A 55133-nucleotide genomic window follows, 5' to 3' on the forward strand; every position below is an offset into this window, starting at 1 on the left:
CGCCACTCGGCCCTGGCCGTCCTGGCCGAGCCGCCGCAGACCGCCGACGTGGCCGGGCTCGCGGCGTTGGTCCGGGCTGTGGCCCAAGGCCGGGCCGCTGTGGCCGCCCTGGGCCGGCGACAGGCCGTGCAGGCCGCCCTGGCCCTGCCGCCGGACGTCGCCGACGTGCGCCCCCTGGCCGAACTCATGCGGGACCTGACCGCGGCCCGGACTGCTGTGGCCGCCCACACCGCCGCCCTGGCGGACAGGGAGCGCGCGCTTACCGCCTTTGCCGAGGGCGTTGGCCAGCGTCTGGCCGCCCTTGGGGCCTGCCCGTTGTGCGGCGGCGAACTTTCGGCCGAATCCTTTTTGGGCGGCAGCCACCGCCATCAGCCGTCGGCCGTTTCGGAGGCCTCATGACCCTGCCGGTGCGCCGGGCTGGCGGCCTGCTCCTTATTCCCGATCCCCATGTGGCGGCCACACCGCCCATGCAGCGGCTCGATTCCTACATGGACGACGTGCTGGCCAAGTTGGCTGCCTGTCTGGACCAGGCCGCAGCCGAGGATCTCGTGCCGGTGGTCCTGGGCGATCTGTTCCACTGGCCGCGCGAAAATCCCAACGTGGTCATGGTGGCGCTTATTGAGCTTTTCCGCGACCACCATCCTTACGTGCTGGTCGGCAACCACGACAAATATCAGGCCCGGTTCACGGCCGACACCTCGCTTGCCGTCCTGCGCGCCGCCGGAGTGTGCGAGGTCCTGGACGAGCCCGGGCTCTTTTTGCGCCTGGAGACGCCGACCGGTCCGGCGGTGATCGGCGCGTCCCCGGATGGCGCGGCCATCCCGCTTTCCGTGGACAAGGCAGACGGGGAGGAGAGCGTGTGGCTCACCCACCACAACGTGGGTTTTCCGGACTTTTTGGACAAGCACGTCAAGATCCGGGAGATCCCGGGCCTGGATTGGCTCATTAACGGCCACATCCACCGGCCCCAGCCGACGGTTGCGGCCGGCTGCACCCGTTGGGCCAATCCCGGCAACGTGACCCGGCTCAAATTTACCCGCAGCGCCGTGACGCGCGTGCCGGCCGCGGCCGTCTGGCGGCCCGGGGCAGCGGACCTTGTCCACTGGACCGTGCCGTACCGCCCCTTTGCCGAGGTGTTCCCGGACCAGGAATTCCCGCCCGAAGACAGCGCCCCGGCCGAGGTCCAGTCGCGCTTTCTCGAAGGCCTGGCCCGGCTGGCCTGGAAGCGCACCCGGGAGGGGGCCGGTCTGGGTGAATTTTTGCGCGCCAACCTCAACCCCGAGCACCCGGAGTCTGCCGTCATCTGGGAGCTGTACCGCGAGGTCACCGATCATGCCGATGCCGACTAAAGTTGTTGCCGCCGATGCCGACGCCAGCCTGGAACGCGAACTGGCCGGACTCAAAACCGCTTATGAGCGGTTGCGGGACGACAAGGTGCGCACCGAACAGGATTTGCGCCACCAGCAGACCCAGCTGGCCGAACTGGAAGCCAAGGCCCGGGCCGATTACGGCACGGCCGATCCCGAAGCCCTGGCCCGGCTTTTGGAAGAAAAACGCCAGGAAAACGCCCGGCTGGTGGCCGAATACCGTGAGCACATTGCGGCGGTCAGGCGCGATCTCGAGGCCGTGGAGCAGGATTTTGCCGGCTGATTTTTTTGAAGCTGCAGGTGGTCAAACATCGCAAGCATCGCCGGATCTGGCTGCCCTGGTCGAGGAGCGCCAGGACCTGACGCGCCGCCTGGATCGGCTCTCCGGGCAGGCCTCGGCCAAGGCCGAGGCCTTTATCGAGTCGCGCCGCCAACTCCTGGCTGCCGAGGCCTTTCTCGACCTTGCTCCCCGGGCGGCGGCGCGCCTGGAAGACCTGACCCGGGAACTTTTTGGCGAGGTGCTCGATGAGATCGAAACCGACCTGACCCATGCCGTGCGCGAAATCCTTGGCCAAAACCGTACCGTGGTCACCCGGCGCGAGGTCAAAAACGGCAAGCTCTTCATTGAATTCGAGATGGAGCAGGACGGCAGGACCGAGGACATCTACGTCGGCCAGGGCGGGTCGGTGTGCAACATCCTGTCCGTCGGCCTGCGGCTGGTCGCCCTGTCCCAGCTCGACCCCGACCGGCACAGGCCCTTTCTGGTGCTCGATGAACAAGACTGCTGGCTGCGCCCGGACCTCGTGCCCGGGTTCGTGCGCCTGATTGCCGCCATCGCCGACCGGCTCGGCATTCAGGTGCTTTATATCAGCCACCACCCGGTCGATCTGTTTGCCCTGGAGGCCCGGCGCGTGTTCGGCCTGCGCCCGGGGCGCGAAAACGGCCCGACCCTGACGATCCTGGCCGATCGAACGGCCGGCGCTGCCGGTGCGGCCGAGCTTGCGGCTCCGTACGCCGAGGGCCGGACGGCCCCGGGCGGCGAATAAGCGACTTGTCCTGACGCTTCCCGGCCTGGGCCAACCGTCTCCCGTTTGGGCCGGGAGGGGGCCGCCTCATTGCTTCCCACCGGTCAGGAGCCGCAGCAGGTTCCCCAAAGACGCCACGCGCTGGCCGTTGGAGCGCGACCCGGCGGGGCTTGGACCGTTGTTCACCCCCACGTTCCGACGCTGAGACAGCCCAACCCGTCTCTTTCCCCCTGCCTCGGCCAGTCCCTGCACGGCGCGTCGGCCGGTTGGCCATGCCTTGGCGGGTTTTGTGAAGCGCCCGCCCGCCGTGGCTTTGCGACTGTAGGATCGGTTCAAGCCGCTTTCTTTTCCCCGTGTAAGCAGGTATGAATACGATAGTGCGATTTGCCTGTATACGAGACGGGGTGAGTGTCCTGTAAACTTCAAAGAGTGGGGGGAAGATATGAAAAGAACCGTATTTGTTCTGGTTTTGCTGGCGTTCACGGCGACTGCCGGTTGGGCCATGGATTTGCATGAGGGGTTTGACGGGAAGAAATGGGGTGGGGAGTGTAGTGAATATTTTTCCGCTCCGGAATGGAAAATATATCACGCAAATCCAATCTGGAATAAAAAGAATAGGACGCTAACCCTGTCTTTTGATGAGGCCAATGCTGCAAAGTCAAAGTTTATCTTGAAATATTACCAGACGCAGAAGGTCAAATTCGAAGATTTTTCTTTGCTGAATGTGTACTATGGATGCAGCAAGGATACAAATAAACTTTCTCTTGTTGTTGTCAGGTATTCTGTCCCGTCGTCAAAGGCCATTTTGGCCAAGCTCATCGAGCGTCTTGGCCAGCCTACGACAAAAAATATTGCTCAAACCATCTGGGATTTGGATGATATTTATGTTCAATTTGAACAATCTATAATTATTTTCTACTGGAAGCAGGCGGGTTTGCCCAACTGATTTCTTGCCTGTGCGTCTGTCCTCAGGCCATCAAGCGAAGCGCTTCGCAACACAGAACGAATGTGTTGCGAGGCGCTTTTGCAATACGACCGATCGCATGGAAGAAGCGCATGGTCCCAAATGCTCACGCCTCTTCCTGTCTCTTCTTGCCACTGGCGCGCATCGGACTTGGCAACGCGCCCGGTCAAATCCAACGGACCCCAGGTGGGATTCCAAAGGGCTCAGCCCTTTGGCCGCCGGAGGCTCTCTTTTCTCCGCTCCTCGCGCTCTCCCCCATCATCCGCAACTGAAGCAGTTGCAGCTCGGGCAGGCCGGGCAGCTGCAGCCCAGGCAGCTTTGGGGCGAGGTCGCCAGTTCTTCGCTGTAGGCCGCAAACGCCGCCGCCGGCACGGCCCGGGTCACGGCAAAAAGTGAACCGGTGAGGATGACGGCCAGGACCGCGCAACAGACAACCGCGCGCATACTTCGTACTCCTTACATATTTTTGACGAGAAATTGCAGGATCATGCGGCGGCTGATCTCGCCGACCAGGACGCCGTTGGGATCGATGACCGGCACGGCCGGGATGCCCCGTTCCACAATCAGTTCGTTGGCCATGACGAACAGGTCTTCGGGGTGGGCAAAGGGATAATCCGAGTCCATGATGTCGCCGACCGGCGTATCGGAGATGGCGGCCATGTTGTGGCGCAGGGCGTCGAGCAGTTCCTCGCGCCCGTCGAGCAGCCCGGCCTTGGCCTGGGCCGTGATCTGGGGCGAGACGATGGTGGAGAGAAACGAGTGGATGGTCACCACTCCGAGCAGCCGGTCGCAGTGGTCCACCACATAGGTGTTGCGAAACACGTGGGTCATGCCGCCGTACCAGATGAGCACATGGCCGACCGGCGCTTCCGGGCGGACTTTGATGACAGTCGTGCGCATGATGTCGGCGATCTGCATTGGGGCCCTCGGGTGTCGTTTGTGAAAAAAAGTACGAAAAACATACCATCGCCCGCCAGCCCCGTAAAGGCATTCCAGCCGTGAACAAGGCAGGATCGTACAAGAATTTTCCCGGCCGCCCGGCCATGGTGCCCGAAACATCGGAGGAAGCCATGGACACAAATCCGCAGACCGCATTGGCAACAGGCCGCACCATCCACACCGCGACCGGCAGCCGCCAGGCTGCCGACATCCCCTGGAAAGACCACCCGGCCTTTGCCGGGGTGGCCCTGCGCCATCTCGTTACCGCCGCCGATACCGAGGGGGCGCTGAGCTGCCATCTCGTGCGCCTTGATCCCGGGGCCAGCCTTGCCAGCCACGTCCATGACGGGCAATGGGAACTCCATGAGGTGGTGGCAGGCTCGGGGACGGCAAGCTTAAACGGCGCACCGGCCGACTATCTCCCGGGCGTGGCCGCCGTCATCCCCCGGAGCGTGCCCCACGAGGTCACGGCCGGCGAGCAGGGCCTCACTCTCTACGCCAAGTTCTTTCCGGCGCTGCTGTAGCAATGGGGGAGCGGGAAGACGGGGGGAGTGCCTCCGGCGGCCAAAGGGCTGAGCCCTTTGGAATCCCACCTGGGGGGCGTTTGATTTGCCCGAGTGCGTTGCCACGTCGATGCGCGCAAGGGGAACAGGAAAAGATCGGAAGACGTGTATAAACGAGTTGGTGGCGTTGTTTTGCAGGACGGGAGTAGAAACCCTGCAAAGGAGTTGCAGATGGCCGTAGCACCCATCCTGACCGTCGCCCGGCATCCGGCTATGCCGGGACTTGAGGCCGTGACCGGGATGGGTGTGGCCGCCGACATCGTGGCCCATGCCCACATGGCCGTGGTGGTGGGGCTGTGTTTGAACGGCGGACGACGCATCCTGTCCGGGGGCGGCCAGTGGCCCATCGAGGCCGGGCAAGGCTTTGTGGTGCCGGCCGGGGTCCGCCACAGCTGTTCGCCGCTGGATGCGGCCGGGCACGCCTATCTGGCCCTGGCCATCCGGCCGGAAGCGTTGCTGCGGGCCGGGGTGGCGTCAGGCGCGCCGGAAGTCTGGGTGCGCTCGTGGCAGGGGCGGGAGCCGGCCGCATTGGTTGAGCGGCTGGCCGGCCTCCTGGCCGGGGAAGGGGACGGAGCCGGCGAGGCCCTGGAGATACTGGCCGCCCTGGCCGCCAGCCTTGGCCTCAAACCGGGCATTGCCCTGCCGCCCCATCCGGCCACGCTGCGGGCCAGGGCGGCCATGGACGCCGATCCGGCCGCTGCCCACAGCCTGTCTGCCCTGGCCCGGCTGGCCGGGGTCGGGGAAACCTATCTGGAGCGGGTTTTTGCCCGCGATGTCGGAATGCCCGTGGGCCAATATCTGCTCACCCGCCGGGTCCGGCTGGCCGCCTCGCGCATTGCCGACGGCGAACCCCTGGCCGAGGCCGCCCTGGCCGCCGGCTTTTACGACCAGAGCCACCTGACCCGCCATTTTAAGCAACGCATGGGCGTCCCCCCGGGGGGGTATAGCGAGGAGAGACGGGAAGAGCCGGCGGCCGGGGATAAAGGCAGAAGATGCCTCCGGCGGCCAAAGGGGTGACCCCTTTGGAATCCCTCTTGGAAGGCAAGCTGTCAGGGGGGTGACGCCTGCACCTTGAAAACTTTCCCCATTGCAGGGGTCCGGGGGGATGATCCCCCCGGCCGCCGGAGGCATCTCCGAGAGAAAGCCGGCTACGACGTTACGGCGCAGGCGTCGTCGGCGCGGCCGGGGCTGTTGCAACGGCGTCCGGCCGGCACCAGGCGCTGGTCTTGTCGTCAAACAGGCCGGACAGGGGCAGCAGCAGCACAAAGGTGATGGCCAGAAGCGACAGCCAGGTTTCGTACTTGCGGTTGTCGGCCGGTGCTGCGGCGGCGCTGAGCAGGCCAACGGCCGTGCAGCCGATGGCCATGTCCAGGCAGGCGTTTATGGGCGAGAGCTTGGGCACGGCCACCAACGGTATGAACAGCGCCCCGAGCACGGCTCCGCCGGCCAGAAAGAGCAGGGTTTTGCGGGGATGGCCCGGTTCGCTTTGCCCGGCGGCGGCAGCGGCCAGGACCGCTGCCGCGCCAAGGGCCACGCCAAGCGGCAGCAGGCCGGCCGCCAGCCCGGCGATGAGGCCCGGAGGGAGAAACGTGCCGCTGCCTGTGCTGACAAACCCCCGCTCCAGCCGGGAAAGGAGCAGGGCCGCCGGCAGGGCCACGGCGACAAGGCCCATGGCCGGGGCCAGACAATCGGCTGGATTGCTGTCGCGGGACAGCCGGCGGACAAGGCGCGTGCCGAGAAACAGGCCAAGGCCCAGGCAGACCAGGGCCAGGACAATGACGATGGCCGTGTGGTCGGGGTAGGCCCCGCATATTTCGCGGCCGATAAGCACAAGCAGGGCCGCGCCGGCAAAGCCGATTGCGCCGAGGACCGGCAGGGGCCGGCCGTGGCGGAGAGGGGGTGTTTTCATAGAAACAGGTTCCTGAACCGGGCGAAAAGGCTCATCGCCTCGGCGGTTGCGTCGGGGTTGGAGGAGGCGTGGTTGGCGGCGGCCCGGGTCTCGAAAATGGCCCGCACGCGGTCGACCACCACGGGATGGCGGGCCAGGACCATGCGGAAGCCCTCGCGGTCGACCACCAGACACACGGTTGGTTCCAGGGCGCGTACATCGGCCTGCCGGGGTTCACCGGTCAGAAGCGCCATTTCGCCGAAAATCTGCCCGGCCGACAGTCGGGCCAGTTCCCGATCGTTTAAGTACACCCCGACCAGTCCGGACAGGATGATGTTCATGGTGGTGCCGGTCTCGCCCTTGGCCATGACCGTCTGGCCCGGGGAAAACGTCCGGGACACCGAAGCCCGCATGAGCAGACGCCGGTCCGCTTCGGCCATGCCGGCGAGCAGCCCCACCTCGGCCAAGGCGGCGAGCTGTTCCGGGGAGGCCACGGTTTGGGTCGCGGGCTTGGTCATGACGATCTGGCGCAGGGGGGGCGGGATGGGGATGCCCTGCTCCATGAACTGGTACCAGACGGCGGACAGGACGGCGTCGATGGAGGCCAGCCGGGCGTTGAAGGCGGCGATGTAGTAGACGGCGACGTAGACGATGCGGTCAGCCTGGATTTCCTGGAGCCGGGCGGCCGGGGCCGGGTCGCGCAGCACGCCCTCGGCCCGGCGAAGGGCAGTCAGGATGGCCGATTTGACGGCCACGGGCGGCGCATCCACCGGGGCCGGAATACTGATGATCTGGCGCAGATGGGAGGCCGGCCGGTCGTAGTTGACCAGACGTTCCTTGGCCACGGTGTTGTTGGGCAACAGCACGGCGTTGGCGTCCAGGGTCACGACCTTGGTATAGCGCCAGGTCACCTCGGTCACCTTGCCTTCCACATCGCCCACGCGAATCCAGTCGCCCTCCTGGAAGGGCTTTTCCATTTGCAGGAGCAGGCCGGAAAAGAGACTGCCGATGGTGTCCTGCATGGACAGGCCGATGACGGCGGTCAAGATGGCCGAGGAGGTGAGCAGCGGTCCGAGCTGAATGTCGAGAATGTCCCGCATGCCCCAGCCGGCCAGGACCGCCAGGATGAGAAACTTGGTAAGATCCTGGAGGATGTGGCGGCCGGGTTTGCCGTCGCCCCGGACCGGAGAAATTTTTAAGAAGAAAAAGTCCACGCCGTGGCGGGCGATCATCCAGAGGATGACCAGGGCGGCCAGGGAAAAGGCGGTTTGCCCCTTGCCGGTCGCGCCGTCCGGCAGGCTCCACTGGAGCAGCCACAAAAGTCCAAGTCCGCAAAGCCACTTGACGAGCCCCCCCAACGAGCAGCTAATGACGTTGCGGCGGCAAAGCAGGCGAAGGGCCAGGGTCACGGCCAGAAAGACGGCCAGGGCGGCGGCCAGGCGCGCGCCGAGGGCCACAACGGCGTGGCTCAGGCCAGTCAGGCTGGCCAGCAGGGACAAAGGGCCAGTGGGCAAGGGCCGGACCTCCTTGGACGACGAAGTTCCCCAAAAACGATCCCACTCCTACGTGCCGGGCGCTCGGGCGTCAACGCGGCAGCCATAGTGCGCAACAGGACGGTCTCCGTGTCGAAGAAAAAAGCAGAACGCCCTGATCCGACAAGCCTCGGTCTGGCCCGGGTGGGGGTGGAAAGCCATGCCCACCTCGACGGCGAGGACTTTTCGCCCGAGGAACTCGGGGACGTCCTTGACCGGGCGGCGGCGGCCGGTCTGGCCCAGGTGGGCAACGTGTTTCTGGGGCCGGCGGCCTATCAGGCCAACCGGGGGCTGTTTGCCAACCGGCCCGAGGTCTTTTTCCTGATGGGCATCCACCCCTGCGATGCGGCTAAGGCCCCGGCCGGGGCGGTTGCAGCCATGGAAGCGGCTTTTCGGGCCGATCCCAACCTGCGGGCCGTGGGCGAGATCGGACTCGACTACCACTGGGACGCCACCACGGCCGAGCTGCAAAAGGCGCTTTTTCGGGACCAGCTGGCCCTGGCCCGGGAGCGTAACCTGCCGGTCGCCGTCCACAGCCGCGAGGCCGAGGCCGACACCCTGGCCATCCTCGACGACCTGGGCTTTCCCGGCCGGCCGCTGGTGTGGCACTGCTTTGGCGGCGACGCCGCCCTGGCCCGGGAAATCACCTCGCGCGGCTACCATATCTCCATTCCCGGTCCCGTGACCTATCGCAAGAACACCGCCCTGGCCGAGGCCGTGGCCGGCCTGGATACGGCCCGTCTGCTCCTTGAGACCGATGCCCCGTACCTGACGCCCGAACCCTGGCGCGGCAAACGCAACGAACCGGCCCTGATCGTGTTTACGGCCCGGCGCGTGGCCGAATTGCTGGACCTGCCCGTGGCCGATCTCTGGCAGTTGGCCGGGGACAATGCCCGGGCTTTTTTCCGGTTGTGACGGCGGCGTGGCTGGGGCCAAAGGCTCCGCGGCTTGCCCAAAAGCCGGTGGCGCGCTAGGGTTGCTCCATGTCCTTTTGACCAAAACGGGAGACCCGAAGCTATGGCCCTCGAAATCACGACCCAGGGCGACATCGACCAGATTGTCGTCTCCTCGCTGTCCCGCGCCTTTGTGCAGAAAATTTATCGGCACTGCTGGGGCAAGAACAATACGCCCTATTTTGCCGGCAACTGCTTCAAGGGCGTGCTCTATTTCGACGAACGCCTGGCCATCAAATACGCCGAGGACGTGGGATTCCCCTGGCGGGGCTGGCTGTCTGCGCCAAAGTTCCACCATCGCACCGGGGCCAGCCTGGACCATAGCCTGGGCCTGACCGTTCGCCACGACCAGGGCGAGCTGGATCTCTCGGCCATGGGGACGGCGCTGGTGGAAAACCGGCTGCGCCTTGACGGGTTCCTGGAACTGCTTGGCGAAGACGAGGTCCTGGCCGTGCTTGGCGCTGTGGACAAGGGCGAGATGGTCTTTTCCCTGCCGGATTTCACCGGACCCTTTGATCCGGAAAAGCTGACCATTGCCGTGGACCGGCTGTCGGATCTGTACTGCGAGGAGACCGTGGTCACGGGGATGCTCTACGACGGGCGCACCATGAGCATGGAAACCGGGGAATCCCGGGGCAAGAGCATGGTCGATCCGCTGCTGATCGGCCGCGACGGCAAACTGCTCGACATGTACGATTTCGGCTAGCGCTGCACAGGGGGCGGGAACGGGAGTGCTTGACGTCGTACCCCGGGCCTCTTATGAAAATACGATCTCTGTTTCCCGTGTGACGCCGGCGCCGCGCAAACCGATTCCGGAGGAAGAGGCACCGTGAAATCCGTACTGGTTGTGGACGATGATCCGAGTATCCGGGCGTTGATCCGGTTGTATCTGGAGAGCACCGGCTATGGCGTTATCGAGGCTGCCGACGGGCGACGGGCCATGGCGGTCCTGGACGGGCAGGCCGTGGACCTGGTTATTCTCGACATCTTCATGCCGGAGATGGATGGGTTGGAAGTCTTGCAGGTGCTGCGCGGCCACAGCGAGAGCTGCAAGGTCATGGCCATCTCGGGCGGATCCGCCAAGATCGGCATGGACCTGCTTGGCCATGCCACCATTTTCGGGGCCGACGCCGTGCTGGAAAAACCCTTCGGCGAGGCCACACTGCTTGGCAAAGTGGCCGGGCTGATCGGACCGGCGGCCGAGTAGGCCACAACCAGGCATCGGAGACGGCCGCCTCAGGCCGGCCAGTCGAGGCGGGCCTTGGCGAGCAGGGCCGACGCCCACTCCCAGGCCGTGCCGGCGGCAACCCTGTCTCCCTGCTCTCCGGCCCGTTCCAGGGCGGCGCCGGCCTGGGCCAGTTCGGAAAAGCCGTACGAACCGGCTGATCCCTTGAGCCTGTGCCCCTGGGCGCGGACCGCCTCCAGGTCGCCGGCGCGCAGCGCCGTCTGGACCGCCTCCAGAGCCTGCCGGGAAACATCGTAAAAGACAGGCAGCAGTGCCGCCAGCCGGGCTGGATCCGGGGCGTCGCCGCGCGTGGCTGCATCGGGTTGGACCGGCAGTGGTTCGTTCCGTCCGAGGTGGCCCAGCAATACACCCAGCATGGCCGCTTTGCGGACCGGTTTGACCAGAAAATCGGTAAAGCCCGCCTCCTGGCAGCGCAGCCGGTGTTCGTCCAGGGCATGGGCCGTCAGGGCCAGGATGGGCACGGGCGTAGTGCCCCGGGCCTGCTCCAAGGCCCGGATGCGCCGGGTGGCCTCATAGCCGTCGACAATCGGCATCTCCAGATCCATCAGCACCAGATCGTAGGCATTGGCCGTGAAAAGCTCCACCGCCCGGGCGCCGTTTACCGCCTCATCGATGCTGAAGTGGTCGCTTTCCAGAAACAGGCGGATAAGCGCCAGATTGTCGCGGTTGTCGTCAACAATGAGGAGTCTGGGTGGGGCGAGAGTTTGGGACATGGCAGATCACCAGGGCCGGTCTGGCCGGTCACAGGGCTCATTTCCATTGAAATCAAATATGGAAATTGCCTGTTTGCCATGGAAAAGGCAATGAGAAATGCCCGTTACGGGCGCAGGCAGATCGTGGCTTCCGGGCACATGTCGGTTAAATCGCGCAGAAAGCCTTCCACCCGGCCGGCCTCGTCCGGGCTGTAGAGGAGGCGCACCACGGCGGCGAAACGGTCCACCACCGTGGGCACGGCCAGATTGTCCTCGGCCTGGAGCAGAAAGGTGAGTAGCGCCACATGTTTGGGGAGCAGGCGCACATAGAGCCGGGCCGAGATGACTGGCGTCGGATGGCGGCGGCGGCGCAGCGGCCGGTTGCGACGGCTCACAGGGTCTCGCAGCCGGTTTCGGTGATAAGGGCCATATGCTCCCACCGGGCGCCGCCCCACTCGGGATAGTACAACCCCGGCTCCACCGTCACCACCATGCCCGGTTCGAGCAGGCCGTCGGCCGAAGGGTTGAGGCTTGGCCCCTCGTGGGTCTCCAGGCCAATGCCGTGCCCCAGGGAGTGGGTGAACCGCTCGGCCACGCCTTCCCGGACAAAGACTTCCCGGGCCAGGGCATAGGCCTCCCGAAAGCTCATGCCCGGCCCGAGCCGGTCCAGGGCTGCGGCCTGGGCGGCCTTGACCCGGGAGAGCATGGTGGCAAAACGCTCGGGCGGCGTATCTCCCACCCAGACGGTGCGGGTCTGGTCCGAACAGTAGTCAAAGGCCCGGCCGCCCACATCCACCAGGACCAGACAGCCGTCGGCGATGACGGTCTCGCCCGGAATGGCGTGGGGCAGGGCGGCGTTGGCGTCGACGGCCACAATGGGGGCAAAGGCCAGTTCGCTGGCCCCAAGGTCCCGAAAGCGCTTCTCGATTTCCCAGGCGGCCTGTCCTTCGGTGCGCCCCGGCAGGAGGATGCCCGGCAGGCTGGCCATGACCCCGTGGTTGATGGCGGCCGAGCGGCGCATTCGCTCGATCTCGCCGGCATCTTTGCGCAGGCGAAGCGGCTCGACCAGCATCCCGGCAGCTTGCAGCGGGATCTGCTCGGCCAGTCGGGCGTGGGTGTCAAAGGACAGGCTCGAGGCCTCAAAGGCCAGCCGGCGCACGCCCCGATCCTTGAGAAAACCGGCAATGGCGGCAAAGCGGCCGGCCCCGTAGATGCATAGATCAGCCTCGGGCCACAGGCGCAGAGCCGCGTCCCGGTAGCGGGCGTCGGTAAAAAGAAAATCCGGACCGTCGGCCGTGACGCACAGGTAGCCGGCCGATTCGTTGCATTGGGGATCGTGGAGCTCAAAACCGCTCAGGTAATAGCGGTTGGCGGCGTGGGAAATAAGCAGGGCCTCATGGCCCAAGGCTCCGAGGGTGCGGCGCAGGCGGTCGCGCCGGGCGGCGTACAGGGCGCTGTCGGAAGGGATGTTCACGGGTGTCGATGCTCCTTGGGGCGGGATGCTGGTCCTGCCGGGGAGGTGTTTCAGATCAGGCCGCCGGCGTCAACCGGGCCGGACTCACAGGGTATAGACGGTTTCCGGCCGGCCAAGCGCCAGCCGTTCGGCCCACTCGATGCCCTGCATGATGGAATGGTCCATGTTGCCGACCTCGTATTTCCAGCCGCCAAAGCGCCCCCGGGACTGGATGCCCCGGCGCTCCAATTCCGGCTGGAGCACGGCCAGGGCGGCGTCGCGGTCCAGGCAGGGAATGGGGTAGGCATAGTCCACCCGCATCTCCCAGGTGGCCTTGCGCCGAGCCAGATCCTCGGGGGCGATGAGGGTGGTGGCCACCAGCCCTTCCAGGGTCCTGGCCGTCAGCGTGGCCGGATCGGCCGGCTTGTAGGCGGAAAAGCTCGTCTCGGTCATCAGCGCCCGGCTGCGCGCGGTCAGGCCGTCCGGGTCCGGGGTGTTGTTGGGCGAATAGATGTGAAAGTTGGTGACCCGGTAAAAGGGACAGTCCGCTTCCGGGAAATACATCCAGCAGCGGGGATCGGGGCTGGCTCCGGCAAAGCCCAGGCCGTGGATGTGGGAGCCGCTGTGCTTGAGGTGGGCTGCGGCCCGGCGCATGGTTTCGCTGGCGTCGGTCAGTTGCTCGGCGACCAGCATGTCCAGAGGGCCGGTGGAGAGGAGATGGTCGTAGGCGACGGTCTCGCCCGAGCCGGTCAGTACGGTTTTGCCGGCTGCGTCGATGCGCCGGACCGGTTCGCCCAGGCGCAGCCGGTCGGCAAACCGTGCGCCCAGGCGGCGAAAAATCTCGCCGGTGCCGCCGGACAGGGGAAAGCTGAAGGTGTTGTTGGGACCCCAGGCCACGTCGTCGGCGGCATAGATGATGTTTTTGATCACCCGGGCGGCGTCCACCACCGACACCCGTTCGCCGATCCAACGGTGGGACATGGTCTCGGCCGGATGGGCCCAGACTTTGAAATTATAGGGGGTCATGAACAGCCGGGCGATGCCCGGACCAAACACCCGGTCAATCCATTCCCCGAAATGGGCCGGTGGGGCAGAGTGGACGCCTGTTTGGGCCTCGCGTCCGGCGGCCAGCAGGCCTTCGACGCATTCCCAAACCAGATCGGGCGGCAGGCGGCGGATGTTGTTTTGGAAAGGGTAGGGGACAAAAGTCTGGGCCACGCGAATCCAGGATTCGCGCTGGTGGCGCAGGATTTCGTCGCCAAGCAGTTCCTCGAGCAATCGGTCAAAGGCCTGATAGTGGGAAAAAACCACGTGCCCGCCCACGTCCCAGGTGAAGCCGGCCGGGTCGGTGAAGCTGGCGGCCAGTCCGCCGACGTAGGGCTGGCGCTCCAGGACCAGGAAGTCGTTTTCGCCGAGCTCGGCCAGCCGGTTGGCCGCGCCTAGGCCGGTCGGTCCGGCTCCGATGATCAGATATTTGACGTGCATGGATGCCTCCGGGGGACTGGCGGCAGGCAGGCAAGAACAGGGCCAGCCGGGCCTGTCAAAAAAAATCCCGGGTCCGGATAGGCCGGACCCGGGAGGAAACATGGTTTGCCGGGCGATTACCAGTCCGGGCGGCGGGGGGGACGCGGAGCGCGGGGTTTGGCCTCGTTGACCTTGAGGCTGCGACCCTCGAACTCGGCCCCGTCCAGAGCCTGGATAGCCTCGTTGGCGGCGTTGTCGTCATCCATCTCCACGAATCCGAAGCCGCGCGGTTTGCCAGTCTCGCGGTCGGAAATCAGTTTGACGGATTGCACGGCCCCATAACGGCCAAACAGGTCACGGACACTTTCCTCGGTGGTGCGGAAGGGCAGGTTGCCAACATAGATGTTTTTGGACATGAGACACGGACTCCCAAAACGGTTGACGTCAGCGAACGCGAAGCGTGGACGGAGGACGGCTACCCGCCGGCTACGCTCCTCCCCAGGACGATCCCATCGGCCGCAGGGCCGTGATAGGCCTGACATTGGAGTGCATCCGTCGGCTATGACGGCAGGATGAGAGAAAGCAGTCTGTGTGCACTCGGTGTTAAGACTCCGTCAGCATCGCGTCGCACAAGGTCCCGGGAGGAAGTTCACGCACCACACGCGGTATCGTCACGGGTTTGAGCGAATATTGGAAAGAATATCGGACCCCGCAAGGGCTGGCAAGAAAAAATTGTTCCTTACTGCCCTTATCCCTTGAATTTTTACATCTTTCAGCGGCGTTGCCGAGACGTTTCCGACCCTTGTGGGCTGGAGACCAGGCTGCCGGTCCGCGAGGGCCGGTGTGTGATGCATCCGACACGAAATCATGCTATTTGTTAGTGGTGCGACAGCGCGTTTCTGCAGCTGTTGTTATTTGGATGGCTGGAGGATGTATGGCAGCCAAGCTGGAAGCAGAGCGTTTTGCCGTGGCCGCGTCGCTTCGGGAGTCCTACAAGATGGGGATCGGGACCACCACCAAGGAAGGTGAGCGGGTGCTGTATTACTATGCCGAAAAAACACCCGAGACCGGTATCCGGATTCAGGCCTTAAACGGCAACAGCGTGCCCAGCGGCGAAGTGACGCCAGTGACCGAGGAGGAGTTTTTAAGCAAGTTCAAGCCCGAGCCTCTGCTGTACTACAATCTGGTCAAGCCGCGCATGGAGTCCATGCAGCTGGAGCTGGCGCGCGGCGAGAAGCACCTGGAGGCCGGGCGGCTGGAGCGGGCCGAGGAATCGTTTCAAAAGGCCCTGGAATATGATGCGGAGAACCTGCGGGCCATTTTCGGCCTGGGCAACGCCTATCTGGCCGGGGGCAAGCTCGACGAGGCCCGGGAGATTTTCGACAAGATCATGGGCATTGATCTGGCCTTTGGGCCGGACAATAAATTTCTGTTCAATGAATTCGGCATCCGGATGCGCAAGGCCGGCCTGCTGCCCCTGGCCCGGGATTATTACCGCAAGGCGCTTTCGGTCAGCGAGAACGACGAAAACCTGCTGTTCAACTTTGGCCGGGTGCTCTACGAGTTGCAAGAATTTACCGGGGCGGTGGAGGCGGCCGAGCAGTGTCTGGCCATCAACCCGGGGTTCCTTATTGCCGGCAAACTGGCCAAGGCCGCCCGCAAGGCGGCTGTCGCTGCGGCTCAGGCCATGGGCGACGCGCCGTCCGGGGCCTGACGCGGCAATACCGGCTACGGGCGGCGCCACGACAGGCTGCCCCCCAGCCGACCGTCTTGTCGGTCGGTGCCCAAAACCTCTTGTACAAACTTCTCCCAGTGGAGGGGTCCGGGGTTGTGCAATCGGCCGTCGGAGCAAAGGTGGTTCCCGGCAAACCCGTTTTTTTCTCGCTCCCGCTCACCGTCGCGGCAACGCCGCCACCCCCCTTAACCCCGTTGAGGGGTCCGGGGGGATCATCCCCCCGGCCGCCGGAGGCACTCTTCCTGCCTTTTCCCCCTCCCCCTTGCCTAAAACAAACAATCGATCAACTCGTCCGTCCCCACCCCCAGCAGATAGTCTCCCAAGGCCACGTCGCTTAGGTGTTGGGCCAGGGCGCTGCGGTCGTGGCGGCAGCCGGCGAGGCGCGTCTCCAGTTCGGCCACGTCGCGCCGGCCGAAATAGTCTCCCAAAAGCCGCACGGCCCGGATGACGCCGCCGGCCACATCTACGTGGGCCTCGACCAGCCCTCCGGGGGTGCGGCTGGTCCGGGTCAGGGCGTAGTCGGGCGAGGCTCCGAAATTCCAGTCGTAGCGGCGGTAGCGGCTTTCGGCCAGTTCGGCTGCGCCCTGGAGCTCTTCGGGACGAAGGCCGAGGGCTTCCCGGGGAGCGCCGGCCAGGACATGGTCCATGATGCGGTCCATGAATTCGGTCACGCCCATGGGGGCGGGCAGGTGGGCGGCGATGTTGGTGACCCGTTTGGCCACGCTTTTGACGGCCTTGTCCCGGTATTTTTCCGGGTCCACCCGCAGCGCGCCGGACAGGTCGGCCACGGCGGCGGAAAAGAGCAGCGTGCCGTGGTGGAGCACCCGGTCGCGCCAGATGTGCTGGGCATTGCCGGAGAATTTTTGCCCGTTGATGACCAGATCGTTTCGGCCTTCAAAGGCGCAGGGCACGCCCAGATCGGCGATGGCCGTCAGGATGGGGGTGGTGAAGCGCTGGAAATCCAGGCCGGTGCCGCCGCTGCCAAGGCTTATGAAGGTGAAATTGACGTTGCCGAGATCGTGAAAGACCGCGCCGCCGCCGCTTAAGCGGCGCACCACCGGGATGTTGCGGCTTCGGACGTAGCGTTCGTCGATCTGGGCCAGGGTGTTCTGGTTGCGCCCGACAATGACGGCCGGGGCATTTCGCCAGAGCATGAAGATGTCGCGGTCGGTGTGGCGCAAGAGCCATTCTTCGGTGGCCAGATTGAGGGCCGGGTCGGTGGCGGCCAGGACAATGGGACGCACGGGCAATCCTTTTGACCCGATCAGGCGTCGGGGCCGAGTTCGCCGGAACGCTTGATGGCCCGCAACAGCCGCAGCCCAAGCAGGATGGCCCCAACACAGCCAAGCGCCCCGAACAGGGAGATGTCAAAGAGCAGCGGCGGCACCCGGTTGGCCAACACCTGGCAGGAACCGAGAAAGAGCGCCGCCGTGACAATGCCGTAGACCAGCCGGTTGACCGTGGCGTCGAGGCCCCGGTGGGAGAGCTGGACGTCGAGCCGGCCTTCGCGCGCCCGGCGCAGGATTTCGGCCGCATCCCGGGGGAAGCTTTCGAAAAGCCCGTTCCAGTCGCGCCAGTTGCGCCGCAGCCGGGTGAAAAGCGCCCCGGGCGAGAGGCGGCGGGCGATGATTTTCCCGGCATAGGGGGCGATCACTTCGAGCAGGGAAAAGCCCGGGGCGAGCGAGCGCGACGCGCCTTCGAGCACCACGAAGACCTTGATGAGATGGGCCACCACCGGCGGCAGCAGGATGCCGTGGCGGCGCACCAGGGCGGCCACGTCGGTCAGTGCGCCGCTTAAATCGAACGCGCCCATGGGCTGGTCGGCGTAGTCGGCCACGAAATCCTCGACATCGGCCCGAAGGGCCGGGCGGTCGAGTCCGGGCGGCAGATGCCCCAGGCGCATGACCTGTTCGGTAAGCCCCTCGGCGTCGCCTTCGGCCACGGCCAACAGCGCGTCTTCCAGGGCGCGCCGGGTCCGCTCGTCAATGCGTCCGACCATGCCGCAGTCCATAAGGCCCAGGCGATCCCCGGACAGGACGCGCAGGTTGCCCGGATGGGGGTCGGCGTGGAAAAAGTTGTCGCGGAAAATCATTTCCAGGAAGGCGTCGGCCGCAATGCGCGCCAGTTCCTCGCGCCGGTGCAAGGCTTCGGGGCTTCGGGCCTCGGCCAGGGAGGACAATGGTTCCCCGACCAGTTCCTCCATGGTCAACACCCGCCGGGCGCTGCGCTCGGGGTAGGTCCTGGGGAAGACGATGCGCGGCTCGCCGGCGAAATTGGCGGCGAAATGGCGCAGGTTGCGTTCTTCGCGCACAAAGTCGAGTTCGTGCAGGATGGTGCGGCGCATCTCGGCGGCCACGGCCAGGGGCTGGTAGAGGCGAAGTTCGACGATGCCGCGTTCGGCCAGATCGGCCAGTCCCATGAGGATATCGAGGTCGGCCCGGACCGTGTCCTCGATGCCGGCGTGCTGCACCTTGACCACCACGGCCGTGCCGTCCGCCAGCGTGGCCCGGTGGACCTGGCCGATGGAGGCCGAGGCCAGGGGGGTGGGCTCGAAGGCGGCAAAGAGGGTTTCGGTCGGCGCGCCGAGTTCGGCGGCAATGGTGGCGGCCACGACGTCCGGGGCGTCCGGGGCGGTGTCCGCCCGAAGCTTGCAAAGTTCGGCCGCCACCTCGGGACCGACGATGTCGGAGCGGGTGCTTAGAATCTGGCCGAGCTTGATGGCCGTGGCCCCGAGTTCGGTCAGCGCCAGGCGCAGACGTTCCTCCCGGCGCATGGCGGTCAGGCTTCCCCCGGCCGGCCCGACCAGGACGTCCTTTAAAAAGGCCGGATCGGAGGCGGCCAGAAATTCGGCCAGACCATAGCGGGCCAAAACGCCGGCGATTTCACGAAATCGCCGGGCGTTTCGGGCAAAATGGGGGATCGAGGCCAGGGAGAACACGGCGTGTTCCCGCCTACTCCACGGGGCACAGCGGCGCTTCGCGCCGCCAGCGGTAGGCCTCGATGGTGTTGCTCATGAGCGTGGCGATGGTCATGGGGCCGACGCCGCCGGGCACCGGGGTGATGGCCGAGACGACGTCGACGACGTTGTCATAGTCCACGTCGCCGCACAGCTTGCCGTCGGGCAGCCGGTTCATGCCCACGTCCACGATGACCGCGCCGGGTTTGACCATGTCCCGGGTAATGAGGCGGGGCCTGCCGATGGCCGGCACGATGAAATCGGCCTCGCGGCACACGGCCGCCAGATCCGGGGTGCGGGAATGGCAGATGGTCACGGTGGCGTTGCCAAAGGGCGAGGCCGTGGCCAGGAGCATGGCCATGGGCTTGCCCACGATGTTGCTGCGCCCGACCACCACCGCCCGTTTGCCGGCCGGGGACAGGCCGTAATATTCCAGCAGCTTGATCACGCCGTAGGGCGTGCAGGGCTTGAGACAGGGCAGGCCGATGGACAGGCGGCCGACGTTTTCCGGGTGGAAGCCGTCCACGTCCTTTTTGGGATCAACCAGGGCCAGGCAGCGGCTGGCGTCCAGGCCCCTTGGCAGGGGGAGCTGGAGCAGGATGCCGTCGATGTCGTCGCTGTGGGACAGCTCGGTCAAGAGCTTTTCCAGGCCGCACTGGGTGATGCCGCCGTCGAGCCGCCAGATGCGCGACACGATGCCCACTTCCTCGCAGGCTTTTTCCTTGTAGCGCACGTAGACCTGGGAGGCGGGATCTTCGCCGACGAGGATGACGGCCAGATGCGGGGCGCGGCCAAACTGGCGCACCAGGGCGTCCACGTCGTTTTTCACGCGCTGGCGCAGATCGGCCGCGACTTTTTTGCCGTCAATAAGCAGCATAGTGGAGTCTCCTTCAGAGGTCGGGAGCGGGGATGCGTCCGCTCTCCGGAAACGCTTAGCCGGTTGTCCCGGCTGCCGTCCAGGGCAATACGGTGCCCGGGGCGGGGGCGCAAGGCCTGGGTCCCGGTCTTTTCCGGCCTGGACTCACTGCCGGGCGGGGAGCAGGTATTGCCGCAGGAAGGCCAGGGTCAGCTGCTGCGCTTTGGCCGCATCCGGGCCTTTGCTGAACCCATGCCCGGCCCCCGGGAAAACGGCCAGTTCGGCCGGCTGGCCCAGTTTGCGTCCCAGGGCGACCAGGGCCTGGCCTTCCGACAGGGGGACGACGGTGTCGGCGTCGCCGTGCAGGGCCAAAAGCGGCGGCAGATGGGTGATCGAATCCCGGTACAGGCCGGGTATCCCTCCGTAGAAGACCGCCAGCGCGGTGATGCGCGGGTCCTGGCCGGCCACGGCGGTGGCCAGGAAACCGCCCTGGGAAAAGCCGAGCAGCCCGATCGATCCCGAGCATTCCTTGCGGGCCAGGGCCTCGGTGACCACGGCGTGCACGAGCTGGGACCAGGCCTTGACCCGTCCGGCAAAAAACGCCTGTCGGACCGTCTTGTCTTCGGCGTTGGCCTGCTCTTTCTCCGTGCCGTCGTAATAGGACAGGAGGTAGGCGTCCATTCCCGCGCCGGCGACGGCCCGGGCAAATTGTTCGTAGTAGCCGGGGAAACGGTCAAGCCCTTGCCGGCCATGCAGGAGGATGACGGCCGGGCGTTTGCCTGTTCCCGGGGCGGAAAACAGTTGGGCCTCGACCGGATGCTCGGGAGTGGGGATGGTCACGGCGCGAGCGGCGACGTCGGCGGCCCAGGCGGGCCGGGGGAGCAGGATCGGACACAGCAGAACAAGTGAAAGAAAGGCTGCGAGTCTGTTCATGGTCGGTGGGGTCCGGCGCGGCGCGGCTTGGGGGCGTCCGGGACTCGCCGCCTGTATCGACCGGCGGTCGCTCCGCTCCCAGGTGGCCGCAGGCTTGGGTTGGTTGGCCGCCCGTTTTGAGTGGCGTCCGCTGCGCTCCAGGGGGGCAAAGGGGCGCGGGCTGGCGGCGCGTTCGGGGCGTGCCGGCGCAATTGCCGCTGTTGGCCTGGTTCTGCCGTGGTTGCGGGGTTGCGTGGTTGCGGTTCCGGGGAGGCCGCGCCTCCCCGGAACCAGTGTAGGGGCGTTCCCCCTGACGGTCTTATTCTTCTTCTTCGCCTTCCGGCTCATCGTCGTACCACTGGCCGGCCATGACCGGGCCGTAGTAGATGGCCGAATCCTCCAGCTCTTCCTCGATGCGCAACAGCTGGTTGTACTTGGCCAGACGGTCGGAACGGCACAGCGACCCGGTCTTGATCTGGCCGCTGTTGACGGCCACGGCCAGGTCGGCAATGAAGCTGTCCTCGGTTTCGCCCGAGCGGTGGGAGACGACCGTGGTGTAGGCGGCCTGCTTGGCCATCTCGATGGTGTCCAGCGTCTCGGTGACGGTGCCGATCTGGTTCAGCTTGATAAGAATCGAGTTGGCGATGCCCTGGTCGATGCCCTCGGCCAGGATATCCGGGTTGGTGACGAAGATGTCGTCGCCAACGAGCTGGATGCGCTCGCCCAGTTCGTAGGTCAGCTTCTTCCAGCCTTCCCAGTCGGACTCGGCCAGGCCGTCCTCGATGGAAATGAGGGGATAGCGGTTGGTGAAGTCGGCCAGATAGGCCACCATTTCCTCGGATGACAGGCTCTTGTTCTCGCCGGCCAGCACGTACTTGCCGTCTTTATAGAATTCCGAGGCAGCCGCGTCGATGGCCAGGGAGATTTCCGAACCGGGACGGTATCCGGCCTGCTCGATGGCCTTGACGATGTACTGGAAAGCCTCGTCGTGGCTCTTGAGGTTGGGGGCAAAGCCGCCCTCGTCGCCAACGGCGGTCATGTGGCCGTCGGCGGCCAGCAGGGCTTTTAACGTATGGAAGGTCTCGGCTCCCATGCGCAGGGCGTCGGCAAAGGTGCGCGCGCCAAGCGGAATGATCATGAACTCCTGGATGTCCAGGTTGTTGGGAGCATGCGCCCCGCCGTTTATGATGTTCATCATGGGTACGGGCAGGACCTTGGAATTGATGCCGCCGATGTACTGGTAGAGCGGCAGCCCGAGGTAGTTGGCCGCAGCCCGGCACACGGCCAGGGACACGCCGAGGATGGCGTTGGCCCCCAGGCGCGACTTGTTGTCCGTGCCGTCGGTGTCGATCATGAGATTGTCGATGGCCACCTGCTGCAAGGCGTCCATGCCGATGATGGTCTCGGCCAGTTCGCCCTGGACGTTTTCCACGGCCTTGGTGACGCCTTTGCCGCCGTAGCGGGTGGCATCCAGGTCGCGCATTTCCAGCGCTTCGCGCGTACCCGTGGACGCGCCCGAGGGGACGGCGGCCCGGCCGGATGCGCCGGATTCCAGGGTGACCTCCACCTCGATGGTGGGATTGCCGCGGGAATCGAGAATTTCCCTGGCCCAAACGGCCGCAATGGTACTCATGGCTGTCTCCTTATGTATGGGGTTTGGCGTTTTCTGCGATGGTGGGGCGGGCCGGGATGGCCCGACTCTTTTGGCTGTAGCGCAAATCCGCATGATTTATAAGCCCCGGTTGCGGCGTATTTCCAGCCAGTCACGGGGATATGCGGGTCTGTCGCCAAGGTTTCGTCAAATTGTGATGTCTGGAAAATCGTCGTCGCGGGCGACATTGTTCCGGCGTTTGAGATAGCGCAGGAAGGCCTTGGCCTCGGCGAAATCCGGATCGGTGGCCAGGGCCTGTTCCAGGAGCTGGCTGCAGGCCGGGGCATCGCCTTTCTCATAGAGCACCCGGGCCAGATTGAACATGATGCGCTCGTCGTTCGGGGCCAGTTCCAGGGCCTTGCGGTAAAAGGTGGCGGCGGTGTCGAACTCGCCGCGTTTGCGCAGGCTGATGCCAAAGGCGTTTATCGTCAGCTTCTGGGCTTCCGGGGACAGCCCGCCGCCAGCCGCCGTAACCACGTCAAGCGGGGCGCTGCCGGTATCCGGCACCCCGGCGGCGGCCAGGGCGGCCAGGACCACCACGAACAGCGCCCGCTCGGCATCAGGCAGGGTCTTGTGGTCAAGGTCGGGGCCGACGTCGCGGAGAAGCCGGGCCAGCACCACGGCCGCCGGACCAAGGCGCTCGGTGAAAAGGAGCGGGGCCGGCACGAAGTGGAGGAGGAATTCCTCCGGGGTGACGATTTTTTGCAGCGGCAGCGGCAGATGCCCCTCGTCCAGGGGAAAGATCAGGATACGGGCCGTATCCAGACGCAAGGCCAGCCAGTCGATGCGCTGGGTGAAATCGCGGCCCGAGCCGCCCTTGCCGCCCATCTTTTCGCGTTTCTGGGACTGGTAGCAGCCAAGTATTTCCGGCAGATCGGGCATGTCTGGCTCCTTGGCTAGCGCGCGGCCAACCACAATTGCCGCAGCCCTTCGAGCAAAAGCTCAGGGCGCACGTCGCGGATGACCGGGCAGATGGGGGCGAGTTTCTCGGCGAAACCGCCTGTGGCCAGCACGTGGACATCGCCGCCGAGATGGGCTTTCAAGCGCGCGGTCACGCCCTGGACCATGTCGGCGAACCCGAAAACGAATCCCTGATTGATGCAGTCGGTGGTGGAGCGGCCAATCGACAATGCCCCGTCGCCCGGGTCCAGGGCCACATGGGGCAGCTTGGCTGTCTTGCTGACCAGCCCGGACAGCGAGGTCATCATGCCCGGACAGATAAGCCCGCCCAAGAAGGCGTCGTCCTGGACGCAGTCGAAATTGGTGGCCGTGCCGAAATCCACCACGATGACCGAGGTCGCCCCAACGGCCCGGCGGCCGGCAAAGGCCGTGACCAGCCGGTCGGCTCCGACCTCGTGGGGCCGGCCGTACAGGTTTTTAAGCGGTATCGGGATGTCGGTCGGCACAAAGCGCAGGCGCACGCCGAGATAGCGGGAAACGGCCTGTTCGATGACGGGATTAAGCGGCGGCACAACGCTTGAGGCCACGGCCGCCTCGACGTCCGTGGTCCGGCAGCCGTGGAAGGGCAGGGCCGTCACCAGGGCCAGCCCCAGGCTGTCCGGCGTGGCCGAGCGGTCGGTTGGCAGGGCAAAGGACGCGATAAGGCCGTGGCGCTCGGCCAGACCGAACTTGATGTTGGTGTTGCCGATGTCGATTAAAAGGGCTGGCATGGCGGGTCAGGGCGCGGCCCGGGTGGTCCCCAGGCGGGCGAGAAAGGTTTCAACCGTGGGCAGGCTTCGCCGCACCATCTCGGCCACGCCCTCGGCCGTGGGATGCAGGCCGTCGGGCAGGGTCATGCCCGGGACGCCGGTCACGCCGTCAAGAAAGGAGGGATAGAGCACGGCGTCGTACTTCTTGGCCAGCTCGACATAGACGGCTTCCAGCTCCACGGCGTAGGCCCGGCCGTAGTTGCGCATGGCCCGGATGCCGCAGAGCAGGACCGGGATATGGGCGTCGCGCAGGCGCTGCATGATGGCGTCGAGGTTGTCCCGGGGAACGGCCGGGTCCATGCCGCGCAGCATGTCGTTGGCCCCAAGCTCCAGGATGACCCCGTCCGGGGCGGCGGCCAGGACCATGCCCAGCCGGGCCAGGCCGCCGGCGGTGGTGTCGCCGGAGATGCCGAAATTGAGGATTTCCACGGTCCGGCCCTTATCGGCCAGGACGCGGGCCAGCTTCGCGGGGTAGGCGTCGGCGGCGGGCAGGCCCCAGCCGGCGGTCAGGCTGTCGCCCAGGGCCGCCAGTTTGAGCGCCAGGGCCGGGTGCGGCATGAGGACTCCCAAGGCCAGGGCCACGGCCAGGACAAGCCGGCAGAGCCTGGAGGCGGTTTGTCTTTTCCGGCCAAGCTGGTATCCTGGCCGGGACGGTCGGCAACGGCTCGCCTGCGTACCAGCGGGGACGGGCGGAGTGGGTATGATGGATACGTGCATGATTTCCTTGTCCGATGTCCGGTTGACGTTACAAAGCCAGGCCGGCGGGGTCAACATCCTGCGTGGGGTGGACCTGACGGCCCAGGCTGGCGAGGCCCTGGCCGTCATCGGACCGTCCGGCGCGGGCAAGACCACGCTTTTAATGCTCATGGCCGGCCTGCTTGCCCCGACCTCGGGCACGGTGACGATTGCCGGCCGCGATCTTTCCACCTTGAACGAAGATGGGCTGGCCGCCTTTCGCCGCGACAACGTGGGCATCGTCTTTCAGGCCTTCCACCTCGTGCCGGCCATGACCGCCCTGGAAAACGTCGCCTTGCCGCTGGAATTCGCCGGCCGTTCCGACGCCTTTGTCCGGGCCGCCGAGGTCCTGGCCGCTGTGGGGCTGGCCGGGCGGGAGCAGCATTTTCCGGCCGAACTGTCCGGCGGCGAACAGCAGCGCGTGGCCCTGGCCCGGGCCTTGGCCCCGCGTCCCCGGCTCCTTTTGGCCGACGAACCTACCGGCAACCTGGACGGCGAAACCGGGGCGCTGGTCATGGACCTGCTCTTTTCGCTGTCAGGCGGCATGACCCTGGTGCTGGTCACCCATGATGCCGGTCTGGCGGCCCGCTGCGGCCGGGTGGTGGCCGTGCGCGACGGGCGGGTGGCCCGGGATGACCCGTCGGGTCGATGAAACGCCTTTTTTTCATGCCGCGCGGCCGCCGTCCCCTGGAGCGGGCCGTGCGCGGGCTGCTGGTGGCGGGCATCTTTGCCGCGGCCATTGTCGCTTACCAGAAAAATTTCCAAAGCGTCATCGAGCGGGTGCAGGCCAAGGGGACGGTTGCCGACCCCGGGGGCCTTTTGACCGGGACCGACCGGCTGTGGCTGCTTGAGCAGGCGGCCTTCCTGCGCGCCCGGTTCGGGCTGGAACTGGCTGTGCGCATCGGCAGCGCGTCGCAACCGGCCGGCGGGTACCCGGCTCCTGATCCGGACGATCCGAAAAAAGTGTTTTTCTATTTCGACCCGGGCTGCCAAGCCTCCCGGGCGGCGGTGCCGCCGCTGGTCGCCTCGGGCCTGCCGCCCGGCTTTGCTGCAGATCTGGGCCGCGCCCACCTGGACGCCGCCTGCCGTCAGGGCCGGGGGCGGGAAGGGGTGCTGGCCGCCGTGGGACTACTTATCGACGCCCTGGGGCAGGCTGCCCAGCGGGCCAAAGGAGAGGATTCGTGACCGAAGAAACCAAGACCGCGCCGAAAACCATCATGATCTATACCGACGGGGCCTGCCTCGGCAATCCCGGACCCGGCGGCTATGGCGCGGTGATCGACTGCAACGGCGAACGCCAGGAGATTTCCGGCGGACGCAAGCTCACCACCAACAACCGCATGGAACTCCTGGCCGTCATCGAAGCCCTGGAAAACCTGCCGCAACCGTCCATCGTGTCCCTGGTGACCGATTCGCGCTACGTCCACGACGCCATCGAAAAGCGCTGGCTGGCCTCGTGGATCAAAAAGGGCTGGGTCAATTCCGAGCGCAAACCGGTGAAAAACCAGGACCTCTGGCAGCGCATGATCCCGCTTTTAGCCCGCCACAAGGTCAAGTTCAACTGGGTGCGCGGCCACACCGGCCACCCGGAAAACGAACGCTGCGACGTCCTGGCCCGCACGGCGGCCACCTCGCGGGGGTTGCTGGCCGACGAAGGGTACCCGGGGTAGCGGGGACGAGGGGTTGGAGCATCGGATTTCTATTCTCAGAAGCGGGATACGATGCTCCAGCCGAAGCAATATTGATATATGCTACTCGTTTGATTGCCGTCTTTGTTTCGCCTTGCTATAGTTGCACTAAATTTATATATTTTTGTTTAGGATGTTCGTCAACGCGAACGCAGATTTCGCTTGGCCGTACCACCTGAGTAGTTGTGTATTTTGTATGAATTTCATTTGCTAGAGGCGTTTATGTATTATGTAATGAAGCTGCTTATTGTCTTGTGTGTTGTTGGTACTTTGTTTGGATTGTGTCTTGGAGTGTATGCAAAAAAGGAATTTGACAAGTTATATCCGAAAGAATGCAGTGAAAAAGGAATGTTGGGATTTGGATCAGAATTTTTATTGTATGATAAGTCTGTACCGTATTCTACGCAAAAGATTTTTTTGACTTCTAATATTTTGCTTTTGACGGCTATAGTGTCGGGATTGGTTGCTTCTCTTTATTTTAAAAATTACGGATGGACAAAAGTGTTTCCATTCCCATTATTTTTATCTGCTTATACAGTAAGTAGGCACTTGTATTTTTTTTGTAAATCAAATAGAAAATCTGCAAACGGTACATAAAGTCTAGATAGGTTTTTTAGAAAGCTCTCGAACTTTGCCGTCAGAATGGAAAAAATGTATCGATATCGTTTTTTTTACTAGATGTCATCGATAAAATTCAAACAGCTAGCGTCATCAACGGATCGCCTTCCGTGAGTTATTAACTTCACGTTGGTTCCGTGGTGCTGAAAACAACAGGGGATACGCTTAGAATAAGCGTATCCCCTGTGAAATGTTAAATGAGTAGCGTAAAATGGCGGCGGCTGTTCACCCTATGCGCGAAGCAGAGCTGACCGGTCCGCCGCTGGCCTACACGCTACACTTTCGGATAGCCCACGCATTGGGCCATGATGACCCGCTGGTTGGCGGCCAGTCCCATGGCCTTGGACAGGGCCGGGTAGTCGATGCTGGCCCGCACCACCGTGCCAAGACCCATGACAGCGCAGTAGAGATAGACGTTCTGGCTGATGTACCCGGTGTCGGCCCAGGCCAGATTGGACTTTTCTTCCTCGGTCTTGCCCGCGACCTTGCCCATGTCCGCGACATAGATCAGATCGAGCGGGGCCGTGGGCACGTAGCTCTGGGTGCCGGTCAGCGCCCGGATGTCCGCGTCGCCCTTGCGGACGAGGGCATGGTCCTTGGCATCGTACAGAAACACGCCGTCCTTCTTGGCCACCCAGACATCGATTTCCTGTTTGTTGACCGCGCTTGGCGCGGTTCGCTTGCCGGTTTCCTTGCGGTTGACGCCGCAGGCGGCCCAGAGCAGTCCCGAAAGCACCTCGCCCGGCACGTCCTGTTCCGAGTAGCTTCGGATCGATTGCCTGGCCCGCAGGGCTTCCTCCAGGGTTTTGCTCCCGGGCAGGGACGGCGGCGGCAAAATATCGCTTTTCTGCGCGAAGGCCGCTTCATTGCCGACAAGTCCCAGGCCGACGCAGAGCGTTCCCGCTGTCCGTATGAATGATCTTCTGTCCACGCGGTACTCCTTTTGAGGCATGGCCTGCCTCTTGCTCGCAGGGTAGAAGGCCTGCGGCAGGATGTCCAGCCGTGCAGGAGGGGTGCGGCGTATGGACGAGTGGGCTTGCAACGCTGCCGTGTTTCGTAATCTTTGCTGGAAAGCGCAATGATTTCAGAGAATGGAGTGTCACACAAGGCGTGGCTGACGGCTGGTTGCAGTCGCGTATGAATTCTTTGTAAGGCAAAGGCTGGTTCCGGCCCCCGAAGAAGCTGTGGTTCCCGTCAAGCTTAAGCACCAACCAGTTGCAGTCCCAGTCTTTTTTCGTCTTTTCTTGCGCAATGTCCGCTTCCCGGCTCGGTAATGGGCATGGGCAAATCAAGCCAACCCCAGGTGGGATTCCAAAGGGCACTGCCCTTTGGCCGCCGGAGGCCTCTTCCCTTCCCTTCTCCTCCCCCTCTCCCCTACGCGCTCTCCGCGCCGCCGGTCGGCTCTTGCGGCGGCAATTCCCCTTTTTGGGCCGCAGCGCCGCCGCCTTTGAGCAGCTCGGCATCGGCCAGGATCATGATCAGCCGCTTGAACATGGCCCGGTCGAAGGTCTCCTTTTTTGCTTCCATCTTGCGCAGCGCCTCAAAGGGCGGATAGGCCGGCCGCCAGACGCAGGCCCGGGTCAGGGCGTCGTAGGTGTTGCAGACCGTGAGCGCCTTGACGAAATAGGGGATGCCGGCGGCCGGCATGCCGGCCGGGAAGCCTTTGCCGTCCTCCTGCTCGTGGTGGAAAAGAATGCAGTGGAGGGTTTCCGTGGGCAGCGGCAGATTGACGAGCAGGCCCACGCCCATGGCCGGGTGGGACCGGAACAACGCCTCTTCTTCGGGCGTCCAGGCGTCGGGCCGCCGATCGATGAGGCCTTCGGGCAGTCCGGTTTTGCCCACGTCGTGCAACAGCGCCCCCACCCCGATTTTGACCAGCAGGTCTTCGGTCATGCCCTTGTGGTCCATGAGCATGATGGAGGTGAGCACCATGGAGGCCAGCCCGTGCTGGTAGTCCTGATAGCCCTTGCTGATGAGCTGGGCCACGTTCTGCATGGCTCCGGGCGCTTGCAGAAACCCGATGGACTGGCGCACGAGCTTGCCCACCTGATCGAACCGGGCGCGGCTGATGGAATGGGGCAGTTTTTCTTCCAGCACCCCGCGCACCAGGGTGGTGGCGCTGGCGTGCCAGACCTCGGCCCGGTCGGTGAGCGCAATGGATTCATCGAGAAGGATTTCGCCCAGGTTGTCGCGCAGATAGTTCTCAAAGTGGCGCAACTCGCCGGTGTGGATGTAGACCGTCTCGATATTGGCAGCCTTGAGCCGGCGGACCTGCTCCTGGGTGAAAGCCGCCCCGCGCGAGGCGTAAAGCACCAGCCCCTGGCCCTTGCGCACGTACAGGGAAAACCGGCCCGTGCCCCAGGGGCGCAGGCAGGCCGTCTTGATCGGGGAATAGGCTTTCAGGTCCGGGGCCGCGACGACGTCGGGAGTGGCCGTCATGGCCGTCCCGTCCCGTCGGTCGGCGATTCCTGGAGCGGCAGGCGCATTTCCGCCACCTCGTCGTCGTAGTTGCGCACCACGGAAAAGCCGAGTTTCTCGGCCAGTCCCTGCATCCCGCCGTTTTCCATAAGCGCCTGCCCGGTCAGTTCCTTGGTGCCGCGTCCGCGGCAATAGCGGATGATTTTTTCCATGAGCATCCGGCCAAGGCCGGCTCCCTTTTGATCCGAGCGCACGATGACGGCAAATTCCGCCGTGGCGTTGTCCGGCCGGGTGGAGGCCCGCACCACGCCAAGGGTCTCGGGCCGGCCGTCAGGACCCGGCGCGGTGGCGATAAAGGCCATTTCGCGCTCGTAGTCGATCTGGGTGAGCTTGGCCATTTCGGTATGGGACAGGTCGCGCACCACGCCGAAGAACCGGAAGCGCAGGTCCTCGGCCGAGAGGTGCTTGAAGAAGTCGTAATGGGCCGGTTCGTCCTCGGGGCGGATGGGCCGAAGAAGCACGGGGCGGCCGTTTCGCAGCACGGCTTTTTCTTCCAGTTCCCGGGGATAGGGGCGGATTGCCAGCCGGTGGGGGTCGGGCTGGGGTTCGGGCGAGAGCCGGATGGTCGCGCCGATGACGGTGACGCCGTCGGGATGGGCCAGCACGGGGTTGACGTCGATGGCGGCCACGCGCTCCAGGTCGGCCACGCACTGGGAAATCTGATTCAGCGTCAGGCACAGGGCGTCGAGGTCCACGGCCGGCTGGCCGCCGCCGCCGGTCAGGGCCGCGGCCACCCGGGTGCGGCAGACCAGATCCCTGGCCAGGGACATGTTAAGCGGGGTCAGCGCCACGGCCTTGTCCCGGGTGACCCTGGCGGCCAGGCCGCCCTGGCCGAAGATGACGTAGGGGCCAAAGACCGGGTCCACCCGGGCCTGGATGGTTACCTCGTGGGCTCCGGCCCGCCGACCCATCTCCTGGATGACGTAGCCTTCGATGCGCGCGCCCGGCACATGGTCGAGCGCCCGCTGCCGGGCGGCGGCGGCCGCTTCGCGCACGGCCTCGGGACCAGGGACGTCCAGGACTATGCCGCCGACGTCAAAGGGCTTGGGGATGTCCGGGGAAATGATTTTGACGGCTACGGGATAGCCCAGGGCGTCGGCTGCGGCCACGGCGTCGTCGATGTCCTCGGTGATGTGCGAGGCAATGGCCCGCACGCCGTAATAGCCGAGGACTTCCTTGGCTTCGGGGTCGGTGAGGGTCAGGCGGCCCTCGCTATAGGCCCGCTCCACCACGGCCCGGGCCGCGTCCGGGTCGGGGGCATAGGCGTCGGGCAGGCTGGCCGGCATCTCCATCAGGAGTTCCTGGTTTTTGCGGTAGCGGGCCAGTTGGACAAAGGCCGAGACGGCCTGGTCCGGGGTGGCGTAGGTGGGCACGCCGGCCTTGTTTAAAATGTGGAGCGCCTCGCCGCCGGCCGGATTGTAGCCCATGAAGCAGGCCAGCACGGTGCGGCTGGTCTTGGCGGCGACTTCGGCCACGGCCCGGGCCGTCTCCTCGGGGGAGACCCCGGGAAAGGGCACATGGACCACCAGGACGGCGTTGGCTCCGGGGGCGCGCAACAGCGCCCGCAGCGATTCGGCGTACAGGGCCGGGGCCGCGTCCACGCCCATGTCGACCACGCCTTGGCGCTGCCAGTTGGGGCCGAGCACGGCGGACAGGGCGGTTGTCGTGTCGGCGTCAAAAGGGGCCAGCCGGCCGCCGCCGTCGAGCAGGGCGTCGGCGGCCATGATGCCCATGGACCCGCCGTTGGTCAAAACGGCCAGATGGTCGCCGGAGAGCGGCCTGGCCCGGGCCAGGGTTTCGGCCGCGTCAAAAAGGGTGTCGATTTCGCCCACCCGCAGCATGCCGGCCCGGCGAAAGGCCTCGTCATAGACCTCGTCGCGGCCCTCGCTCGGACCGGGTGGGAAAAGCGTCCAGAGCTTGCGCCCGGGTTTGACCACGAGCAGGGGCTTGTTGCGGGCGGCCGCCCGGGAGGCGCTCATAAACGACCGGGCGTCGGTGACCGTCTCGACATAGAGCAGGATCGAGCGGGTGTTGGGATCGGAGGCCATGTAGTCGAGGATGTCGGCGTACTTGAGATCGACCCGGTCGCCCAGCGACAGGATGTGGGAAAAGCCGATGCCCTTGGTGTCGGCCCAGTCAAGGACGGCGGTAAAAAGCGAAGCGGACTGGGAAATAAAGGCCATGCGCCCGGGATTGGCGTCGCGGTTGGCCAGGGAGCAGTTAAGCCCGATGCCGGGCACGACCAGCCCCATGCCGGAGGGGCCGAGGATGCGGATGCCGGATGGGGAGGCCGCTTCGAGCATCCGGGCTTGCAGGCTGCGTTTGGCCTCGGGAGCGAGTTTGGCATAGCCCGGCGGCAGCACCACGGCCGCGCCGACGCCGCGCCGGCCGAGTTCGCGCAGGGTTTCCGGCACGGAGTCGGGGCTGGTGCAGATGACGGCCAGATCCGGGGTCAGCGGCAGGGTGTCGACGGACTTGTAGCAGGTGATGCCGTCGATCTCGGCCAGATCCGGGGCCACGGGCATAACCGGTCCCAGAAACTTGCCGCCAAGCAGGTTTCGCATGATGACCGCGCCCACGTGGCCGGGGTCGGCCGAGGCGCCGACAACAGCCACGGAATTGGGACGGAACAAGGCGTCCAGGCTTCGGGCGCTCAATGCAATGGTCCCCCTTGGCGAGTTGAAAGTTTGGGTAAGGATAGAGGCCTCTTGGGGCCAAGGCAAGGGGTTTTGCGGTCGGGGCGCACTCCTTGGCGCGGCTTCGCCCAGGCCGCCGTGTTGACAGGAACTCCCTGGACTGGCACGGTTTTCTGTATCGGCACAGGGCCGTTACGGAGGACGTCATGGAAGTCACGACCAGCCTTGTCACGGATAATGAATTTTTCTCAGCCGAGCGCCGCGACGCCATGCTCTTGGTGCGCGGCAAGCCGCATTTTGCCCGCCACGCCGGGGATCTCAAAAAGATAGACACCTTTTTCGACCACTTGGAGATCATCTCCCGCACTGAAGAAGTGAATGTGGTGACGTTTATCGGGGCGTCGGAAAAATCCGGCGGCGACGAAACGCTGGAGTTCTTCGAATCCCTGCTCGCCTCGCGCCGTGAGGATTACCTGCTCCAAAGACTGCTCAATCTCGTCAACAATTACACCGTCACCATGGCCGGTTTAAACAAGGTGACGATTAACGCCGACTGCGGGCGCATCTCCCTGTTTCATCTCAACATGGCCCTGGCCTGCGACTACCGCATCGTTTCCGAGCACACCGTGTTTGAAAACGTCTTTGCCGAGCTCGGCACCGTGCCCAAGGGCGGCGGCGGCTATTTTCTGTCGCGGATGCTTGGGGCCGGCAAGGCGGCCGAGGTGCTCCAGTGGCCGCGCTTCACGGCTGAAGAGGCGCTTAAGCTCGGCATTGTGGACAAGATTGTGCCCGAGGCCAAGGTTGAGGAAGCGGCCCTGACCATCGCCGACTACTACCAGGAGCGGCAGGTGGCGACCATGCTGGCCATCCGCAAATTGCTCAAAAGCGACCTCAACGAGCTGCGCCGGTCCCTTGAGACCGAGGATATGCTGCTGCTCAACCGGGTCAATTCCCCGGCGTTTCGCACCGCTCTGGAAGAGTGCCGGGCCGTCCGGAACGCCAGGTCGTAGCCGGCCGCCGTTTGGAGCTTTCGGCTCCCGCGGCAGACGGCGCGGTGGGACGGCTGTCCGGGCTCAGGCCGGGGGCAGGCCGATCACCGTGACGGTGGTCAGGCCCGGGCGCGAGGCGTCGAGGGTGACGTCGCCGCCAAAGGCCCGGGCAATGCGCCGGGCGCTGTAGGCCCCAAGCCCGGCGCCGCCCGGCTTGCCGGACGTGGCGTATTTTTCGAAAAACCGGTCGCGCACGTCGGGCGGCACCTCGCCTGGGTTGGTGATGGCCACGCGGGGTGCGCCGGGATCGGACACGGCCACGGTGACTGCTCCTGCCCCTGCCGCCGCCTCCAGGGCGTTTTTGAACAGATTGACCCACAGCGACAGCAGCAGCGTGGGCTCACCCAGGACGACAAAGGCCCCGGGCGGCGCATCATAGGCAATGTCCAGGCGACCGCCGGCAGACAGAAACGGGGCCAGCTCCAGCCGGGCATCCTCCAGCAGCCGGGCCAGGGGCGCCGGGCCAGGGGTCAGGCGCAGGCTGCCGGCCTCGATTTTATACAAAGCCAGCGACAGGTTGATGCGCGAGGTCATCTCCGCCACCGTCCGTTCCAGCATGGCGGTCAGCCGCTGTTGGCGTTCGGTCAGCGGACCGGCCAGTTCCAGGGCTTCCCGGATGCCGGCGATGGTGGCCAGCGGGCTTTTGAGATCGTGGCGCATGACTTGGTCGATGTCGTTCTTGAGCTGTTCCAGGCGTCTGGCGTCGCTGACGTCTTCCACAAGGTAGACCGTGCCAAGCTCCGGCCGGGCCGGGTCGAGCAGCCGGCCGGCGGCCCGCAGCGTTCGGCCGGACCCGTTTTCCCCAAGCACCACCTCGCGTTCGCTGTCCCGCTCGGCGCTCATGTCCAGGGCGACGCCCAGAAACCGGGCGGCCTGGGGCACGTCGGTCAGGAGCTGGCCAGCCACGTCGTCGCGGCCCAGATGCCGGGCCAACTGGCGGTTGGCAAACTGGAACCGGCCGTCCTGCACCACGCCGATGCCGAACCGGTGGTCGTCGAGGACCAGGGCGAGCAGGGTGTTTTCCCGGGCCAGCGTATCGCAGGCCTCGTCGGACCGGGCCTTTTCCACGGCCAGACGCTGGCGTTCCTGGTCGGCCAGCCGGGCGTGATCGCGCAGTAATTTGATCCGGTAGGCCAGGGCCAGGGACATGATGAAGACTTCCGCTGCCGTACCGACCATGGGGGCGTGGATGGTGGCCGGCGTGGCCGCCAGGATGCCGGCCCAGGTCATGGAGTGGACGGCCCCGCACAGGACGTAAAATCCCCAGCCGACCACGAAAATCACGGCTGGGCGAAAGCCCTGAACGAGCCGGACCACGGCGGCCAGCAAAATGACCACGGCCGTCAGCATGCCGATGGATGGGGCTATGGTAAAACTGGCTTCGATCGGGAACAGGAGGTCCAGCGGCACGAGCAGCAAGGCCAGCAGGATTTGTCCGATCAGGATGCGATCGAGGCTGGGGCTGGCCCGGCGCGTGAGCAGAAAAGACCGGGTGAAAAGGCCCATATTGGCAAAGAGCAGGGCCGCTACAAGATGAAAGCCCCGAAGCAGCCGGTCAAGGGAGGTCCGGGAATCCAGGGGGAGGATATCGCCGGGCATTCCGGTGGAGAAAAAATAATAGAGGATGAGCAGGGCGGCGTTGGCCACGTAATAGCCATAGCTGGCGTCGCGCAGCGACACAAAAAGAAAGAGGTTGTAGGCCAGCATCGACCCCAGGAGTCCAAAGAACAGGCCGAGAACCCAGGGGCGCAGCCTTGCCTGGCGGGCGGCGTCCCGGCCGTTCACGATGACCGGATTGAGGTTGATGCTGCCATAGCCGGCCAGCCGGATGTAGACGGCAATCTCCCCCGACAGGTGCGGCGGCAGGGGCACCGGGGCGGGCTGATAGAAGTTCCATTCGCTGCGGGCTGCCGGCATGGCCAGGGGTTGCCCGGGGAGGTAGGCCTGGAGCAGGCGCAAAAATGGCCAGTTGAGGTCCAGGGCGTAGGTTTGGTCGGCAAGGCCGGGCGGGACGGCAAGCCCGACGCGCAACCAATAGGTCTGCTCCCCCGAAGCGGTGAAGACCTTGTCCGGGAGGCTTAGGAAGCGGCCGGCCTGGTATTGGTCGATGGCCCAGGCCACGGAGGGAGCGTCCGGCGGGGCGGCCAGGACGGCCAGGCTGGTGATGGTCGGGACCGGGGGTGGTGCGGCCGCCTGGGCTGCCCCGGCCCCAGCCTGGGGAAAAAGCAGCAGGCAGAGAATGACGGCGGGCCATAGTACGCGGCCTGCCAGGAAAGGCTGGGGGAAAACGGTCAGGCGGCGACGGGCCGGCATGATCGTTGCGGTTGGCGGCTTGTGTCCCGCAGCCGGCCCTGGGGCCGGGTGGACGAGGGCAGCAAAGGCAAATAGTGTTTCATTGCCGCCATATCTGCCACGCAATACCGCAGACGGCAAGAGCCATCGGCGATCTGTTGCCGGCCCCGGTTAAAAATAGCGCATGCTGACTTTCTTGAGTTCTTTGAGGCTGAAAAGCATGGCGAAATCATCCAGGCCGGTTTCGGCGGCCAGCGACGTCACCACGGCCTGGCAGTCCTCAGGCGAACGGCCGTGGATCATGGTGTAGAGGTTGTACGGCCATTCCATGCAGGTGACGCGGTGGTAGCAGTGGCTGATTTCCTGGCGTTTGGCCATGATCGCGCCCATCCGGTCCACGTCTTCCTCATCCACGGACCAAGCCACCATGACGTTGGCCCCGTAGCCGGCCTTCTGGTGCTTGAGGGTCGCTCCGAACCGGCGGATTTCCCCGGTTTCGGCCATGCGGGCGAGCAGACTGATGACGTGGGCCTCGTCCGTGCCCACGGCGGCGGCGATGTCGGCATAGGGCGTGGCGGAATCGGGCAAGGTGCCCTGGACTCGTTTGAGGATGTCCCGGTCGAGTGCGGTCAGCGGGGTGAGACCCGGTGCTTCTGCCATGTCGTCTCCTGTTTGGTCGTCTGGAAAGCCTTTGTCCTTAGCGGCTTTGTATGCTAGAGGCAACCGTGGCGGGTGATCGCCAAACAGCCGCTGCGGGCGGCATTGGCGCAGCCGTTTGGCAGCGCCGGAAGGGAGCACTATGAAAATCGCGGTGATAGGCGGCGGCAGCTGGGGCACCACCCTGGCCGACATGCTGGCCAAAAACGGCCACGAGGCCCGACTTTGGGTGCGCGAACAGACCGTTATGAACGAGATTCGCACCACCCGGGAAAATTCCTGGTATCTGCCCGGCCGCAAACTTTCCGATGCCCTCGAAGTCAGCACCGATGCGGCGACAGTGGCTGACGAAGCCCGGCATTTTATCTTCACCGTGCCGTGCCAGTTCATCCGAAACGCCTACCAGCGTTTCATCAAATATCTGCCCAAACGTCCGGTCATCATCTGTGCCAGCAAGGGAATCGAACTCGACAGCCTCATGACCATGTCCCAGGTCTGCGACGACGCCCTGGCCGCGGTCAAACCGCACTTTGCCATGTTGTCCGGGCCGTCGTTTGCCTACGAGGTCATCCGCGAGATGCCAACGGCCGTGACCCTGGCCTGCAAGGACAAAAAGAGCGGCAAGGACGTGCAGGAAGCCCTGTCCACGCCGTATTTCCGGGTCTATACGGCCAGTGACGTGCGCGGGGTGGAGCTTGGCGGGGCAATTAAAAACATCATTGCCATTGCTGCCGGCGTGGCCGACGGACTGGGCTTTGGCGGCAATGCCCGGGCGGCGCTGATCACCCGGGGGCTTCACGAGATGAGTCGGCTTGGCAAGGCCATGGGTGCGGATCGACAGACCTTTATGGGCCTGTCCGGCATGGGCGATCTGGTGCTCACCTGCACCGGCGACCTGTCCCGCAACCGGCAGGTCGGCCTGCGGCTGGCCAAGGGGCAAAAGCTCCTCGACATCCTGGCCGAGATGAAGATGGTGGCCGAAGGGGTCAAAACCACCGAGGCCGTCGAGGCCCTGCGACTCAAGATCGGCGTCGATATGCCCATTACCGAGCAGGTCTACGCCATTCTCTACAAGGACAAGGACCCGGGGCAGGCTGTCTACGAGCTTATGACCCGGTCGCTTAAGGACGAATAGGGCTTTTCTCCAAACCGGCCAAGCAGGCCGCCGTCGAAGTCGAAGACGAGCAGGGTGAGGCTTGGGCCGGGACCGGCAAACCGGCGCATGTGGCCCAGAGCCTCACCGGCCAGGACTGCGACCAGGGCCGTCTTGGCCGCAGGCGACGGGGCCATCTCCAGGGCGTGGCGGGCGGTATTGGCCGCTGCGGCCTGTTGGGCCAGCCCGGCCGGCCAGCCGGCGGCCGCGCACCAGCCGGCCAGGGCGGAAAAATCCGTGTCCCCGCGGTGGGCGTGGGTGTTTTGCAGCCCCTGGGCCATCTTGACCAGCTTGCCGCCAAAGGCCGCCCAGACGATGCGGCCGAAATCCCGTCTGGCCGCCTCGGCCAGGGCAAAAGCAAAAAAATCCGCCGCCTGCATGAGCGCCGTTTCCGGCAGCTCCGGTTCGGCCGCCCGCAAGAGCGCCTCGCTGCGTCGTCCCGTGGAAAAGCCGACCGTGTCGTGGCCAAGCGCCCGGGCCACGTCCAGGGACTCGCTGATGGAGGTCTGCCAGGCGTCGTGGCTAAACGGCCGCACGATGCCCGACACGCCGAGGATCGAAATGCCCCCCACGATGCCCAGGCGGGGGTTGAGCGTCTTTCGGGCCAGCCCCTCGCCGTCCGCCACCGTCACCACCGCCGAAATGCCCCCGTCGTAGCCGGCCAGCCGCATGGCCTCGGCCACGGCCGCGGCAATTTGCGCTCTCGGGGCGGGATTGATCGCCGCCAGCCCCACCGCCACCGGCAGTCCCGGCAAGGTGACGCGCCCGACCCCTTCGCCGCCGTCCACCACCACGCTCCCGTCCGCTGCCCCGATCAGCCGTGACACCCGGCAGCCGATGGCCGCGCCGTGGGTCACGTCCGGGTCGTCGCCGGCGTCCTTGATGATGGCGGCAACAGCCGTATCGCCGGCAAGATGGGCCTCGGCCACGGGCAGCGCCATGCGTCCGCCGCCGGGGAGGGGCACGTCCACGGTCGGCGGCGCGCTGCCGGTCAGCAGCAGGAGCGTGGCCGCCTTGGCCGCGCCGGAAGCGGCTGTGCCGGTGGTGAAGCCTTCGCGAAGCGGCTGGTCGCGTTTCATCGTGCCGCTGCGCAGGCGGCGGCGAAATGGACCGCCGCGTCAGGGTTGCTGCCAAAATGGAGATGCACGTAGCTGCCAAGCGTTCCGCCGGACACAAAGCCTTCGGGCGCGTCGAGAACGCCCTTGCGTCCGGTGACCCCGTACACGGCCGCAACGCCGGTCGGCGCGTGCGTCAGGCGCGAATAGTGGAACTCATGGCCGCGAAGCACCGTGCCGGCCGGGCCAAGGAGCGTCCCCGCCCGGGTGGTCACTTCCCGGTAGCCCAGGGCCGCAAAGCGCGGTCCCATGGCGGCCATGGCCGGGAACACCCCGGCCATGGGCCAGGGCCGTCCGTCCAGGTCGGTCAGTGACTCCAATAGATACATAAACCCGCCGCACTCGGCATAGACCGGCCGGCCGGTCCTGCAAAAGTCCTGCACCGCCCGGCGCATGGCCGCATTGCCGGACAAGGCCGCCGCATGGACCTCCGGGTAGCCGCCGCCCAGATACAGGCCGTCACTGCCCGGCGGCAGCGCCGTATCGGCCAGCGGTGAAAACGGGACCAGCTCCAACCCGGCCGCCTCGAGTCGACGTAGATTTTCGCCGTAATAGAAGCAAAACGCCTGATCGCGGGCGACGGCTAATATGCAGGGGCGCGGCGACAGGAACCCTCCGGGGGCCAAAAGGGGCGCTGCCCCTTCTGGACTTTCCTGGCAGGGGCGCTGCCCCTGCACCCCGCCGGGGGGGATCATCCCCCCCGGACCCCCTGGATGGGGGGGGCGGGGATGATGGGGCGGGATGGAAGCGCCTTGAGTCGCGGAGGCTGTGTCGAAAAGGCCATCTGATGGAGACGGGAACGTGGCCCGGGGGAGGGCGGCCAGACGGGCCGGGAGGTCGATGGCCGCTTCGAGCCAGTCGGCCAGGGCGTCCAGGCGCGGGGCCGTATCCGGGGCATCTTCGGCCGTGACCAGCCCCAGATGGCGCGAGGGGGTGGCGATGTCGTGTCGGCGCGGCAACACGCCCCAGACCGGCACATCCGGCAGGGCGACAGCCAAGGCTTCGGCCAACAGCGCCGCATGGGACGGGCTGCCGGCGTTATTAAGGATAACGCCGCAAAAGGTGAGGCCGGGATCAAAGCGCACATAGCCAAGCGTCAGGGCCGCTGCCGACCGGGCCATGGAGGCTGCGTCCACCACCAGCAGCACCGGCAGTCCGAGGAGCTTGGCCAGCCGGGCCGTGCTGCCGGCCTCGTCCGTGGCCGAAAGCCCGTCAAAAAGGCCCATTACGCCCTCGATGACGGCCGCGTCGGCCCCGGCAGCCCAGCGGGCAAAGATGTCCCGCACGCCTTTTTCCCCGCACATCCAGTCGTCGAGATTGTGGCTGGCCCGGTTGCTGGCCAGGGCGTGATGGCCGGGGTCGATGAAATCCGGTCCGGCCTTGAAGGCGGCAACGGTGAGGCCGCGTCGGGTGAGCGCCCGCATGAGGCCAAGGGCGACCGACGTCTTGCCGCAGCCGCTTTTCGTGCCGGCCACGACCAGGGCCGGGGGGAGGGTGTGCGTCATGGGGACATGGTAGCCGAGCCGGGCGCGCCAGGCCAGCGCCCGGACGCGCGACCGGGCGATCAGGCCGTGCCGAAAACCGGGAAATCGTCCGCAACGGCCGGGGCGGCAGTGTGCGTCACCACCAGATTGCCCGCCCACCAGCCGTAGATCGACCGGAACACCCAGGGCAGGGGAAGAAGCAGCACCATGCCGACCAGCCAGAAAAGGCTTCGCCACAACAGGCCCCAGCCCGTGCCGGTAAAACTGACGACATAGGCCTCGGATTCGATGTGGCGGCAAAACCAGCGCTGCATGGCCACGGCGGCCCAGGCCCAGCCAACGACGGTCACGAGGGACAAAAGGAGCAGGGACAGCCAGCCCACATAGCCGGCATAGGTGGCGGTAAAGCGCGGACGGCCGCCGGGCGTGAGCCGAATATTCTCAATAAACCAGCGGTAAATCGGGAGTTTAAGGGCTGCATCCAACGGGAACAGAACCAGGGACAGGGCCAGTTGGATAAACCCTGTTCTGCCGCTCTTGGGCAGCCCGGCCGTGGCGAGGCTTGGCAGATAGGCCAGAAAGGCCAGCCCGGCCATAAGGACCCAGACCTGTCCGGCCCGGCCGGTGAATTCGGCCCGGGCGCCGTCGTCAAAGGCAAGATGGGCCGTCCACCAGACGGCAAACGGCACAGCCCCCCAGGCTCCGGGGAGGATCAGGAAAAAAAGGAACAGAAACAGGAAGGAATAGCCAAAGGAAGCCAGCGCCCCACCCGTAAACCGTACCCGCGTCTGCTGCGTTTCCATGCCGTCCTCCCTGCCTGCGATAGAACCTGTATTGGATCAGCCGGCCCCAAAGGGCAAGGCCCCTTTTGACCGCGCCGCCTGCGCCCGGTACACACACGGCCATGACGTCACACCTTTCGCCGCCCCCCATCGCCGTCATCGGCTGCGGCCTGGGCCGCCCCTGCCTCGCCCCGGAGGCTGCCGCCGCCCTGGCCGGAGCCAGTGTCCTGGTTGGCGGATCGCGCCTGCTGGCTGCCTTTCCCGACCATCCCGGCCGGCGTATTCCCATTGCCGGGCCGCTGGCCGCCGTGCTGGACGCCGTCGAAGCGGCCACGAACGCCGGGCAGGCCGTGGCCGTGCTGGCTGACGGCGACGGCCTGTATTTCGGCATCGGGACGACGCTTTTGACCCGCTTTGCCCCCGAACGGCTGCGTTTTTTTCCCAACGTCACCGCTGTGGCCGCCGCCTGCTCCCGCCTTGGCCGGCCCTGGGCCGGCCTGCCCGTCGTGTCGCTGCACGGCCGTACCGCGTATACGCCGCTGTTTGCCGCCCTGGCCGCCCATGGGGCCGTGGCCGTCTACACCGACGCCGTCAACAGCCCGGCCGCCATTGCCGCCCGGGTCCTTGCGCGCGGCGGCGATGGGTTTGCCCTGACCATTTGCGAGGAGTTGCACCTGCCCGGCGAGCGCCTCCGCCGGCTGTCCCTGGCCGAAGCGGCCGGTGTCACGGCCTCGGCCCTGACCCTGGTTCTGGTCGAACGCACTGTGCCGTCGGCCGTGCCGTTGCACCTGGGCTTACCCGACGAGGCGCTCCTGCGTCACGACGCGGTTTTTACCAAAGCCCCGGTACGGGCCGTGTCCCTGGCCGCCCTGGCCGTGCGGCCCGGCGACGTCGTCTGGGATGTCGGGGCCGGCACCGGGTCCGTGGCCCTGGAAGCAAGCCTGCTCAATCCCGGCGGCCCGGTTTTCGCTGTCGAGCGCGACCCGAAACGCCATGCCCTGCTGGTTCAAAATATCCGGCGCACCGGCGCGCTGACCGTCGCTCCCGTCCTGGCCGAGGCCCCGGACGGGCTTGAGGCCTTGCCCGACCCTGATCGCATCTTTGTCGGCGGTGGCCTGTCCACCCGGCCCGATCTGCTGCCGACCCTCTGCCGCCGTCTGCGTCCGGGCGGGCGGCTCGTCGTCAATGCCGTGCTGCTCGGCTCGCTGTGGCAGGCCATGGCCACACTGACCGTCCTGGCCGTCCCGTTTTCGCTGACCCAGTTGCAGGCCGGCCAGTCCGCGCCGCTGGCCGGGGATTTGCGTCTGGCTGCCGACAATCCGGTTTTTATCCTCACCGCCGCCAAGGAGCCTGCCCATGCCTGATGCCGCAGCACCAGACGTTTCCCCTCGGGTCTATTTTATCGGCGCCGGCCCCGGCGACCCCGATTTGCTGACCGTCAAGGCCAGCCGCCTCATCGCCACCGCCGACCTCGTGCTCTACGCCGGGTCGCTGGTCTCGCCCGGCATCGTGGCCCTGGCCAAACCCGCGGCCCGGGTGGTTGATTCCGCGCCGCTGGCTCTGGATGAGACCCACGCCCTCATGGCCGCCGCCGCCCGGGCCGGCAAACTCGTGGCCCGGGTCCACACCGGCGATCCCGCCCTGTACGGGGCCATTGCCGAACAAGCCGCGCTGCTTGCGGCCGAACATATCCCCTACGCCGTCATTCCGGGCGTCACCTCGGCCTCGGCCGCTGCGGCCGCCTTTGCCGTGTCCTTTACCGTGCCCGAGATCACCCAGACGCTGATCCTCACCCGGCTGGCCGGACGCACGCCCATGCCGCCAGGCGAAACCCTGGCCGATCTGGCCCGGCACCGCTCGGCCATGGCCGTCTATCTCTCGGCCGGGGACCCCGAGGGCGTGGCCCAGGCGCTCCTTGACGGCGGCTATCCGCCCGAAACCCCGGTCGCCCTGGCCCATCGCCTGGGATGGCCCGGGGAAAAACGCCTCTGGGCCACCATTGCCACCCTGGCCGAAACCGTGCGCCGCGAAGGCATTGACCGCCAGACCGTCTTTCTCATCCTGCCGGGCCTGGGACAGGCCACCACCTCCAAACTCTACGACGCGACCTTCGGCCACGCCTGCCGCCCGGCCCGCAGCTGACCCGAAAAGGAGAGTCGCCATGGAAACCCTGGAACTGCGCACCCCCTGCCGCGAAGCCCTGGTCCGCATCACCCCGGCCCTCCGGGAACTGGTTGCGGCCAAGAACTGGCGCGACGGAGCCATTGTCGTCTTTTGCCCCCACACCACCGCCGGCCTGACCGTCAACGAGGACGCCGACCCCGACGTGGCCGCGGATATGGTCACGACCATGGCCCGGCTGGTCCCCCGTGATCCCCGCTATCGCCACGCCGAAGGCAACAGCGACGCTCACGTCAAGACCACCCTGGTCGGTCCCTCGCTGACGCTGCTCGTGGCCGACGGCCAGCTCCGACTCGGGACCTGGCAAGGCGTCTATCTCTGTGAATGGGATGGACCCAGGACGCGAAACGTCTGGGTGCAGTGGCTGGGGCAGACGCCGCAACAGGGCGCGCCGTAAAGGCAGGCCGCCCCCGACTCCCGAAGCAGGGAGACAGGGGCGGCCGCTTACCTGAGTCCCGTCCAGATCCGAAGCGCCCCCAGGCCAAACAAGGCCCAGGACACCGAGGCCGCGTGCTCGCCGAGCGTCAGCGCGGCCAGGAACGCGGCCGCCATGAGCAGGAGCCCCGTTCCCACCGGGCGCAGGTGGCGGCGCAGGCGTTCGCCGGCGAACTCCATGGTTTCCGGGGAGAGTTTGACCCGCAGATTGGATTCGCTCAGATCGGTCAGGACGGTTTTGGCCCGGCGCAGGGTCAGCGGCAGGCTCATCAGTTCCGAGCGCAGGGTGGGGAACAGGCCGGCTTCGTCCTCAAGGGCCCGGGCCATGTTCTGGCGCAGGCGCGGCAGGATGTCTTTGATGCCGTTGAAGTTTTCGATGTAGCTGGTGCCGAGGCCTTCGATCAGGGTGCTGGCCCGCATGACGTAGACGACGTCCTGGGGCACCTTGAACGGCAGGTCCTTCATGGAGTCGAGGACCGAGAAGGCCAGGGCCTGCATGGAGGCGGCAGTGAGTCCGGTGTCGGCGAAGATGTCGAACATGCGTTCGGAGAATTCCATCATTTCGCAGGGATTGGCTCCGGCGGCCACGATGCCCAGGCGTTTGCAGGCGGTGATGAAGCCTTCGTAGTCGCGGTCGTGGGCGGTTTTGGCCACCTCGATCATGGACACGCGGGTATCGGCGGGCAGGCGTTTGACCATGCCGAAGTCAAGCAGCGTCAGGCCGCCGTCCGGGCGCACGAGAATGTTGCCGGGGTGGGGGTCGGCGTTGAAGTAGCCGCGCACGAGCATTTGTTCGATATAAAAGTCGATGAGGGCGAAAAGGACGGCGGGGAAGGAGATGTTGGCGGCGGCCAGGGCCGCCTTGTCGTCGATGCGCCAGCCGGTTTCAAAGCTCATGACCAGGACGTTGACGTTGCTGTACTGGGGGATGGGGACGGGAAAGCGCACCGGGCTGTGGCTGTAGGTCTCGGCGAATTTGCGCAGGTTGGCCAGTTCCACGGACAGGTCGGCTTCCTTGACGATCATGGCCGAGAATTCGGCCAGCACGGCTTCGACGGAATTCTTGGTGGCGTTGGAAAAAAATGGGGTGAAGACGCCAAGCATGGCCCGGATCAGGGCTATGTCGGCGCGCACACGGTCTTCGACGCCAAAACGGCGCAGTTTGACGGCGACCTTGGAGCCGTCAGGGAGAGTGGCGGCATGCACCTGGCCGATGGAGGCGCTGGCAATGGGGGCCTCATCGAAGGTGGCAAAGGGCATGTAGCAGCAAAAGGCCAGATTGAAGGCGGCCTTGAAGTCGGCGGCGGACATGGGGGCGACTTCGTCATGGATGCCGCGCAGCTCGGCCAGGTAGTCTTCGGTAAAAAAGTCGGCCCGGGTGGCCAGCACCTGGGCCAGTTTGATAAAGCACACGCCAAGGGCCAGCACGGCCTCCTTGAGCTGGCGCGGCGGCAGGGGGGCGAGGAAGAGAAAGCGGTCCCTGCGCCGCACCAGCACGAAGACGGTGTGGAGAAAACGGAAGGTCAGCCAGACGCGACGAGGAGTCCGAAGGAACGGCATCAGGCGGATTTTTTCTTGAGCAGGGCCTTTAATTCCGCGATGTCGTCCTTGGTGGCCAGTCCCATGTCGCTGATGACTTTCTTGACTTCTTCGCGCACGCGGGCGGCAACGGCTTCCTCTTCCTGTTTCGCCCGGGATTTGGCGTCGTCCAGGAAACGCTTGGCGTCATCCCGGGAAACTTCGCCGCGTTTTTCCAGATCCTCAAGGACTTCGCCGAGTTTGTCCTTGGCCAGAAAGGCCGCGCCAAGGCCCATGGAGAGCAGATCGACCGGTTTCATACGCACCTCGTTGGGGTTATTCCAACCAAACTATGGGATGTTGGCCGGCCGGAGTCAAGGGATGCGTTGCCCCGCGCCAAGCGTTCTGCCGGAGATGGCGGCTTCTTGTATCCAGGGCCGGGGCGTGTTTCCCCGGCCGGACTGATCGGGCCTCGACGCTTCCCGGTTGCCACAACGGCCGAAATCAGTCACATACAAGAATAGGACGACCCGGAACCGGTGCGTCGCAACACCCAGCCACCAAGGAGCATCCCAGATGAGTGATCTGATTGTCGTCGGCTATGATGATATTTTCAAGGCTGAAGAAGTTCGGCTCAAACTCCTTAAAATGCAGAAAGAGTATCTGGTCGACCTGGAAGACGCCGTGGTTGCCGTCAAAAAGGGCGACGGCAAGGTCAAACTGAACCAGATGTACCATCTGGCCGCCTCCGGAGCGGTTGGCGGCGGCTTCTGGGGCATGCTGATCGGCCTGATCTTTTTAAACCCCATCCTGGGAGCCGTGGTCGGAGCCGGGGCCGGGGCGGCGGCCGGAGCCTTGTCCGATGTCGGCATCGACGACGATTTCATGAAAAAACTGGCGGAACATTTGCAACCCAACACCTCGGTGCTGTTTGTGCTCATCCGCAAGATGACGGCGGACAAGGTCCTGGCCGAGCTGTCCGGCACCGGCGGCAAGGTGCTCCAGACCTCGTTGTCCCACGAGGACGAGAGCAAGCTGCAGACCGCCCTGGACGCGGCCAAAGCCTCGGCCTAGCCGATTTGCAACGCGAAACAAAACGCCCGCCGGGCAACCGGCGGGGCGTTTTGTTTGGGGCGCAGGGCAGTATGGGATAGGGTACCGGCGCACTGGAAAGTGCGTGCTTGCGCTGCCGGGACGCCCGGAGCATAGCCTGGGCAAAAGCCTGTGGAGGGATGCCCATGAAGACATTGTTTGACGCCACGACCATCAAGGGCCGAACACTCAAAAACCGGCTGTTTCGTTCCGCCACCTGGGAACGGCTGGCCGACGGCGACGGCCGGCTCACGCCGCAACTCCTTGCCGTCTATGAGGAGCTGGCCCAAGGCGGGGTGGGGGCCATCATCACCAGCGCCCTGTACCTCCAGGCCACGGCCAGGTCGTTGCCCGGCCAGCTCGGCCTCTATGACGCCGCCGGCCTGGACGGGCACCGGCGTCTCGTGGCGACGGCCCATGGGAACGGAGCGTTGCTCCTGGGCCAACTGGCTTTTGCCGGCCGCGACGGCGTCATGTGGACGGCCAATGATCCGAGCACCGCAGTCCTGGACGAACTGCCGCAGTACTATGCCCGGGGAGCGGCCCTGGCCCGGGAGGCGGGCTACGACGGGGTGCAGGTCCACGCAGCCCACGGCTATTTCTTAAGCCAGTTCCTCAGTCCTGCGGCCAACGGCCGCACCGACGCCTACGGCGGATCGTCCGAAGGCCGCCGGGCCTTGCTCATGGCCATCTATGCGGCCGTTCGCCGGGAGGTCGGGGAGGATTTCCTGCTGTCCGTCAAGCTGGACTGCCGCGATATGCATGAAACGCCGGGCGTTTTCGAGGAATGCCTCGGCGCGGCCACGGCCCTGGACGCGGCCGGCATCGATCTGGTCGAAGTGAGCGGCCTTGGCGGCAACAAGGGGATTTGCGGCGGCAAGAAGCAAGCGCAGTCCGTGTTTCGCCCTGAGGCGGCGGCCGTGGCCGAGGCCATTGCCGCGCCAGTCATTTTGGTCGGGGCCAACCGGTCGCCGGCGACCATGGAAGCCATCGCCAACGAGACGGCCATCGCCTATTTCGCCCTGTCCCGACCGCTTCTGCGCCAGCCGGATCTGCCGGCCCGCTGGCAGGGCGGATCAACGGAGACGGCGCGTTGCGTGTCGTGCGGGAAATGTTACGACGAGGCCGGGAACAACTGCTTTTTTGTCCGGCGCGCGGCCGCCGGCGAGGCCTGACGCCGGGGCTTCAGGCTCCCGCAGCCGGCCGTGGCCGCCATACGCCCGGGTCGCCGCTGGCTGCGGCAACGAACAAATACCCTAGCCGGCGTCCGGGAATACCCGGACGCCGGCCCAAGGGGGAAACTGCCAAGCCCGCCGTTGCCGGCCGGGCCTGGCTTTGGCGCAGGACGAAGGATCAGGCGTCTTCGATGGGGCCGTTGAAGACGATGGAGATGATTTCGTAGTTGATCTTGCCGCGCGGGGCATCCACCGTGATTTCATCACCCACGGACTTGCCCAGAAGGGCCAATCCCACAGGGGAAAGGAGCGAAATGGAGCCTTTGCTCGGTTCCGCTTCGTCGGGACCAAGCAGGGTGTACTTTTTGATGTCGCCGGTATCGACGTCTTCGATCTCAACCGTAGCCCCGAAGATGACTTGGTCGCCACCTAACGTATTGAGATCGATGACGTTAAAGCGCGACATGCGGGATTCGATGTAGTTGATGCGGGCTTCGAGCATGCCCTGGCGTTCACGGGCGGCTTCGTAGCCGGCGTTTTCGCGCAGGTCGCCTTCTTCACGCGCTTCCTTGATGGCCAAAATAACGCCCGGGCGTTCTTTCTTCAGCCGTTCAAGCTCGCGTTCCAGCCGTCTGAAGCCTTCAACGGTAATAGGAATGCTTTCCATCGTCATACCTTGCAATCGAGAGATGTTGGAGTGTCGGGGCGCCAACGACAGCGGCCCCGCCCAGGATGGGCGCGGCCGCCAAGTGGTCGTGGAAGTCATACGGACACGGACACTTGACTGGTTAGTCCATACACGGCTTGTGGTCAAGACGGGAGTTGTCCGGCGGCCCTGCCATCGGCTATAGCGGGACTGGGCCGACGGAATCACATCCATATTGCCTGAGAGGAGATCAGTATGCGCGTCTATCTCGCGGGACCGCTTTTTACCCTGGCCGAGCGCCGCTTTATGGCCGAGTTGCGCGATCTGGCCGCAGTCTTGCCCGGCGTTGCGCCGCTGTGGCCCGGGGATCTGTTTGTCAACGATGATCTGGCCGGCATGGGGCATACCGCCAAAAGCCATATCTTCCGGGGCTGCCTGTCGGCTCTGGATGGCTGTGATCTCGTGGTCGCGGTCCTGGACGGTCCGGCCGTCGATGACGGCACGGCCTGGGAAGTCGGCTATGCCTACGCCCGGGGCATCCCGGCCTGGGGGCTGCGCACGGATTTTCGCAGCGCCGGGGATACCAGCCAGTCCCTGGTCAACTGTATGATTGAATGCTCCTGCACCGAGATCTTCCGCGATGTCGAGCCATTGCTCGCCGCCTTGGGTCGCCGGGCCGCAACGTCGGACCTTGTCTAACCAAACTTTCATTTGCGCCTCTGTGAGGCTTGGCCTATTTCTGGCTGCACGCTTGGACTGTTGCCTCTGTCTTTAAACCGCAACCAGGGGTGGATGGCAGTCATGTTGGAAGCTTGTCAGGATCCGCTCGCCTACTTGGTGGACCAGTTGTGTTGCCGGGTGTATCTCGACGGCGCCGGGAACGTGCGCCTGGGCTTTTCCCGCCGCCACGACCTGACGGACATGATGACCGCCCAGGGGATTGCCCGGTCCAATGCCGGGGAATTGCGCGCCCGTCTGCGCCAGTCCCAGGGCGGCTCCGACGCCGCCAGACCGGAGCCGGCCGAGACCTCCATGGTCGAGCACGTCGCCCTTGGCGCATTTTGTCCCCTCGTCTGAATTCTGCTTTCGCTTTTTTCCCTGCAAACGCCTTTTCCCTGAGACCCTGTTTCCCAGGCCATTACGGCTCTGGGACCTTCCTTTGCGGGCCATCCTGCCCGGGCGACGTCCCCAGGTCCGGCTGGCCGGGCCTGGTCGTGGGCTGTGCCCCATGGCCGAAGGCTCGGGCGGCAGCGATTTTGGGAAAAGAAGCGGCATTGCCGGTTGACATTGATATTGAATATCATTTACAAGACGCCCGGATGCGGACGCCGCGCCCGGAGCGCGTTGTTCCGGCAACGGAACCGGGCCGGTGCGGCAAGTGCCGCGTCAGGACCCGTCAGCGGGCCGGCCGGTGGCCGGCCGGCAGTTGGAATCTTATTTTGAAGTGATACGCTTGCCTTGGCCACGACGGCCGGCGGGCTTGCCAAGGAGGAACGGCATGGTAGTGTCTTTGCGAAAACTGGCCGTCAATCAGAAAGGCTGCATTCGGGCCGTCACGGCCAATGGCGAGATGGGGCGGCGCATCCGCGACATGGGCCTTGTGCCCGGTACCCAGATCATGGTGGTCGGACGCGCCCCGCTGGTCGATCCGGTTGCCCTGCGGATGCGCGGGTTCACCTTGTCGCTTCGCAACGCCGAAGCCGACTATATTACGGTGGAGGCGCTCTAACGATGGGCACGACCATCCGCGTGGCTGTATCCGGCCAGCCCAACTGCGGCAAATCCACGATGTTTAACGCCATTACCGGCGGCTCGGCCCGGGTGGGCAACTACCCCGGCATTACCGTCGACCGCCTGGAAGGGCTGTATCGGCAAAACGGCTATGACATCCATTTGGTGGACCTCCCCGGCACCTACTCCCTGACCTCCTATTCCCTGGAGGAGCTGGTCGCCCGCAACGTCATCGTGGACGAACATCCCGACGTGGTCATCAACATGATCGACGCCACGGCCCTGGAGCGCAGCCTCTATCTGGCCGTGCAGTTCATGGAAATCGGCGCGCCCATGGTCCTTGGCCTCAACATGATGGACGAGGTCAAGCGCAACGGGGTGACCATCGACGTCCAGAAGCTGTCCCAGCTTCTGGGCGTGCCGGTCATTCCCTGCGTGGCCCGGATGGGGCAGGGCCGCGAGGAACTCATGCAGGCCGTGGCGGCCGCCTACAAGGAAGGGGGCGGGACCTGGAAGCCCATCCGCCTGTCCTACGGCCCGGAACTTGATCCGGTCATCGAGCGCATGACCAGGATCATCGAGGAAGACGGGTTCCTGACCAGTCGCCATGATCCTCGCTGGGTGGCCATAAAATATCTTGAAGCCGACGAGCAGGTCATGGCCGAAGGCCGGGCCGCCGGCGCGACGGCGGAGCGGTTGGAAGCCATCTGCAAAGAGGCCGAAATCCACACCCGCCAGCACTGCGCCGCCACTCCTGACGCCATCATCGCCGACTGGCGCTACGGCTTCATCAACGGCCTGCTCAAACAGGGGGTCGTGACCGGCGGCGACGAACTGCGCCGCACCTCGTCCGATTCCATTGACCGCATTGTGACCCACAAGGTGTTTGGTCCCGTCATCATGCTGGCCGTCTTGTGGTTCATGTTCCAGATCACCTTCACCATCGGGGCCTATCCCCAGAGCTGGGTGAAAGCCGGCTTTGAGTGGCTGGCCGGCCTGGGCACGACGTATCTCCCGGAAGGCAATCTGCAATCCCTGATCGTTTCCGGCATGATCGGCGGCGTGGGATCGGTTTTGGGTTTCACACCGCTTATCTGCATCATGTTCGCTATGCTCGTGTTCCTGGAAGACCTCGGCTACATGGCCCGGGTGGCCTATATGATGGACCGTGTGCTGCGGATTTTCGGCCTGCACGGCATGTCGGTCATGCCGTTGATCATGTCCGGCGGCATCCCTGGCGGCTGCGCCGTGCCGGGCGTCATGAGCGCCCGGACCCTGCGCAGTCCCCGGGAGCGTCTGGCCACCATCCTGACCGCGCCGTTTATGGTCTGCGGGGCCAAAACCACGGCTTACCTCATGCTCGTGGCCGCTTTTTTCCCGGACAATCCGACCCAGGCCATGTTCTTCGTGGTCCTGGCCGCCTGGGGTTTCGTCCTGATCGTGTCGCGGCTTCTGCGCTGGACCGTGATCAAGGGCGAGTCCACGCCCTTTGTCATGGAGATTCCGCCCTATCGCCTGCCCACGCTGCGCGGCGTGGCCACCCACACGCTGGAGCGGGTCTGGCAGTATGTCAAAAAGGCCGGCACCGTGATTCTGGCCGTGTCCATCCTCATGTGGGCGATTATGACCTTTCCCAAGCTGTCTGCGGAAACCGTGGCCGGCTTTGACGCAAAGCGGTTGGAGGCGGTGGAGCAGATCAAGGCGGCCAATCCTGAGGCCTCCCAGGAGGAACTGACGGCTTTGACCGAGGACGCCACCAAGGCAATTGACGACCAGCAAAACGAAGAGGCCCTTAAAAACTCCGTGGGCGGACGGATGAGTGCGTTCGTGCGCCCGGTCACCGATCTGGCCGGCTTCCCCTGGCAGGCCAATGTGGCGCTGCTGGGCGGGTTTGCGGCCAAGGAGGTCTTTGTCTCCACCATGGCCACGGCCTATTCCATGGGCGCGGTGGACCCGGAGCAGTCGGATTCGCTCAGCGAGCGGCTGGCCGCTGATCCGGCCTGGAGCCTGCCGGCCATCTTAAGCGTCTTTACCTTCATGCTGCTCTATACGCCCTGCATGGTCACGGTGGTGGCCATTGCCAGGGAAACCAACTGGAAGTGGGCCGCCTTCTCGGTGTTTGGTTCCATGACCTTTGCCTTTATCATGGCCGCTGCCGTCTACCGCCTTGCCGGACTCTTTGCCTGACGCTTCGGCCTGACGGATTACCGACGCACAAAGCGCCCGGGGAGAAGTTCCCCGGGCGCTTTGTTGTGTGGAAACGACAGATGGACCCATGGGCCGGTGTGTTTGCAACCCCGGCGGAGGGCCAAAAGCGGGCAGGGCCGTTGCCGCCGCAGCAACGGCGGTTGTCGTCAAGGCTGGACTGCGGCTGCCCCGGTCCGCAGCCGACCGATGCCAGCCCGCGCCAAACACCCCTTAAAAAGCTTCTCCCGTCGAGGGGTCCGGGGGGATCATCCCCCCGGTGGGGTCCGGGGCAAAGCCCCGGCCGCCGGAGGCATTCTTCCGTCTTTTCTCTCTTTATCCTACCGAAATACCACGGTCTTGTTCCCAAAAACGATAACCCGGTCTTCCAGGTGCCAGGTGACGGCCCGGGCCAGGACGGTGCGTTCCAGTTCGCTGCCCATGGCCTTGAGGTCGGCCACGCTGTGGCGGTGGGTCACCCGGGCCGTGTCCTGTTCGATGATCGGCCCGGCGTCGAGTTCGGCGGTCACGTAATGGGCCGTGGCCCCGATCAGCTTCACGCCTTTTTCGTGGGCCTGGCGGTAGGGATCGGCGCCGACAAAGGCCGGCAGGAAGGAATGGTGAATATTGATCACCCGGGTTTCGTAGGGCCGCAGGAAGTCGGCCGACAGGACGCGCATGTAACGGGCCAGGACCACGAGATCGATGTCCGGGCCAAGCAGTTCGGCCATGCGGCCTTCGGCCTCGGCCATGCCGCCGTCGCCGACCGGCACGCAGTGGTAGGGCACGCCGAACTGTTCCACGGCTTCGCGCGGGTCCTCGTGGTTGCCGATGACCATGGACAGCCGGCAGGGCAGTTCCTGGCGGGCGTAGCGCCACAGCAGTTCCATGAGGCAGTGGTCGTGGCGCGAGACCAGGATGGCCGTGCGCTTGGGTTCGTCGGAATACGACAGCCGCCAGTCCATGGCAAAGCGGTTGCCCACCACTTCACCGAAAGCCGTTTCCAAGGCGGTCCGGGACACATCCATATAGGGCGTATAAAACTCCAGGCGCATGAAGAAGGTGCCGCCTTCGGGGTCGGTGGAGTGCTGGTCCAGGTCGATAATGTTGGCCCCGTGGGTGTACAGAAACGTGGTGACGGCAGAAACAATGCCGGGTCGGTCCGGGCAGGTGATGCGCAGGCGGGCGGTTGCGGCCATGGATTTATGTCCTTTTGGTGAGTCTGGCCCGGGAAAACCGGGAAAAAGGGCATACCGCAGAACGGTTTCGGAGGCCAGACCGGGGCCACCAAATATTATTCGGACAATATTGTCAAAAGCCGCAAATTATTTTACAGATTGCCTGCCTAAGCGAGCGCGCCCCCGCTTCGAGTGCGCCAAGGCCGAAGGGAAGCCAAACTTACCAAACGCTGTTTGCGAGGTATTCTTATGATTATCGGGATCCCAAAAGAAATTAAGACCCTGGAAAATCGCGTGGCCATGACCCCGGGCGCGGTGGAAACGCTGGTGCGCCGGGGCCATGCCGTGCTGGTGGAAACCGGAGCCGGCCAGGGCTCGGGCCTGACCGACGAGCAGTACGCGGCCGCCGGGGCCAAGCTCGTTGGCGTCGCCGAAGCCTGGGGCGGGGATATGGTCATCAAGGTCAAGGAGCCGATTGCTTGTGAATACAAGTATCTGCGCAAGGGGCTGCTCCTTTTTACCTACCTCCATCTGGCGGCGGACCGGGCGCTGACCGAAGCGCTTTTGTCCTCGGGCGTCACGGGCGTGGCCTATGAAACCGTGCAGCTGGCCGACGGCACCCTGCCGCTGCTCGTGCCCATGAGCGAAGTGGCCGGGCGCATGGCCCCCCAGGTGGGCGCCCACGCCCTGGAAAAATCCCAGGGCGGGCGCGGCGTGCTGCTTGGCGGCGTGCCGGGCGTGCCGCAGGCCTCGGTGGTGGTGGTCGGGGCCGGCGTGGTCGGTTCCAACGCGGCCAAGATCGCCGTGGGCATGGGCGCGCAGGTGACGGTCCTTGACGTCAACCACGCCCGCCTCCAGTACCTTGACGACATCTACCAGGGCCGCATCGTCACTTCGGCCAGCAACGAGGCCAATATCCGCAAGGCCGTGACCTACGCCGATCTGGTCATCGGCGCAGTGCTCATCCCCGGGGCCAAGGCCCCGCACCTGGTCACCCGGGACATGCTGCCCACCATGAAGGAAGGCTCGGTCATCGTGGACGTGGCCGTGGACCAGGGTGGTTGTGTGGAGACGATCAAGGCCACCACCCACGACGCGCCCACCTACGTTATTGACGGCGTGGTCCACTACGGCGTGGCCAACATGCCGGGGGCCGTGCCGCGCACCTCCACCTACGCCCTGTGCAACCAGACCCTGCCCTATGCCCTGAAACTGGCGGCCAAGGGCGTTGAGGCCTTGCGCGGGGACGCTGCCCTGGCGGCGGGACTCAACACCATCGACGGCAAGTTGACCTATGCCGGCGTGGCTGAGGCCCTGGGGCTGGAGCTGACGCCGCTGTCGGCTGCTTTGGCGTAAATTTCCAATAGTTCCGGCAGTCCCGCGAACGGTGGGGCTGCCGGAGTTTCACAAAAATGTTGCATATCTCGAATCGGGGGATTCCCTTTGGGGCAAAGTTCAGGTATTGCCAGAGCACTCAGAGTTCCCGTGTAAGTACTTGAAATTGACTGCAAACAGGAGGCGTTCATGAAGAGGTCCTGGCTGATTGCCCTTTTTTGCGTTCTCGGGCTGGCTGCGCCGGCTCTGGCGGCCGACACCATCAAATTGGGCTTCAATATCCCGCTGACCGGCGATATCCCGGACGTGGGCGAGTCGTCCAAGAACGCCGCCGAAATGCTCAAGAAAAAAATCAACGATGCCGGCGGACTCAGAGTCGGCGACAAAAGCTACATGCTCGAATTCGTCTATGAGGACAATGAATCCAAGGCCGAGTCGGCCCTGTCCGCCACCCGCAAGCTCATCACCCAGGACAACGTGCTCGGCATGGTCGGTCCCCAGTCCAGCAAGCAGGCCGTGCCCGCCGCTGAAGCCGCCAACGAGCTGAAGACCCCCATGATGGCCCCCTGGTCCACCAACCCCAACACCACCAAGGCCCGGCCCTTTGTCTTCCGCGGCTGCTTCCTGGACACCTTCCAGGGCCCCACCGCCGCCAAGTTCGCCTCCGAGGAATTCAAGGCCAAAAAGGCCGCGGTCCTCTACGACATCGCCTCGGACTATCCCAAGGGACTGGCCGAAGACTTCAAGACCGCTTTCGAAAAGATCAACGGCCCCGGCTCCGTGGTGGCCTTTGAAACCTTTACCACCAAGGACGTCGACTTCTCGGCCCAGCTGACCAACATCGCCAAGTCCGGCGCCGAGGTCCTGTTCGTTCCCCAGTACTACAACGAAGTGCCGCTGATCGTGCAGCAGGCCAAGTCGCTCGGCTTCAACAAGCCCGTGCTCGGCAGCGACTCCTGGGGCTCCGGCGACCTGATGGGCCTTTGCGGCGACACCTGCAAGGGCTTTTTCTTCGTCACCCACTACGCCGCCGCCGGCGCCAAGGGCAAGACCAAGGAATTCATCG

General features: G+C 65.2%; 56 protein-coding genes and 1 pseudogene (1 of these 57 running past the window's edge). 28 read left to right on the forward strand and 29 right to left on the reverse strand.

The window, feature by feature from the left end:
* The 5 genes and pseudogenes from NY78_RS25210 to NY78_RS05795 all read left to right on the forward strand — a co-directional run.
* A pseudogene (locus NY78_RS25210) lies at positions 1-399 on the forward strand (AAA family ATPase); the annotation flags it as partial.
* Positions 396-1349, forward strand: a complete 954-nt coding sequence (locus NY78_RS05780; protein WP_043632968.1) for a metallophosphoesterase — start codon at positions 396-398, stop codon at positions 1347-1349. The pseudogene NY78_RS25210 and the gene NY78_RS05780, both read left to right, overlap by 4 nt.
* The gene (locus NY78_RS05785; protein WP_043633481.1) at positions 1339-1650 is read left to right on the forward strand and encodes a hypothetical protein; all 312 of its coding nucleotides are present in this window, start codon (positions 1339-1341) and stop codon (positions 1648-1650) included. The genes NY78_RS05780 and NY78_RS05785 overlap by 11 nt, the downstream gene beginning before the upstream one ends.
* Positions 1640-2413, forward strand: coding sequence for an ATPase involved in DNA repair-like protein (locus tag NY78_RS05790; protein ID WP_047960056.1), 774 nt, complete (start codon positions 1640-1642; stop codon positions 2411-2413). Before NY78_RS05785 ends, NY78_RS05790 begins: the two co-directional genes overlap by 11 nt.
* 421 nt (positions 2414-2834) lie before the next feature.
* Positions 2835-3338, forward strand: a complete 504-nt coding sequence (locus NY78_RS05795) for a hypothetical protein (protein ID WP_053062143.1) — start codon at positions 2835-2837, stop codon at positions 3336-3338.
* A 276-nt stretch (positions 3339-3614) separates the two neighbouring features.
* Here the strand turns inward: NY78_RS05795 and NY78_RS05800 are convergent, their stop codons facing one another.
* Together NY78_RS05800 and NY78_RS05805 are read right to left on the reverse strand one after the other, a co-directional pair.
* The gene (locus tag NY78_RS05800) at positions 3615-3800 is read right to left on the reverse strand and encodes a hypothetical protein (protein WP_043632971.1); all 186 of its coding nucleotides are present in this window, start codon (positions 3798-3800) and stop codon (positions 3615-3617) included.
* Positions 3801-3812: 12 nt separating this feature from the next.
* Positions 3813-4274 carry a CBS domain-containing protein gene (locus NY78_RS05805; RefSeq protein WP_043632973.1) on the reverse strand — a complete coding sequence of 154 codons (462 nt, stop codon included), beginning with the start codon at positions 4272-4274 and terminating at the stop codon, positions 3813-3815.
* Between the two features lie 152 nt (positions 4275-4426).
* Here NY78_RS05805 and NY78_RS05810 point away from each other — a divergent pair, with 152 nt between their 5' ends.
* Together NY78_RS05810 and NY78_RS05815 are read left to right on the forward strand one after the other, a co-directional pair.
* Positions 4427-4819, forward strand: coding sequence for a cupin domain-containing protein (locus NY78_RS05810; protein ID WP_043633486.1), 393 nt, complete (start codon positions 4427-4429; stop codon positions 4817-4819).
* A 210-nt stretch (positions 4820-5029) separates the two neighbouring features.
* Positions 5030-5875 (forward strand): helix-turn-helix domain-containing protein, encoded by an 846-nt coding sequence (locus tag NY78_RS05815; RefSeq protein ID WP_043632975.1) that lies wholly within the window; start codon positions 5030-5032, stop codon positions 5873-5875.
* A gap of 139 nt (positions 5876-6014) precedes the next feature.
* Here the strand turns inward: NY78_RS05815 and NY78_RS05820 are convergent, their stop codons facing one another.
* Positions 6015-6767: a hypothetical protein gene (locus NY78_RS05820; RefSeq protein ID WP_043632976.1), complete on the reverse strand. Its 753-nt coding sequence runs from the start codon at positions 6765-6767 to the stop codon at positions 6015-6017.
* A complete protein-coding gene (locus NY78_RS05825) occupies positions 6764-8260 on the reverse strand; it encodes a mechanosensitive ion channel family protein (protein WP_043632979.1) in 1497 nt (498 codons plus the stop codon). Before NY78_RS05825 ends, NY78_RS05820 begins: the two co-directional genes overlap by 4 nt.
* A gap of 108 nt (positions 8261-8368) precedes the next feature.
* Between NY78_RS05825 and NY78_RS05830 the strand changes: the two genes are divergently transcribed.
* From NY78_RS05830 to NY78_RS05840, 3 genes are all read left to right on the forward strand, one after another.
* The gene (locus NY78_RS05830; protein WP_043632982.1) at positions 8369-9193 is read left to right on the forward strand and encodes a TatD family hydrolase; all 825 of its coding nucleotides are present in this window, start codon (positions 8369-8371) and stop codon (positions 9191-9193) included.
* A 102-nt stretch (positions 9194-9295) separates the two neighbouring features.
* Positions 9296-9937: a hypothetical protein gene (locus NY78_RS05835; RefSeq protein WP_043632983.1), complete on the forward strand. Its 642-nt coding sequence runs from the start codon at positions 9296-9298 to the stop codon at positions 9935-9937.
* Positions 9938-10060: 123 nt separating this feature from the next.
* Entirely contained in the window at positions 10061-10438 is a 378-nt protein-coding gene (locus tag NY78_RS05840; protein ID WP_043632986.1) for a response regulator transcription factor, read from the forward strand.
* A 29-nt stretch (positions 10439-10467) separates the two neighbouring features.
* Here the strand turns inward: NY78_RS05840 and NY78_RS25725 are convergent, their stop codons facing one another.
* From NY78_RS25725 to NY78_RS05865, 5 genes are all read right to left on the reverse strand, one after another.
* A complete protein-coding gene (locus NY78_RS25725; RefSeq protein WP_043632988.1) occupies positions 10468-11190 on the reverse strand; it encodes a response regulator in 723 nt (240 codons plus the stop codon).
* A 104-nt stretch (positions 11191-11294) separates the two neighbouring features.
* Positions 11295-11564, reverse strand: coding sequence for a DUF4911 domain-containing protein (locus NY78_RS05850; protein WP_043632990.1), 270 nt, complete (start codon positions 11562-11564; stop codon positions 11295-11297).
* A complete protein-coding gene (locus NY78_RS05855; protein ID WP_082139897.1) occupies positions 11561-12643 on the reverse strand; it encodes a M24 family metallopeptidase in 1083 nt (360 codons plus the stop codon). The genes NY78_RS05850 and NY78_RS05855 overlap by 4 nt, the downstream gene beginning before the upstream one ends.
* Positions 12644-12727: 84 nt before the next feature.
* Positions 12728-14107 (reverse strand): protoporphyrinogen/coproporphyrinogen oxidase, encoded by a 1380-nt coding sequence (locus tag NY78_RS05860; RefSeq protein WP_043632991.1) that lies wholly within the window; start codon positions 14105-14107, stop codon positions 12728-12730.
* A gap of 116 nt (positions 14108-14223) precedes the next feature.
* Positions 14224-14502 (reverse strand): RNA recognition motif domain-containing protein, encoded by a 279-nt coding sequence (locus NY78_RS05865; RefSeq protein WP_043632993.1) that lies wholly within the window; start codon positions 14500-14502, stop codon positions 14224-14226.
* Positions 14503-15020: 518 nt separating this feature from the next.
* Between NY78_RS05865 and NY78_RS05870 the strand changes: the two genes are divergently transcribed.
* Positions 15021-15800 (forward strand): tetratricopeptide repeat protein, encoded by a 780-nt coding sequence (locus NY78_RS05870; RefSeq protein ID WP_043632995.1) that lies wholly within the window; start codon positions 15021-15023, stop codon positions 15798-15800.
* Positions 15801-16087: 287 nt separating this feature from the next.
* Here the strand turns inward: NY78_RS05870 and NY78_RS05875 are convergent, their stop codons facing one another.
* The 8 genes from NY78_RS05875 to NY78_RS05910 all read right to left on the reverse strand — a co-directional run bounded on the left by NY78_RS05875 (position 16088) and on the right by NY78_RS05910 (position 24463).
* The gene (locus tag NY78_RS05875; RefSeq protein ID WP_043632996.1) at positions 16088-17065 is read right to left on the reverse strand and encodes a lipoate--protein ligase; all 978 of its coding nucleotides are present in this window, start codon (positions 17063-17065) and stop codon (positions 16088-16090) included.
* A gap of 20 nt (positions 17066-17085) precedes the next feature.
* Positions 17086-18759: an ABC1 kinase family protein gene (locus tag NY78_RS05880; protein ID WP_043632998.1), complete on the reverse strand. Its 1674-nt coding sequence runs from the start codon at positions 18757-18759 to the stop codon at positions 17086-17088.
* Positions 18760-18772: 13 nt separating this feature from the next.
* Positions 18773-19654 (reverse strand): bifunctional methylenetetrahydrofolate dehydrogenase/methenyltetrahydrofolate cyclohydrolase FolD, encoded by an 882-nt coding sequence (folD, locus tag NY78_RS05885; RefSeq protein WP_043633000.1) that lies wholly within the window; start codon positions 19652-19654, stop codon positions 18773-18775.
* Between the two features lie 144 nt (positions 19655-19798).
* On the reverse strand, positions 19799-20566 hold the full coding sequence (locus NY78_RS05890) for a dienelactone hydrolase family protein (protein WP_043633002.1): 768 nt from the start codon (positions 20564-20566) through the stop codon (positions 19799-19801).
* A gap of 298 nt (positions 20567-20864) precedes the next feature.
* A complete protein-coding gene (gene eno, locus NY78_RS05895) occupies positions 20865-22178 on the reverse strand; it encodes a phosphopyruvate hydratase (RefSeq protein WP_043633005.1) in 1314 nt (437 codons plus the stop codon).
* Positions 22179-22343: 165 nt separating this feature from the next.
* On the reverse strand, positions 22344-23078 hold the full coding sequence (locus NY78_RS05900) for a tetratricopeptide repeat protein (protein ID WP_043633008.1): 735 nt from the start codon (positions 23076-23078) through the stop codon (positions 22344-22346).
* Positions 23079-23092: 14 nt separating this feature from the next.
* Entirely contained in the window at positions 23093-23866 is a 774-nt protein-coding gene (locus NY78_RS05905) for a type III pantothenate kinase (RefSeq protein ID WP_043633010.1), read from the reverse strand.
* 6 nt (positions 23867-23872) lie between these two features.
* On the reverse strand, positions 23873-24463 hold the full coding sequence (locus NY78_RS05910) for an arylesterase (protein WP_043633012.1): 591 nt from the start codon (positions 24461-24463) through the stop codon (positions 23873-23875).
* Positions 24464-24605: 142 nt separating this feature from the next.
* Here NY78_RS05910 and NY78_RS05915 point away from each other — a divergent pair, with 142 nt between their 5' ends.
* The 4 genes from NY78_RS05915 to NY78_RS24550 all read left to right on the forward strand — a co-directional run bounded on the left by NY78_RS05915 (position 24606) and on the right by NY78_RS24550 (position 26925).
* A complete protein-coding gene (locus NY78_RS05915; RefSeq protein WP_043633014.1) occupies positions 24606-25292 on the forward strand; it encodes an ABC transporter ATP-binding protein in 687 nt (228 codons plus the stop codon).
* Positions 25289-25825, forward strand: coding sequence for a hypothetical protein (locus NY78_RS05920; RefSeq protein ID WP_043633016.1), 537 nt, complete (start codon positions 25289-25291; stop codon positions 25823-25825). The genes NY78_RS05915 and NY78_RS05920 overlap by 4 nt, the downstream gene beginning before the upstream one ends.
* 32 nt (positions 25826-25857) lie before the next feature.
* The gene (gene rnhA / locus NY78_RS05925; protein WP_197084213.1) at positions 25858-26310 is read left to right on the forward strand and encodes a ribonuclease HI; all 453 of its coding nucleotides are present in this window, start codon (positions 25858-25860) and stop codon (positions 26308-26310) included.
* Between the two features lie 252 nt (positions 26311-26562).
* Positions 26563-26925, forward strand: coding sequence for a hypothetical protein (locus tag NY78_RS24550; RefSeq protein WP_156180876.1), 363 nt, complete (start codon positions 26563-26565; stop codon positions 26923-26925).
* A 295-nt stretch (positions 26926-27220) separates the two neighbouring features.
* Here the strand turns inward: NY78_RS24550 and NY78_RS05930 are convergent, their stop codons facing one another.
* The 3 genes from NY78_RS05930 to NY78_RS05940 form a co-directional block, all read right to left on the reverse strand.
* A complete protein-coding gene (locus NY78_RS05930) occupies positions 27221-27877 on the reverse strand; it encodes a SagB/ThcOx family dehydrogenase (RefSeq protein WP_043633020.1) in 657 nt (218 codons plus the stop codon).
* Positions 27878-28320: 443 nt separating this feature from the next.
* Entirely contained in the window at positions 28321-29385 is a 1065-nt protein-coding gene (locus NY78_RS05935) for an HD-GYP domain-containing protein (protein WP_043633022.1), read from the reverse strand.
* The gene (locus NY78_RS05940) at positions 29382-32081 is read right to left on the reverse strand and encodes a bifunctional acetate--CoA ligase family protein/GNAT family N-acetyltransferase (protein WP_043633025.1); all 2700 of its coding nucleotides are present in this window, start codon (positions 32079-32081) and stop codon (positions 29382-29384) included. The genes NY78_RS05935 and NY78_RS05940 overlap by 4 nt, the downstream gene beginning before the upstream one ends.
* A 185-nt stretch (positions 32082-32266) precedes the next feature.
* Here NY78_RS05940 and NY78_RS05945 point away from each other — a divergent pair, with 185 nt between their 5' ends.
* A complete protein-coding gene (locus tag NY78_RS05945; RefSeq protein WP_043633027.1) occupies positions 32267-33070 on the forward strand; it encodes an enoyl-CoA hydratase/isomerase family protein in 804 nt (267 codons plus the stop codon).
* Between the two features lie 63 nt (positions 33071-33133).
* Here NY78_RS05945 and NY78_RS22995 read toward each other — a convergent pair whose 3' ends face one another.
* Together NY78_RS22995 and ahbB are read right to left on the reverse strand one after the other, a co-directional pair.
* Positions 33134-35422 carry a 7TM diverse intracellular signaling domain-containing protein gene (locus tag NY78_RS22995; protein ID WP_053062144.1) on the reverse strand — a complete coding sequence of 763 codons (2289 nt, stop codon included), beginning with the start codon at positions 35420-35422 and terminating at the stop codon, positions 33134-33136.
* Positions 35423-35572: 150 nt separating this feature from the next.
* The gene (gene ahbB / locus NY78_RS05955) at positions 35573-36061 is read right to left on the reverse strand and encodes a siroheme decarboxylase subunit beta (RefSeq protein ID WP_043633029.1); all 489 of its coding nucleotides are present in this window, start codon (positions 36059-36061) and stop codon (positions 35573-35575) included.
* 139 nt (positions 36062-36200) lie between these two features.
* On the opposite strand from ahbB, the gene NY78_RS05960 reads away from it, so the two are divergent.
* Positions 36201-37193 (forward strand): NAD(P)H-dependent glycerol-3-phosphate dehydrogenase, encoded by a 993-nt coding sequence (locus NY78_RS05960; protein WP_043633032.1) that lies wholly within the window; start codon positions 36201-36203, stop codon positions 37191-37193.
* Here the strand turns inward: NY78_RS05960 and NY78_RS05965 are convergent.
* The 3 genes from NY78_RS05965 to NY78_RS05975 are packed head-to-tail and all read right to left on the reverse strand — an operon-like array spanning position 37157 to position 40613.
* Positions 37157-38290 (reverse strand): cobalt-precorrin-5B (C(1))-methyltransferase, encoded by a 1134-nt coding sequence (locus NY78_RS05965; protein ID WP_047960057.1) that lies wholly within the window; start codon positions 38288-38290, stop codon positions 37157-37159. The genes NY78_RS05960 and NY78_RS05965 overlap by 37 nt on opposite strands.
* On the reverse strand, positions 38287-39831 hold the full coding sequence (locus tag NY78_RS05970) for a cobyrinate a,c-diamide synthase (RefSeq protein ID WP_043633034.1): 1545 nt from the start codon (positions 39829-39831) through the stop codon (positions 38287-38289). The genes NY78_RS05965 and NY78_RS05970 overlap by 4 nt, the downstream gene beginning before the upstream one ends.
* A 59-nt stretch (positions 39832-39890) precedes the next feature.
* Positions 39891-40613, reverse strand: coding sequence for a hypothetical protein (locus NY78_RS05975; RefSeq protein WP_043633036.1), 723 nt, complete (start codon positions 40611-40613; stop codon positions 39891-39893).
* Positions 40614-40714: 101 nt separating this feature from the next.
* On the opposite strand from NY78_RS05975, the gene NY78_RS05980 reads away from it, so the two are divergent.
* The 3 genes from NY78_RS05980 to NY78_RS05990 are packed head-to-tail and all read left to right on the forward strand — an operon-like array spanning position 40715 to position 43170.
* On the forward strand, positions 40715-41956 hold the full coding sequence (locus NY78_RS05980) for a bifunctional cobalt-precorrin-7 (C(5))-methyltransferase/cobalt-precorrin-6B (C(15))-methyltransferase (RefSeq protein WP_043633038.1): 1242 nt from the start codon (positions 40715-40717) through the stop codon (positions 41954-41956).
* Positions 41949-42734, forward strand: coding sequence for a precorrin-4 C(11)-methyltransferase (gene cobM / locus NY78_RS05985; RefSeq protein WP_043633041.1), 786 nt, complete (start codon positions 41949-41951; stop codon positions 42732-42734). The genes NY78_RS05980 and cobM overlap by 8 nt, the downstream gene beginning before the upstream one ends.
* Positions 42735-42753: 19 nt before the next feature.
* Complete coding sequence (locus NY78_RS05990; RefSeq protein WP_043633043.1) at positions 42754-43170, forward strand: secondary thiamine-phosphate synthase enzyme YjbQ; 417 nt, start codon at positions 42754-42756, stop codon at positions 43168-43170.
* 47 nt (positions 43171-43217) lie between these two features.
* Here NY78_RS05990 and NY78_RS05995 read toward each other — a convergent pair whose 3' ends face one another.
* Complete coding sequence (locus tag NY78_RS05995; protein WP_043633046.1) at positions 43218-44768, reverse strand: ABC1 kinase family protein; 1551 nt, start codon at positions 44766-44768, stop codon at positions 43218-43220.
* Positions 44768-45046: a phasin family protein gene (locus NY78_RS06000; RefSeq protein WP_043633051.1), complete on the reverse strand. Its 279-nt coding sequence runs from the start codon at positions 45044-45046 to the stop codon at positions 44768-44770. Before NY78_RS06000 ends, NY78_RS05995 begins: the two co-directional genes overlap by 1 nt.
* Before the next feature lie 256 nt (positions 45047-45302).
* On the opposite strand from NY78_RS06000, the gene NY78_RS06005 reads away from it, so the two are divergent.
* Together NY78_RS06005 and NY78_RS06010 are read left to right on the forward strand one after the other, a co-directional pair.
* Entirely contained in the window at positions 45303-45800 is a 498-nt protein-coding gene (locus tag NY78_RS06005) for a DUF1269 domain-containing protein (protein WP_043633052.1), read from the forward strand.
* A gap of 164 nt (positions 45801-45964) precedes the next feature.
* Positions 45965-46993 (forward strand): NADH:flavin oxidoreductase, encoded by a 1029-nt coding sequence (locus NY78_RS06010; protein ID WP_043633055.1) that lies wholly within the window; start codon positions 45965-45967, stop codon positions 46991-46993.
* Between the two features lie 178 nt (positions 46994-47171).
* On the opposite strand, the gene greA is transcribed toward NY78_RS06010, so the two are convergent.
* Entirely contained in the window at positions 47172-47660 is a 489-nt protein-coding gene (gene greA / locus NY78_RS06015) for a transcription elongation factor GreA (RefSeq protein WP_043633058.1), read from the reverse strand.
* A gap of 234 nt (positions 47661-47894) precedes the next feature.
* Here greA and NY78_RS06020 point away from each other — a divergent pair, with 234 nt between their 5' ends.
* The 4 genes from NY78_RS06020 to feoB all read left to right on the forward strand — a co-directional run bounded on the left by NY78_RS06020 (position 47895) and on the right by feoB (position 51557).
* Positions 47895-48338, forward strand: coding sequence for a nucleoside 2-deoxyribosyltransferase (locus tag NY78_RS06020; RefSeq protein WP_043633059.1), 444 nt, complete (start codon positions 47895-47897; stop codon positions 48336-48338).
* Between the two features lie 102 nt (positions 48339-48440).
* Positions 48441-48716, forward strand: a complete 276-nt coding sequence (locus NY78_RS06025; RefSeq protein ID WP_043633062.1) for a hypothetical protein — start codon at positions 48441-48443, stop codon at positions 48714-48716.
* A 421-nt stretch (positions 48717-49137) separates the two neighbouring features.
* Positions 49138-49368 carry a FeoA family protein gene (locus NY78_RS06030; protein ID WP_043633065.1) on the forward strand — a complete coding sequence of 77 codons (231 nt, stop codon included), beginning with the start codon at positions 49138-49140 and terminating at the stop codon, positions 49366-49368.
* A 2-nt stretch (positions 49369-49370) separates the two neighbouring features.
* On the forward strand, positions 49371-51557 hold the full coding sequence (gene feoB, locus NY78_RS06035) for a ferrous iron transport protein B (protein ID WP_043633067.1): 2187 nt from the start codon (positions 49371-49373) through the stop codon (positions 51555-51557).
* A 338-nt stretch (positions 51558-51895) separates the two neighbouring features.
* Here the strand turns inward: feoB and purU are convergent, their stop codons facing one another.
* Complete coding sequence (gene purU / locus NY78_RS06040; RefSeq protein WP_043633069.1) at positions 51896-52753, reverse strand: formyltetrahydrofolate deformylase; 858 nt, start codon at positions 52751-52753, stop codon at positions 51896-51898.
* Between the two features lie 228 nt (positions 52754-52981).
* Here purU and ald point away from each other — a divergent pair, with 228 nt between their 5' ends.
* The gene (ald, locus tag NY78_RS06045; RefSeq protein WP_043633071.1) at positions 52982-54088 is read left to right on the forward strand and encodes an alanine dehydrogenase; all 1107 of its coding nucleotides are present in this window, start codon (positions 52982-52984) and stop codon (positions 54086-54088) included.
* Between the two features lie 168 nt (positions 54089-54256).
* On the forward strand, positions 54257-55133 hold the 5' portion of the coding sequence (locus NY78_RS06050; protein WP_043633073.1) for an ABC transporter substrate-binding protein. The gene runs 290 nt beyond the window's last position; 877 of the gene's 1167 nt are visible here — the first part of the coding sequence; the start codon lies at positions 54257-54259; its stop codon lies beyond the right edge, outside the window.

It is taken from the genome of Desulfovibrio sp. TomC (assembly GCF_000801335.2).
In the GTDB taxonomy this organism is placed as follows: domain Bacteria; phylum Desulfobacterota; class Desulfovibrionia; order Desulfovibrionales; family Desulfovibrionaceae; genus Solidesulfovibrio.

Bases quoted from the DNA above. Each gene is read 5' to 3' on its own strand.
- NY78_RS05780 (WP_043632968.1), top strand. From the start codon at position 396: ATGACCCTGCCGGTGCGCCGGGCTGGCGGCCTGCTCCTTATTCCCGAT.
- NY78_RS05785 (WP_043633481.1), top strand. From the start codon at position 1,339: ATGCCGACTAAAGTTGTTGCCGCCGATGCCGACGCCAGCCTGGAACGC.
- NY78_RS05795 (WP_053062143.1), top strand. From the start codon at position 2,835: ATGAAAAGAACCGTATTTGTTCTGGTTTTGCTGGCGTTCACGGCGACT.
- NY78_RS05800 (WP_043632971.1), bottom strand. From the start codon at position 3,800: ATGCGCGCGGTTGTCTGTTGCGCGGTCCTGGCCGTCATCCTCACCGGT.
- NY78_RS05805 (WP_043632973.1), bottom strand. From the start codon at position 4,274: ATGCAGATCGCCGACATCATGCGCACGACTGTCATCAAAGTCCGCCCG.
- NY78_RS05810 (WP_043633486.1), top strand. From the start codon at position 4,427: ATGGACACAAATCCGCAGACCGCATTGGCAACAGGCCGCACCATCCAC.
- NY78_RS05815 (WP_043632975.1), top strand. From the start codon at position 5,030: ATGGCCGTAGCACCCATCCTGACCGTCGCCCGGCATCCGGCTATGCCG.
- NY78_RS05820 (WP_043632976.1), bottom strand. From the start codon at position 6,767: ATGAAAACACCCCCTCTCCGCCACGGCCGGCCCCTGCCGGTCCTCGGC.
- NY78_RS05835 (WP_043632983.1), top strand. From the start codon at position 9,296: ATGGCCCTCGAAATCACGACCCAGGGCGACATCGACCAGATTGTCGTC.
- NY78_RS25725 (WP_043632988.1), bottom strand. From the start codon at position 11,190: ATGTCCCAAACTCTCGCCCCACCCAGACTCCTCATTGTTGACGACAAC.
- NY78_RS05860 (WP_043632991.1), bottom strand. From the start codon at position 14,107: ATGCACGTCAAATATCTGATCATCGGAGCCGGACCGACCGGCCTAGGC.
- NY78_RS05865 (WP_043632993.1), bottom strand. From the start codon at position 14,502: ATGTCCAAAAACATCTATGTTGGCAACCTGCCCTTCCGCACCACCGAG.
- NY78_RS05870 (WP_043632995.1), top strand. From the start codon at position 15,021: ATGGCAGCCAAGCTGGAAGCAGAGCGTTTTGCCGTGGCCGCGTCGCTT.
- folD (WP_043633000.1), bottom strand. From the start codon at position 19,654: ATGCTGCTTATTGACGGCAAAAAAGTCGCGGCCGATCTGCGCCAGCGC.
- NY78_RS05890 (WP_043633002.1), bottom strand. From the start codon at position 20,566: ATGAACAGACTCGCAGCCTTTCTTTCACTTGTTCTGCTGTGTCCGATC.
- eno (WP_043633005.1), bottom strand. From the start codon at position 22,178: ATGAGTACCATTGCGGCCGTTTGGGCCAGGGAAATTCTCGATTCCCGC.
- NY78_RS05900 (WP_043633008.1), bottom strand. From the start codon at position 23,078: ATGCCCGATCTGCCGGAAATACTTGGCTGCTACCAGTCCCAGAAACGC.
- NY78_RS05905 (WP_043633010.1), bottom strand. From the start codon at position 23,866: ATGCCAGCCCTTTTAATCGACATCGGCAACACCAACATCAAGTTCGGT.
- NY78_RS05910 (WP_043633012.1), bottom strand. From the start codon at position 24,463: ATGCCGCACCCGGCCCTGGCGCTCAAACTGGCGGCCCTGGGCGACAGC.
- NY78_RS05915 (WP_043633014.1), top strand. From the start codon at position 24,606: ATGATGGATACGTGCATGATTTCCTTGTCCGATGTCCGGTTGACGTTA.
- NY78_RS05920 (WP_043633016.1), top strand. From the start codon at position 25,289: ATGAAACGCCTTTTTTTCATGCCGCGCGGCCGCCGTCCCCTGGAGCGG.
- rnhA (WP_197084213.1), top strand. From the start codon at position 25,858: ATGATCTATACCGACGGGGCCTGCCTCGGCAATCCCGGACCCGGCGGC.
- NY78_RS24550 (WP_156180876.1), top strand. From the start codon at position 26,563: ATGAAGCTGCTTATTGTCTTGTGTGTTGTTGGTACTTTGTTTGGATTG.
- NY78_RS05935 (WP_043633022.1), bottom strand. From the start codon at position 29,385: ATGACGGCCACTCCCGACGTCGTCGCGGCCCCGGACCTGAAAGCCTAT.
- NY78_RS05945 (WP_043633027.1), top strand. From the start codon at position 32,267: ATGGAAGTCACGACCAGCCTTGTCACGGATAATGAATTTTTCTCAGCC.
- NY78_RS22995 (WP_053062144.1), bottom strand. From the start codon at position 35,422: ATGCCGGCCCGTCGCCGCCTGACCGTTTTCCCCCAGCCTTTCCTGGCA.
- ahbB (WP_043633029.1), bottom strand. From the start codon at position 36,061: ATGGCAGAAGCACCGGGTCTCACCCCGCTGACCGCACTCGACCGGGAC.
- NY78_RS05960 (WP_043633032.1), top strand. From the start codon at position 36,201: ATGAAAATCGCGGTGATAGGCGGCGGCAGCTGGGGCACCACCCTGGCC.
- NY78_RS05965 (WP_047960057.1), bottom strand. From the start codon at position 38,290: ATGAAACGCGACCAGCCGCTTCGCGAAGGCTTCACCACCGGCACAGCC.
- NY78_RS05970 (WP_043633034.1), bottom strand. From the start codon at position 39,831: ATGACGCACACCCTCCCCCCGGCCCTGGTCGTGGCCGGCACGAAAAGC.
- NY78_RS05975 (WP_043633036.1), bottom strand. From the start codon at position 40,613: ATGGAAACGCAGCAGACGCGGGTACGGTTTACGGGTGGGGCGCTGGCT.
- NY78_RS05980 (WP_043633038.1), top strand. From the start codon at position 40,715: ATGACGTCACACCTTTCGCCGCCCCCCATCGCCGTCATCGGCTGCGGC.
- cobM (WP_043633041.1), top strand. From the start codon at position 41,949: ATGCCTGATGCCGCAGCACCAGACGTTTCCCCTCGGGTCTATTTTATC.
- NY78_RS05990 (WP_043633043.1), top strand. From the start codon at position 42,754: ATGGAAACCCTGGAACTGCGCACCCCCTGCCGCGAAGCCCTGGTCCGC.
- NY78_RS05995 (WP_043633046.1), bottom strand. From the start codon at position 44,768: ATGCCGTTCCTTCGGACTCCTCGTCGCGTCTGGCTGACCTTCCGTTTT.
- NY78_RS06000 (WP_043633051.1), bottom strand. From the start codon at position 45,046: ATGAAACCGGTCGATCTGCTCTCCATGGGCCTTGGCGCGGCCTTTCTG.
- NY78_RS06005 (WP_043633052.1), top strand. From the start codon at position 45,303: ATGAGTGATCTGATTGTCGTCGGCTATGATGATATTTTCAAGGCTGAA.
- NY78_RS06010 (WP_043633055.1), top strand. From the start codon at position 45,965: ATGAAGACATTGTTTGACGCCACGACCATCAAGGGCCGAACACTCAAA.
- greA (WP_043633058.1), bottom strand. From the start codon at position 47,660: ATGGAAAGCATTCCTATTACCGTTGAAGGCTTCAGACGGCTGGAACGC.
- NY78_RS06020 (WP_043633059.1), top strand. From the start codon at position 47,895: ATGCGCGTCTATCTCGCGGGACCGCTTTTTACCCTGGCCGAGCGCCGC.
- NY78_RS06025 (WP_043633062.1), top strand. From the start codon at position 48,441: ATGTTGGAAGCTTGTCAGGATCCGCTCGCCTACTTGGTGGACCAGTTG.
- NY78_RS06030 (WP_043633065.1), top strand. From the start codon at position 49,138: ATGGTAGTGTCTTTGCGAAAACTGGCCGTCAATCAGAAAGGCTGCATT.
- feoB (WP_043633067.1), top strand. From the start codon at position 49,371: ATGGGCACGACCATCCGCGTGGCTGTATCCGGCCAGCCCAACTGCGGC.
- purU (WP_043633069.1), bottom strand. From the start codon at position 52,753: ATGGCCGCAACCGCCCGCCTGCGCATCACCTGCCCGGACCGACCCGGC.
- ald (WP_043633071.1), top strand. From the start codon at position 52,982: ATGATTATCGGGATCCCAAAAGAAATTAAGACCCTGGAAAATCGCGTG.